The 55,798-nt window shown below is 57.7% G+C and carries 57 protein-coding genes, 1 other RNA gene and 1 pseudogene (1 of these 59 cut by a window edge); 41 read left to right on the forward strand and 18 right to left on the reverse strand.

From position 1 onward, the window contains the following. From AC2FNB_RS00540 to AC2FNB_RS00590, 11 genes are all read left to right on the forward strand, one after another. On the forward strand, positions 1-1,493 hold a 1,493-nt coding region (locus tag AC2FNB_RS00540), incomplete at its 5' end, for a DUF6537 domain-containing protein (protein WP_496743799.1). Between the two features lie 78 nt (positions 1,494-1,571). Then, positions 1,572-2,450 (forward strand): lysophospholipid acyltransferase family protein, encoded by an 879-nt coding sequence (locus AC2FNB_RS00545; protein ID WP_496743801.1) that lies wholly within the window; start codon positions 1,572-1,574, stop codon positions 2,448-2,450. A gap of 7 nt (positions 2,451-2,457) precedes the next feature. Continuing rightward, a complete protein-coding gene (locus AC2FNB_RS00550; protein ID WP_496743803.1) occupies positions 2,458-3,267 on the forward strand; it encodes a glutamate racemase in 810 nt (269 codons plus the stop codon). Positions 3,268-3,360: 93 nt separating this feature from the next. Next, positions 3,361-4,389 (forward strand): N-acetyl-gamma-glutamyl-phosphate reductase, encoded by a 1,029-nt coding sequence (gene argC, locus AC2FNB_RS00555; RefSeq protein ID WP_496743805.1) that lies wholly within the window; start codon positions 3,361-3,363, stop codon positions 4,387-4,389. A 7-nt stretch (positions 4,390-4,396) separates the two neighbouring features. Then, entirely contained in the window at positions 4,397-4,843 is a 447-nt protein-coding gene (gene ccmE / locus AC2FNB_RS00560) for a cytochrome c maturation protein CcmE (RefSeq protein WP_480748381.1), read from the forward strand. 120 nt (positions 4,844-4,963) lie between these two features. Then, positions 4,964-5,575, forward strand: coding sequence for a holin-associated N-acetylmuramidase (locus AC2FNB_RS00565; protein WP_496743807.1), 612 nt, complete (start codon positions 4,964-4,966; stop codon positions 5,573-5,575). Then, a complete protein-coding gene (locus AC2FNB_RS00570; protein ID WP_496743809.1) occupies positions 5,566-6,144 on the forward strand; it encodes a holin family protein in 579 nt (192 codons plus the stop codon). Before AC2FNB_RS00565 ends, AC2FNB_RS00570 begins: the two co-directional genes overlap by 10 nt. Positions 6,145-6,219: 75 nt before the next feature. Then, positions 6,220-8,184, forward strand: coding sequence for a heme lyase CcmF/NrfE family subunit (locus tag AC2FNB_RS00575; RefSeq protein WP_480748384.1), 1,965 nt, complete (start codon positions 6,220-6,222; stop codon positions 8,182-8,184). Next, on the forward strand, positions 8,181-8,636 hold the full coding sequence (locus AC2FNB_RS00580; protein WP_496743810.1) for a cytochrome c-type biogenesis protein: 456 nt from the start codon (positions 8,181-8,183) through the stop codon (positions 8,634-8,636). The genes AC2FNB_RS00575 and AC2FNB_RS00580 overlap by 4 nt, the downstream gene beginning before the upstream one ends. Positions 8,637-8,711: 75 nt before the next feature. After that, entirely contained in the window at positions 8,712-9,488 is a 777-nt protein-coding gene (locus tag AC2FNB_RS00585) for an enoyl-CoA hydratase-related protein (RefSeq protein ID WP_496743811.1), read from the forward strand. A 41-nt stretch (positions 9,489-9,529) separates the two neighbouring features. Further along, on the forward strand, positions 9,530-11,089 hold the full coding sequence (locus AC2FNB_RS00590) for a trypsin-like peptidase domain-containing protein (protein WP_496743813.1): 1,560 nt from the start codon (positions 9,530-9,532) through the stop codon (positions 11,087-11,089). Here AC2FNB_RS00590 and bmt read toward each other — a convergent pair whose 3' ends face one another. Continuing rightward, positions 11,090-12,106, reverse strand: coding sequence for a betaine--homocysteine S-methyltransferase (gene bmt, locus AC2FNB_RS00595; protein ID WP_496743815.1), 1,017 nt, complete (start codon positions 12,104-12,106; stop codon positions 11,090-11,092). Positions 12,107-12,249: 143 nt separating this feature from the next. After that, positions 12,250-12,570, reverse strand: coding sequence for a DUF1476 domain-containing protein (locus AC2FNB_RS00600; protein ID WP_480748389.1), 321 nt, complete (start codon positions 12,568-12,570; stop codon positions 12,250-12,252). Between the two features lie 161 nt (positions 12,571-12,731). Between AC2FNB_RS00600 and purC the strand changes: the two genes are divergently transcribed. The 6 genes from purC to AC2FNB_RS00630 all read left to right on the forward strand — a co-directional run bounded on the left by purC (position 12,732) and on the right by AC2FNB_RS00630 (position 18,696). After that, a complete protein-coding gene (purC, locus tag AC2FNB_RS00605; protein WP_480748390.1) occupies positions 12,732-13,487 on the forward strand; it encodes a phosphoribosylaminoimidazolesuccinocarboxamide synthase in 756 nt (251 codons plus the stop codon). Positions 13,488-13,576: 89 nt separating this feature from the next. Then, positions 13,577-13,807, forward strand: coding sequence for a phosphoribosylformylglycinamidine synthase subunit PurS (gene purS / locus AC2FNB_RS00610; RefSeq protein ID WP_480748391.1), 231 nt, complete (start codon positions 13,577-13,579; stop codon positions 13,805-13,807). A gap of 3 nt (positions 13,808-13,810) precedes the next feature. Further along, a complete protein-coding gene (locus tag AC2FNB_RS00615; RefSeq protein WP_496743817.1) occupies positions 13,811-14,854 on the forward strand; it encodes a zinc-dependent alcohol dehydrogenase family protein in 1,044 nt (347 codons plus the stop codon). 11 nt (positions 14,855-14,865) lie between these two features. Continuing rightward, on the forward strand, positions 14,866-15,534 hold the full coding sequence (purQ, locus tag AC2FNB_RS00620) for a phosphoribosylformylglycinamidine synthase subunit PurQ (RefSeq protein WP_496743818.1): 669 nt from the start codon (positions 14,866-14,868) through the stop codon (positions 15,532-15,534). A 36-nt stretch (positions 15,535-15,570) separates the two neighbouring features. Continuing rightward, a complete protein-coding gene (locus tag AC2FNB_RS00625; protein WP_496743820.1) occupies positions 15,571-17,349 on the forward strand; it encodes a sensor histidine kinase in 1,779 nt (592 codons plus the stop codon). Positions 17,350-17,361: 12 nt separating this feature from the next. Further along, positions 17,362-18,696, forward strand: coding sequence for a sigma-54-dependent transcriptional regulator (locus AC2FNB_RS00630; protein WP_480748395.1), 1,335 nt, complete (start codon positions 17,362-17,364; stop codon positions 18,694-18,696). Positions 18,697-18,703: 7 nt separating this feature from the next. On the opposite strand, the gene AC2FNB_RS00635 is transcribed toward AC2FNB_RS00630, so the two are convergent. Beyond that, the gene (locus AC2FNB_RS00635) at positions 18,704-19,441 is read right to left on the reverse strand and encodes an alpha/beta hydrolase (RefSeq protein ID WP_496743822.1); all 738 of its coding nucleotides are present in this window, start codon (positions 19,439-19,441) and stop codon (positions 18,704-18,706) included. Between the two features lie 465 nt (positions 19,442-19,906). On the opposite strand from AC2FNB_RS00635, the gene AC2FNB_RS00640 reads away from it, so the two are divergent. After that, entirely contained in the window at positions 19,907-22,660 is a 2,754-nt protein-coding gene (locus AC2FNB_RS00640; RefSeq protein ID WP_496743823.1) for an Rne/Rng family ribonuclease, read from the forward strand. A 38-nt stretch (positions 22,661-22,698) separates the two neighbouring features. Here AC2FNB_RS00640 and AC2FNB_RS00645 read toward each other — a convergent pair whose 3' ends face one another. After that, positions 22,699-22,932: a sulfurtransferase TusA family protein gene (locus AC2FNB_RS00645; RefSeq protein ID WP_480748398.1), complete on the reverse strand. Its 234-nt coding sequence runs from the start codon at positions 22,930-22,932 to the stop codon at positions 22,699-22,701. 106 nt (positions 22,933-23,038) lie between these two features. Here AC2FNB_RS00645 and AC2FNB_RS00650 point away from each other — a divergent pair, with 106 nt between their 5' ends. The 4 genes from AC2FNB_RS00650 (at position 23,039) to AC2FNB_RS00665 (ending at position 27,391) form a co-directional block, all read left to right on the forward strand. Next, positions 23,039-23,791, forward strand: coding sequence for a cytochrome c biogenesis CcdA family protein (locus tag AC2FNB_RS00650; protein ID WP_480748399.1), 753 nt, complete (start codon positions 23,039-23,041; stop codon positions 23,789-23,791). Between the two features lie 86 nt (positions 23,792-23,877). Next, positions 23,878-25,092, forward strand: coding sequence for a hypothetical protein (locus AC2FNB_RS00655; RefSeq protein ID WP_496743826.1), 1,215 nt, complete (start codon positions 23,878-23,880; stop codon positions 25,090-25,092). After that, positions 25,089-26,438: a cytochrome P450 gene (locus tag AC2FNB_RS00660; RefSeq protein ID WP_496743828.1), complete on the forward strand. Its 1,350-nt coding sequence runs from the start codon at positions 25,089-25,091 to the stop codon at positions 26,436-26,438. Before AC2FNB_RS00655 ends, AC2FNB_RS00660 begins: the two co-directional genes overlap by 4 nt. A gap of 71 nt (positions 26,439-26,509) precedes the next feature. Then, complete coding sequence (locus AC2FNB_RS00665; protein ID WP_496743830.1) at positions 26,510-27,391, forward strand: fructose bisphosphate aldolase; 882 nt, start codon at positions 26,510-26,512, stop codon at positions 27,389-27,391. Between the two features lie 27 nt (positions 27,392-27,418). On the opposite strand, the gene AC2FNB_RS00670 is transcribed toward AC2FNB_RS00665, so the two are convergent. Genes AC2FNB_RS00670 through fumC form a run of 4 tightly spaced genes read right to left on the reverse strand, consistent with a single transcriptional unit; the run spans position 27,419 to position 29,869 of the window. After that, on the reverse strand, positions 27,419-28,021 hold the full coding sequence (locus AC2FNB_RS00670) for a DNA-3-methyladenine glycosylase I (protein ID WP_496743832.1): 603 nt from the start codon (positions 28,019-28,021) through the stop codon (positions 27,419-27,421). A 59-nt stretch (positions 28,022-28,080) separates the two neighbouring features. Further along, positions 28,081-28,302: a ribbon-helix-helix domain-containing protein gene (locus tag AC2FNB_RS00675; RefSeq protein ID WP_496743833.1), complete on the reverse strand. Its 222-nt coding sequence runs from the start codon at positions 28,300-28,302 to the stop codon at positions 28,081-28,083. Then, positions 28,299-28,475: a DUF4169 family protein gene (locus AC2FNB_RS00680; RefSeq protein WP_496743835.1), complete on the reverse strand. Its 177-nt coding sequence runs from the start codon at positions 28,473-28,475 to the stop codon at positions 28,299-28,301. Before AC2FNB_RS00680 ends, AC2FNB_RS00675 begins: the two co-directional genes overlap by 4 nt. Next, positions 28,475-29,869 carry a class II fumarate hydratase gene (gene fumC / locus AC2FNB_RS00685; RefSeq protein WP_496743837.1) on the reverse strand — a complete coding sequence of 465 codons (1,395 nt, stop codon included), beginning with the start codon at positions 29,867-29,869 and terminating at the stop codon, positions 28,475-28,477. The genes AC2FNB_RS00680 and fumC overlap by 1 nt, the downstream gene beginning before the upstream one ends. A gap of 208 nt (positions 29,870-30,077) precedes the next feature. Between fumC and AC2FNB_RS00690 the strand changes: the two genes are divergently transcribed. Next, a complete protein-coding gene (locus AC2FNB_RS00690; RefSeq protein WP_496743839.1) occupies positions 30,078-30,641 on the forward strand; it encodes a hypothetical protein in 564 nt (187 codons plus the stop codon). Between the two features lie 45 nt (positions 30,642-30,686). Here AC2FNB_RS00690 and AC2FNB_RS00695 read toward each other — a convergent pair whose 3' ends face one another. The 8 genes from AC2FNB_RS00695 to AC2FNB_RS00730 all read right to left on the reverse strand — a co-directional run bounded on the left by AC2FNB_RS00695 (position 30,687) and on the right by AC2FNB_RS00730 (position 37,283). After that, a complete protein-coding gene (locus tag AC2FNB_RS00695; RefSeq protein ID WP_496743840.1) occupies positions 30,687-31,151 on the reverse strand; it encodes an SspB family protein in 465 nt (154 codons plus the stop codon). 76 nt (positions 31,152-31,227) lie between these two features. Further along, positions 31,228-32,478, reverse strand: a complete 1,251-nt coding sequence (chrA, locus tag AC2FNB_RS00700) for a chromate efflux transporter (protein ID WP_496743842.1) — start codon at positions 32,476-32,478, stop codon at positions 31,228-31,230. Further along, a complete protein-coding gene (locus tag AC2FNB_RS00705; RefSeq protein WP_496743844.1) occupies positions 32,475-33,290 on the reverse strand; it encodes a chromate resistance protein ChrB domain-containing protein in 816 nt (271 codons plus the stop codon). Before AC2FNB_RS00705 ends, chrA begins: the two co-directional genes overlap by 4 nt. 128 nt (positions 33,291-33,418) lie before the next feature. Next, positions 33,419-33,850 carry an ester cyclase gene (locus AC2FNB_RS00710; RefSeq protein ID WP_480748410.1) on the reverse strand — a complete coding sequence of 144 codons (432 nt, stop codon included), beginning with the start codon at positions 33,848-33,850 and terminating at the stop codon, positions 33,419-33,421. 99 nt (positions 33,851-33,949) lie between these two features. Further along, positions 33,950-34,298, reverse strand: a transfer-messenger RNA (tmRNA) gene (ssrA, locus tag AC2FNB_RS00715). A 54-nt stretch (positions 34,299-34,352) separates the two neighbouring features. Next, the gene (locus tag AC2FNB_RS00720) at positions 34,353-35,003 is read right to left on the reverse strand and encodes a hypothetical protein (protein WP_480748411.1); all 651 of its coding nucleotides are present in this window, start codon (positions 35,001-35,003) and stop codon (positions 34,353-34,355) included. 13 nt (positions 35,004-35,016) lie between these two features. Continuing rightward, the gene (locus AC2FNB_RS00725; RefSeq protein WP_496743846.1) at positions 35,017-36,417 is read right to left on the reverse strand and encodes a selenium-binding protein SBP56-related protein; all 1,401 of its coding nucleotides are present in this window, start codon (positions 36,415-36,417) and stop codon (positions 35,017-35,019) included. A 131-nt stretch (positions 36,418-36,548) separates the two neighbouring features. Continuing rightward, positions 36,549-37,283 carry a FadR/GntR family transcriptional regulator gene (locus tag AC2FNB_RS00730; RefSeq protein ID WP_480748413.1) on the reverse strand — a complete coding sequence of 245 codons (735 nt, stop codon included), beginning with the start codon at positions 37,281-37,283 and terminating at the stop codon, positions 36,549-36,551. Positions 37,284-37,393: 110 nt separating this feature from the next. Between AC2FNB_RS00730 and AC2FNB_RS00735 the strand changes: the two genes are divergently transcribed. The 16 genes from AC2FNB_RS00735 to lpxB all read left to right on the forward strand — a co-directional run bounded on the left by AC2FNB_RS00735 (position 37,394) and on the right by lpxB (position 52,887). Then, a complete protein-coding gene (locus AC2FNB_RS00735) occupies positions 37,394-38,131 on the forward strand; it encodes a DUF2182 domain-containing protein (RefSeq protein ID WP_496743920.1) in 738 nt (245 codons plus the stop codon). Between the two features lie 12 nt (positions 38,132-38,143). Then, positions 38,144-38,830 (forward strand): DUF1326 domain-containing protein, encoded by a 687-nt coding sequence (locus AC2FNB_RS00740; RefSeq protein WP_496743848.1) that lies wholly within the window; start codon positions 38,144-38,146, stop codon positions 38,828-38,830. Beyond that, entirely contained in the window at positions 38,830-39,336 is a 507-nt protein-coding gene (locus AC2FNB_RS00745; protein WP_496743850.1) for a DinB family protein, read from the forward strand. The genes AC2FNB_RS00740 and AC2FNB_RS00745 overlap by 1 nt, the downstream gene beginning before the upstream one ends. Before the next feature lies 1 nt (position 39,337). Next, the gene (locus AC2FNB_RS00750; RefSeq protein WP_496743852.1) at positions 39,338-40,432 is read left to right on the forward strand and encodes a dimethylsulfoniopropionate demethylase; all 1,095 of its coding nucleotides are present in this window, start codon (positions 39,338-39,340) and stop codon (positions 40,430-40,432) included. Between the two features lie 72 nt (positions 40,433-40,504). Then, a complete protein-coding gene (acuI, locus tag AC2FNB_RS00755; RefSeq protein ID WP_496743854.1) occupies positions 40,505-41,500 on the forward strand; it encodes an acryloyl-CoA reductase in 996 nt (331 codons plus the stop codon). Between the two features lie 181 nt (positions 41,501-41,681). Then, on the forward strand, positions 41,682-42,248 hold the full coding sequence (gene frr / locus AC2FNB_RS00760; protein ID WP_480748418.1) for a ribosome recycling factor: 567 nt from the start codon (positions 41,682-41,684) through the stop codon (positions 42,246-42,248). A gap of 8 nt (positions 42,249-42,256) precedes the next feature. Beyond that, positions 42,257-42,988, forward strand: a complete 732-nt coding sequence (gene uppS / locus AC2FNB_RS00765; RefSeq protein WP_480748419.1) for an undecaprenyl pyrophosphate synthase — start codon at positions 42,257-42,259, stop codon at positions 42,986-42,988. Continuing rightward, positions 42,985-43,767: a phosphatidate cytidylyltransferase gene (locus AC2FNB_RS00770; protein ID WP_480748420.1), complete on the forward strand. Its 783-nt coding sequence runs from the start codon at positions 42,985-42,987 to the stop codon at positions 43,765-43,767. Before uppS ends, AC2FNB_RS00770 begins: the two co-directional genes overlap by 4 nt. After that, complete coding sequence (gene dxr / locus AC2FNB_RS00775) at positions 43,767-44,939, forward strand: 1-deoxy-D-xylulose-5-phosphate reductoisomerase (RefSeq protein ID WP_496743856.1); 1,173 nt, start codon at positions 43,767-43,769, stop codon at positions 44,937-44,939. Before AC2FNB_RS00770 ends, dxr begins: the two co-directional genes overlap by 1 nt. Positions 44,940-44,943: 4 nt before the next feature. Continuing rightward, the gene (rseP, locus tag AC2FNB_RS00780; RefSeq protein ID WP_496743858.1) at positions 44,944-46,296 is read left to right on the forward strand and encodes an RIP metalloprotease RseP; all 1,353 of its coding nucleotides are present in this window, start codon (positions 44,944-44,946) and stop codon (positions 46,294-46,296) included. Between the two features lie 354 nt (positions 46,297-46,650). Next, positions 46,651-49,011, forward strand: coding sequence for an outer membrane protein assembly factor BamA (bamA, locus tag AC2FNB_RS00785; protein WP_480748423.1), 2,361 nt, complete (start codon positions 46,651-46,653; stop codon positions 49,009-49,011). A 6-nt stretch (positions 49,012-49,017) separates the two neighbouring features. Continuing rightward, on the forward strand, positions 49,018-49,605 hold the full coding sequence (locus AC2FNB_RS00790) for an OmpH/Skp family outer membrane protein (RefSeq protein ID WP_480748424.1): 588 nt from the start codon (positions 49,018-49,020) through the stop codon (positions 49,603-49,605). A gap of 70 nt (positions 49,606-49,675) precedes the next feature. Further along, positions 49,676-50,149: a 3-hydroxyacyl-ACP dehydratase FabZ gene (gene fabZ, locus AC2FNB_RS00795; protein WP_480748425.1), complete on the forward strand. Its 474-nt coding sequence runs from the start codon at positions 49,676-49,678 to the stop codon at positions 50,147-50,149. Then, positions 50,146-50,931: an acyl-ACP--UDP-N-acetylglucosamine O-acyltransferase gene (gene lpxA, locus AC2FNB_RS00800; RefSeq protein WP_496743861.1), complete on the forward strand. Its 786-nt coding sequence runs from the start codon at positions 50,146-50,148 to the stop codon at positions 50,929-50,931. The genes fabZ and lpxA overlap by 4 nt, the downstream gene beginning before the upstream one ends. A 4-nt stretch (positions 50,932-50,935) precedes the next feature. Beyond that, entirely contained in the window at positions 50,936-51,730 is a 795-nt protein-coding gene (locus AC2FNB_RS00805; protein ID WP_480748427.1) for an LpxI family protein, read from the forward strand. Further along, entirely contained in the window at positions 51,730-52,887 is a 1,158-nt protein-coding gene (gene lpxB / locus AC2FNB_RS00810; RefSeq protein WP_496743862.1) for a lipid-A-disaccharide synthase, read from the forward strand. Before AC2FNB_RS00805 ends, lpxB begins: the two co-directional genes overlap by 1 nt. 128 nt (positions 52,888-53,015) lie before the next feature. Here the strand turns inward: lpxB and AC2FNB_RS00815 are convergent. After that, positions 53,016-53,700 (reverse strand): annotated as a pseudogene (locus tag AC2FNB_RS00815) (IS6 family transposase). A 144-nt stretch (positions 53,701-53,844) separates the two neighbouring features. Beyond that, a complete protein-coding gene (gene mnmA, locus AC2FNB_RS00820; RefSeq protein WP_496743864.1) occupies positions 53,845-54,990 on the reverse strand; it encodes a tRNA 2-thiouridine(34) synthase MnmA in 1,146 nt (381 codons plus the stop codon). Positions 54,991-55,123: 133 nt separating this feature from the next. Here mnmA and sciP point away from each other — a divergent pair, with 133 nt between their 5' ends. Further along, the gene (gene sciP, locus AC2FNB_RS00825; protein WP_480750998.1) at positions 55,124-55,414 is read left to right on the forward strand and encodes a CtrA inhibitor SciP; all 291 of its coding nucleotides are present in this window, start codon (positions 55,124-55,126) and stop codon (positions 55,412-55,414) included. An 86-nt stretch (positions 55,415-55,500) separates the two neighbouring features. Next, positions 55,501-55,798 carry the 5' end (the start) of a response regulator transcription factor CtrA gene (ctrA, locus tag AC2FNB_RS00830; protein ID WP_496743866.1) on the forward strand. 419 nt of this gene lie beyond the right edge of the window, so the window shows 298 of its 717 coding nt (coding positions 1-298); it begins with the start codon at positions 55,501-55,503; its stop codon lies beyond the right edge, outside the window.

Here is a 55,798-nt window from a genome sequence, read left to right on the forward strand (position 1 = left end):
TGCAATCGAACTGCGTCTCGATCGTGCCCAAGGAAACCGAACTGGGCCGAAAGCGGGCCATCGATCAGTCAAGCTGCAACAAGGATTTCTCCTGCCTCAACGGCTTCTGCCCGTCCTTCGTGACCGTGGAAGGGGCCAGGATCCGCAAAGAGGCAACGACCGAAATCGACATTCCGCACCTGCCGATGCCGACGCTGCCGGAAATTGACGGCACCCATAACGTCGTGATCACCGGTGTCGGTGGCACCGGCGTCGTGACCATCGGCGCGGTACTGGCGCAAGCCGCGCAGATCGACGGCAAGGGCGCTGGAATGATGGAGATGGCCGGCCTCGCCCAAAAAGGTGGTGCGGTTCAGATCAACTGCCGGCTGGCGAACAAGCCCGAAGATATCAGCGCGATCCGTGTCGCCACGGGCGAGGCACACACTCTGATCGGTGGCGATCTGGTGGTATCTGCCGGGGCCAAGACGCTTGGCCTGACGCAGACCGGAAAAACCGGCGCCGTGGTCAACAGCCACGAGATCATCACCGGTGATTTCACCCGCAATACCGAATTCCAGATTCCGGCGGATCGCCTGACGCTGGCATTGCAGGCGCGGCTGAAGGACAAGCTCGACTTGTTCGACGCTTCGGAACTGGCACGCGCCGTTATGGGGGATTCGATCTATTCCAACATGATGATCTTTGGCGCTGCCTGGCAGCGGGGCCTGTTGCCGATCAGCCATGATGCGATCCTGGAAGCGATCGACCTGAACGGTGCTGCCGTGGAACGCAACAAGCGAGCGTTCGAAATCGGGCGCTGGGCGGTTCTGCATCCCGATGAAGTGGCGAACATAGTTCAACCCAACGTTGTCGATCTGCCAAAGACACTTGATGAAAAGATCGACTACCGCGCCGATCTTCTGGTCGACTATCAGGGCAAACGGTTGGCCAAGCGCTATCGCAAGATGCTGGATGGTATTGACGACACCGGTCTCAAAGAAGCGCTGGCCGAAGGGTACCACAAGCTTTTGGCCTACAAGGACGAATACGAAGTTGCCCGGATGTTGCTGAGCAGTCGCGAAAAAGCGGCGGAAGAGTTCGACGGCGACCTGAAGATGACGCTCCACCTTGCTCCGCCGATCTTTGGCGGAATGGGGCCGGACGGACGCCCGAAAAAACGCGAATATGGCGAATGGATGCTGGGGCCGCTCAAGCTCCTGTCGCGGATGAAGGCGCTGCGTGGGACGCCGCTTGACCCCTTCGGCTTCAGTGCCGAACGAAGGATGGAGCGCGCGCTGATCCGGCAATACGAAAAGGACATGAAAGAGGTCCTGCCCAAGCTGACGCCGCAATCCCGCGAAGCGATCATTGCGCTGGCGCGTCTGCCTTTGGATATCCGGGGTTTCGGGCCAGTGAAAGTGGCATACGAAGCCAAGGCCGCAAAACGGCGCGAAGAGCTGCTGGCAGTGATCCGTCAAGGCGGGCCAGAGGTCAGGAACGCCGCCGAATAAACCGTCACACTCCGGTTACAGAGGCTATGCAAAAACGGTGTCCGCCCTTATCTAGCGGGCATCGAATCGGAGTGTGCCATGCCTTCGCACCGTCATATCGCACGCGACATCACCTACGCGCATTCCGCCGCCACGCGGGGCGGGCGAGCGGTGATCCGGCTGATGGAAAACACAACCGGGCGGCTGCGCCTGATCAAGCGGGCGAACGGGTACGAAAACGAGGTCGCCGCCGGGCGCGATTTCTGGGCTGTCATGGTCGAGCGTTACGGGCTGACGCTGGATGTCGTGGGCGGTTCGCTGTCGAATATTCCCAATCAAGGCCCGCTGATTCTGATTGCGAACCATCCCTACGGAATTCTCGACGGTCTGATGATGGGGCACATCCTGTCGCAGACTCGGGGCGATTTCCGGATCTTGGCCAATCGGGTATTCCGCAAGGCAGAGGATCTGGATCGGGTTGTTCTGCCCGTGTCATTCGATGACACCAAGGAGGCGGTCAAGACGAACCTTGATACCCGGCGCGTGTCGCTTGATTACCTCAGCGAGGGTGGGGCGATTGGCATCTTTCCCGGCGGCACCGTCAGCACCTCTGCCCGGCTGTTCTCGCACCCCATGGACCCGGGTTGGCGCGGGTTCACCGCGCGTATGATCGGAAAATCCAACGCGGTCGTTGTGCCCCTGTTCTTCGACGGCCATACCTCGCGCCTGTTCCAGATCGCCAGCCACCTGCACAGCACTTTGCGCATGGGGCTGCTGATCAAGGAGTTCAGGAAACGGGTCGATACACCCGTGCGTGTGGCGGTCGGTAACCCCATCGGACGCGACATTCTGGACCCGTTGTCGCGCGACACGCGCAAGATGATGGATTTTCTTCGCAAAGCCACGTATGAGCTGTCTCCGGAGCCGTTGAAATCGTATGACTACGGCTATGAATTCGAGGAACGGCATCGCGCCTGAAGGTCAAATGGCAGTAGGTATCTTTGATTCCGGATTGGGCGGTCTGACCGTTCTAAACGCCGCGCAGAAACGTCTGCCGGACGTCGATTTCCTGTACTATGCCGACAGCGCCCATGCGCCCTATGGCGTTCGGGACGCCGAGGATATCTATCAACTGACCCGCAGCGCGGTGCATGACCTCTGGGGTCGGGGCTGCAACCTTGTGATTCTGGCCTGCAACACCGCCAGCGCCGCCGCTCTGCGGCGGATGCAGGAGGCGGGGGTGCCCAAAGGCAAGCGTGTGCTGGGCGTCTTCGTTCCCTTGATCGAGGCCCTGACCGAGCGGCAATGGGGCGACAACTCACCGCCGCGCGAGGTGGAAACCAAGCATGTCGCACTGTTCGCAACCCCTGCGACTGTGGCCAGCCGCGCCTTCCAGCGTGAACTTGCTTTCCGCGCCATCGGCGTGGATGTCGAGGCGCAAAGCTGTGGCGGAGTCGTCGACGCCATAGAAGAGGGCGACCTGATCCTGGCCGAAGCGCTCGTGCGCAGCCACGTTGATGCGCTCAGACGCAAGATGCCGCATCCGCAGGCCGCCATTCTGGGTTGTACGCACTATCCGTTGATGGAATCCACGTTCCAGGAAGCGCTGGGGCTGGACGTCAAGGTGTTCAGTCAGGGCGCGCTGGTGGCCGACAGTCTGGCCGATTACCTTGAACGGCACCCCAACATGCTTGGCGAGGGGGCGGGCGGGTATCTGACCACCGGCAAACCGGGTTTTGTCAGCGACCGGGCGACGCAGTTCCTCCGACGACGGATCACCTTCGAGGCCGCCTGACTTCGGTCAAGGACGGTATTGATCCAATTTCCTATTTCCGTGACCGTCACATCGGCGGTCAACACATGTGACACCCAAGAGAAGAGGTCTGACATGACCCACAAGATCGCAATTCTGGGCGCATCCGGTTACACCGGCGCCGAACTGGTGCGGCTGATCGCCGAGCACCCGAACATGGACATCGTGGCACTCGCCGCCGAGCGCAAGGCAGGCCAGAGCATGGCCGAAGTCTTTCCGCATCTGCGGCATCTCGACCTGCCGGTGTTGTGCAGGATCGACGAGATCGATTTCGACCAGATCGACCTGTGTTTCTGCGCGCTTCCCCACAAGACCAGCCAGGAGATCATTCGCGATCTGCCCAAGACGCTGAAAATCGTGGACCTTTCCGCCGATTTCAGGCTGCGCGACCCGGCCGAATACCAGAAGTGGTACGGCAATCCGCATGCCGCGTTGGAGTGCCAGGCCGAGGCCGTCTATGGCCTGACCGAGTTCTACCGCGACGAAATCAAAGACGCGCGGCTGGTGGCGGGCACCGGATGTAACGCCGCAACAGGTCAATATGTTTTGCGGCCCCTGATTTCAGCAGGGGTGATTGATCTGGATGACATCATTCTCGATCTGAAATGCGCGGTTTCCGGGGCAGGGCGGGCGTTGAAGGAAAACCTCCTGCACGCCGAGCTGAGCGAAGGCTACAACGCCTATGCCATCGGCGGCACCCACCGGCATTTAGGCGAATTCGATCAGGAATTCTCCAGGATCGCCGGTCGTACCGTGCATGTGCAGTTCACGCCGCATCTGATCCCGGCCAATCGGGGCATTCTGGCCACCACTTACGTGCATGGTGATCCCCACAGCGTCTATGAAACCCTGTGCGATGCCTATGAAAACGAACCCTTTATCCAGATGCTGCCTTTTGGCGAGGCACCTTCGACCCATCACGTAAGGGGTTCGAACTTCTGCCATATCGGGGTGACCGCCGACCGGATCGAACGGCGCGCCATCGTGATCGGTGCGCTGGATAACCTGACAAAAGGTAGCAGTGGCCAAGCCTTGCAGAACGCCAACCTGATGTTAGGTGAGCCTGAAACGACGGGCCTGATGATGGCCCCGCTATTCCCGTGAGGACGACATGAAATCGCTCAAGAAACGACGCCGCGTACAAGTTATTCTGCTGGCCGTGGTGGCCCTCGCGTTGGCGACCGGTTTGATTGGGTACGCGATGCGCGACGGCATCAACTTTTTCCGCGCGCCCAGCCAGATCATAGCCGAACCGCCGGAACCGACCGAAGTGTTCCGGATGGGCGGGCTGGTCGAAGAAGGCACATTGGTGCGTGGGCAGGGCGAGACGGTGCAGTTCTCGGTGACTGATGGCGGCGAAAGCGTGCCAGTGGTCTTTACCGGCGTTCTACCTGACTTGTTTGCCGAGAATCAGGGCATGATCGGCACGGGCCGTTACGTGAATGGTGTCTTTGAAGCAACTGAAATTCTTGCAAAACACGACGAAACCTACATGCCGAAAGAGGTGATGGACGCACTCAAGGATCAAGGCGTCTACAAGGAGCCCGGCGAAAGCTGATCTTGCCACCGCTTCATTCCGAACTGTCCCATCAGGGCGTTGCACATGCAACGCCCTGTTTGCTTGCGCAGGGTAAACCCTTTGTGGCGCAGCGTCTGGCCGGACTTGCGGAGGGTTGGCATGCAGACGGTAAGACAGATCGCCGAAGAAATCGTTGCGCGCGAGGGTGGTTTTGTAAACGACCCGGACGATCCGGGTGGGGCAACGAAATATGGGGTCACAATCCACACGATGCGCCGCTTGGGGCTGGATCTGGACAAGGACGGCGCAATCGGTGTTTCGGATGTCCGGCAACTGACGCGCGGACAGGCCGTCGAGGTCTTTCTTGTGCACTACTTCCGAAAACCCCGGATCGGCGAGATGCCGGAGTCATTGCAGGCGCCCTTGTTCGACATGTACGTCAATGCAGGATCACAGGCGGTGCGCATCTTGCAAACCTTGCTGCGCGACATGGGATTCGATCTGGCCGTGGATGGCCTGATCGGGCCACAATCCGTTCGCTCAGCATTCGAGGCTTCGCGCCCGAATGCCCTGATTTTGCGGGACGCCTACGGCATCGCGCGCCGCAACTACTACTTCCGCCTTGCCGATCAACGACCGGCGTCACGCAAATACGTGCGCACCAGAAGCGCAGGCAAGGGAGGTTGGATCAAACGGGCCGAGGCTTTCATCTCGCCCCGCTACCATCTGAATGAAAAGGATTTTCGGGAAAGGATCGCGTCATGGGGTTGATTTCGGGCATCCTGGGTTTCCTGTTCGGTAACGGCCGCAACCTGGTCGCCGAAACTGCCGAAGTGTTCCGCGAGAATGCCGAGGAAGGGGCCGGGCGTCAGCTGACCCTGCAAACCCAGGCCATGGGACAGTTCGGCGCCGAATTCTCGGTGCCGCGAAAAGGCGGGTTCGACCGGTTCGTGGATGGGCTGAACCGCTTGCCACGCCCCGCGCTGGCCTTCGGTACACTGGGCCTGTTTGTTGCCGCAATGGTTGATCCGCTGTGGTTCGCCGAACGGATGCAGGGCATTGCATTGGTGCCCGAACCCCTTTGGTGGTTGCTCGGGGTGATCGTGTCTTTCTATTTCGGCGCGCGGCATCAGGCCAAGTCACAGGATTTTCAGCGTGAAATCGCCGGGGTCGTCGAACGGGTCCCGCAGGTCACCCGGAATATCGCCGCACTTCGCGAGATGCGGGCTGACAGCCCCGGCGCGGCTGATCCGGACGGCGACGCGGCGCTGACGGTTTCCACGGTGGAGGCACAGGAAAACCCCGCCCTTGAGGACTGGCGCAAGCAGCGCAGGGGCTGAGCCGCGACACTTTGTGCGGGTCCGCGGGGCGAAAGTGATTGGAACCTCCCCGGGCCTCGCAGTATATACCGGGCCATGATTACAGAGCTTGGCCATTTCGCCCTGATCCTCGCCTTTCTGGTTGCCATCGTGCAATCGGTTGTCCCGCTCGTCGGAGCACACAAACGCTGGTCCGGGTGGATGGCGATGGCCGAACCCGCCGCGATGGTGCAGTTTTTGCTGACCTCCTTTGCGTTTGGCGCACTGGTCTGGGCCTTCGTTACCTCGGACTTCTCGCTCAGGGTCGTCGTGCAGAACAGTCACTCGGCCAAGCCGATGATCTACAAGATCAGCGGCACCTGGGGGAACCACGAAGGCTCGATGCTGTTGTGGGTGCTGATCGTGACCCTGTTCGGGGCCATGGCGGCCTGGTTCGGCGGCGGCCTGCCGCCCACTCTGAAAGCGCGCGTGCTGGCGGTGCAATCGGCCATCGCGGTTGCATTCTTCGGCTTCATCCTGTTCACCTCGAACCCGTTCGAACGCCTGATCGTGGCGCCCTTTGACGGGCAGGACCTGAACCCTTTGCTGCAAGACCCGGGTTTGGCCTTCCACCCGCCGTTCCTCTACCTTGGATATGTTGGCCTCAGCATGGCCTTCAGCTTCGCCGTGGCCGCCCTGATCGAAGGCCGCGTGGACGCCGCGTGGGGCCGCTGGGTAAGGCCGTGGACGCTGGCTGCGTGGATTTTCCTGACCATCGGCATCGCGCTGGGGTCGTGGTGGGCTTATTACGAACTGGGCTGGGGCGGTTTCTGGTTCTGGGACCCGGTCGAAAACGCGTCTTTCATGCCGTGGCTTCTGGCGGCGGCGTTGCTGCACTCGGCCATCGTTGTCGAGAAACGCGAAGCGCTGAAAAGCTGGACGATCCTGCTGGCGATCATCGCCTTCGGGTTCTCGCTGATCGGCACGTTCATCGTGCGTTCGGGTCTGCTGACCTCGGTGCACGCCTTTGCCAATGACCCGGAACGTGGCGTGTTCATCCTGTTCATCATGGCATTCTTCATCGGCGGCGCGCTGACCTTGTTCGCGGCGCGCGCGCAGGCGATGGAGGCCAAGGGCGTGTTCGGCATGGTCAGCCGCGAAAGCGCACTGGTGCTGAACAACATCCTGCTTGCCGTTGCGTGTTTCGTGGTCTTCTTTGGCACTCTCTGGCCGATCGTGGCCGAGATGGCCTTTGACCGCAAACTGTCGGTCGGCGCGCCTTTCTTCAACGCAGCCTTCACCCCGTTCATGGTCGCCCTGGGCATCATCCTGCCGCTTGGCTCCATGCTGCCCTGGAAACGCGGCAAGCTGGGCAAGGCGGCCTGGTCGCTGCGCTACGCGTTTGGCCTTGCCGTCGCGCTGGCGTTGCTGGTCTGGGTCATGCAGACGGGGCGCAGCGCCCTTGGGCCGGTCGGCCTGTTCCTGGGCGCCTGGATCACCTTTGGGGCCGCCGTCGATCTTTGGGGCCGGACCGGCCGCAAGGGCAGCTTAAGCCGCATGATGCGCCTGCCGCGCGCCGATTGGGGCAAGGCGGTCGCACATTCCGGGCTGGGCATCACCATGTTCGCCATCGCGGGACTCATGGCCTGGGAGGTCGAGGATATTCGCGTGGCGCAAATGGGAGAGCCTTTCGAGGTCGGCGGTTTCACCCTAACACTGCAGGACGTACGGCGCGTTGACGGGCCGAACTATGTCTCGACCATGGGCACAGTGAAGATCGAGAAAAACGGCCGCGTCATCACCATGCTCAACCCTGAGAAACGGGACTACCCTGTGTCCCGGATGCCGACGACCGAGGCCGCCATCGACTACCGCTTCCTGCGCGATCTCTATGTGGTCATCGGCGATCGTCAACTGGACGGCAGCTGGACCATGCGGACCTATATCAAACCATTTGCCAACTGGATCTGGGGCGGCTCGATCCTGATGGCGCTTGGCGGGTTGCTGTCCCTGACGGACCGGCGTTTCCGCGTCGCCGCCGGCGCGCGCAGATCCCCCCAGGCCGGAGTGCCCGCAGAATGAAACGGCTGATCCTGATCCTGATGCTGTTGGCCAGCCCCGTTCTGGCCGTGCAACCCGACGAAGTGCTGGATGACCCGGTGCTGGAAGGGCGCGCGCGCGAACTCAGCCAGGGCTTGCGCTGCCTCGTCTGCCGCAATGAAAGCATCGACGAAAGCAACGCGGAACTGGCCCGTGACCTGCGCATTCTGGTGCGCGAACGTCTGGTGGCGGGCGACACGGATGAAGAGGCGATCGACTTCATCGTCGACCGGTATGGCGAATACGTCCTGCTCAAACCAACGGCCAGTGGCGCGAACTGGCTTTTGTGGCTGGCCGGGCCAATCATGTTGCTGGTCGCGGCAATCATGGGCTGGAATTTCGTTCGCAACAGATCCAGCAGGAAAACGGTGCCGACCGAGGCCGCCCTCAGCGATCAGGAAAAGGAACGGCTGCGCCAAATTCTCGAAGAGTGACGCGCGGTTCCGCTTTCCCATAACGTCAGGTTGCGCCAGTTTGCGTTCAAACGGAACGCAGGCGAGGGGCATCCCATGCAGTATGACACCATCACGTTCGAGATTGCCGATAACCTGGCGGTCCTGACGCTGAACCGGCCCGAGAAGATGAACGCGCTGACAAGCCAGATGCGGGCCGAGATCACCTATGCAATGCACGAAGGCGCAAAGCACGCGCGTGCCATTGTCCTGACCGGGGCGGGCGGGGCGTTCTGCACCGGGCAGGACCTGGGCGATGCCTCCAGCACCGGCAAGATCGATCTGGAACGCGCCTTGCGCGACGAATACGAACCGATGCTGCAATCGGTCTATGACTGCCCGGTGCCCACCATTGCCGCCGTGAACGGCCCTGCCGCCGGGGCGGGCGCAAACCTGGCCTTGTGTGCGGACGTCGTCATCGCTGCCAAGAGCGCCTATTTTCTGCAGGCTTTTGCGCGGATCGGCCTGATGCCGGATGCGGGCGGCACATGGTTCATGCCGCGCCAGATGGGGTTCGCCAAGGCGATGGGTGCGGCCCTTTTCGCCGACAAGATCAGCGCGCGTCAGGCCGAAGACTGGGGACTGATCTGGGAAGCGGTCGCCGACGATGACTTCGAGGCGCATTGGCGCAAGCGCGCGGCCTATCTGGCCAGTGGTCCGACTGCGGGGTTCGCCGCGATCAAAAAGGCAATCCGTGGCAGCTATGACCGGACGTTGCCCGAACAGCTGGCGGTCGAGGCGCATCTGCAGGGCGAATGCGGCCGCACCCGCGATTTCGCCGAAGGCGTCGTGGCGTTTCTGGAAAAGCGTCCGCCAAGGTTCGAGGGCCGCTAAGCCATTGACAGACAGGGGCGGCAGGGCGTCATGATCGGTATATGACTGCACCGACCCCCAGCCCCTGCGCGGCGGTCCTTGAACATCTGACCGGCAAGAACCGCGGCCATTACTCCTGGATCACCGCCGATGCGATGGACATCTGGCTGGATCAGTCCGGCGGTCTTCGTGTTTTGCCGCCCGGCGCGCAGCTGCCTGATGGGACGTTCGCCGCCCGCGTCCTGAGGGATTGCGAAACCTTTTCGGTCGAGGCATCGGGTGGTGTCGACATCTGGGTCAACCGGCGTGCGGTGCAAAAGGCCGAGTTGAAACAGGGCGACATGATCGAGTTTGGGGAAACCGGCCCCTTGTCCCGGCTCCGGATATACGACGACCTGACCCGCCCCAAGCCGACATTCGCCGAAATCCTGGACGACGCGATGTGCTATCTGCGCAGCAGCCGCAAACCGTTCTTCCGACGCTTGAGCCGCGCGGTTCTTGGAACGCTCCGAAGAACCGCCACCGACACCAGCTTGCTGTTTCGCGCCGGCGTCCTGCTTGCCTTGGCCGTGCTGACGCTCGCCGTGGTGCTGCAATATCGCGAAGACCGGACCCTTAGGGCACAAATGGAAAGCGGCCAGTTTCAGGTCGATTCCCTCGCCGCAGCCTTGTCCGAGGCACAGCGCGATGCGCTGCACCCCGGTGATCTCGCGGCGCTCGAGGAAGATTTCCGCAACCGGCTATCCGTGAATACCGAACGCCTTCAGTCGCTCGAGGCACAGTCCCAGGCCGCGATGCGCGTTGTCGGACAGGCGGCGGCATCGGTGGCGTTCCTTCAGGGCGGCTATGGGCTGCGGCACCGGGAAAGCGGGCAAATGCTGCGGCAGGTCGTGGATGCAGGCGGCGTACCGATCCGCTTGCCCAACGGGCAGCCGATGCTGTCGCTCGACGGCAATGGTCCGGTGGCCGAGGTTCAGTTCAACGGAACCGGTTTCGTTCTGTCGGATCGCCCGGTGATCGTGACCAACCGGCATGTGGCCGTACCCTGGGATGACGAACCCGGTGTCCGCTTGGGCGGCGAAGTGATGGAACCGGTGATGACACGCTTTGTGGGGTACTTCCCGGGTGGGATCGGGCCGATTGATCTGGCACCGGGCACCGTCAGCGAAACGGCGGACCTGGCGTTGCTTGCGCCAGTATCGCAAACCGATCTGCCGCCGGGCATTCCGCTGGCCGATGCCGCGCCGGTTCCAGGGCAAGAGGTGCTGGTCATGGGTTATCCGACCGGCTTGATGTCGCTGCTGACGCAATCGGGCGAAGAATTCGTGCAGGCGCTGCGGGAACGTGGCGAAACCGGGTTCTGGGACGTCGCCGCGCGGCTGTCCGAAGCAGGCCTGATGTCACCGCTATCCAGCCGCGGCATCGTGGGGCAGGCAACGACCGCTGCAATCGTCTATGACGCGGAAACCACGCATGGCGGCAGTGGCGGGCCGGTCCTGAACCTGCACGGCGAAGTGGTGGCGGTCAACGCCGCCATCATCCCCGAGTTCGGTGGATCGAATTTCGGTGTCCCGGCCGCTCAGGTCCGGGCGCTGCTGCAGGCGCCCGGTGCAAGCCAGTGATCAGGCGCGGCGACGGCGGCGCGCCCGGCGCTCCGGACCTGCGGCGTCATCGCCGGTGCCGTCCGAGGCCGAGGTGAACGACCCAAGGGCCGTAGTTATCTGATCCAGCGTCGGACGCTCACCGCGGGGACGCGTATCCAGTGCCTCGCGCATCTTGCGCAGGTGTTCGGGCATGGTGCCGCAGCAGCCACCGATGATCTTCGCCCCGGCATCCCGCGCCATCGCCGCATAGTCACCCATCAAATCGGGCGTTCCGTCATAGTGAATGTGACCATCCACGTATTTGGGAATTCCGGCATTGCCCTTCGAGATCAGCGGGCGCTCGGTGCCTTGTGCGGCGAACCCCAGAACCGTGCGCAGGATATCCGACGCGCCGGTGCCGCAGTTTGCGCCGAAGGCCAGCGGCGGATTGGGCAGGGTTTCCACCAGCTGCGCCAGATCCGACGATGTCACGCCCATCATGGTGCGCCCGGCAGTGTCGAAACTCATGGTGCCGCACCAGGGCATATCGGCCAGGGCAAAGGCCTCGGCCGCGGCGCGAAACTCCTCGGGCGCGCTGATGGTTTCCAGCCACAGCACGTCAACGCCGCCTTCCTTCAAGCCCTCGGCCTGTTCGTGAAACATCTCGACCGCTGCGGCATGCGACAGGCTGCCCACCGGCTCCATGATCTCGCCCGTCGGGCCAACCGATCCCGCCACGATCACCGTGCGACCGGCCTTGTCGGCCACCTCGCGGCCCAGTTCGGCCCCGATCCGGTTCAACTCGCGCACCCGGTCCTGCGCATCGTGCAGCTTCAGCCGGGCAGCGGTGCCGCCGAATGTGTTTGTCAGAAACAGATCGCTCCCGGCCTCGACCGACCCCCGATAAAGCGCCCGGATCTTGTCGGGCGCCTCGACATTCCACAACTCCGGCGCATCGCCCGATTGCAGGCCCATATTGAACAGGTTGGTGCCGGTGGCCCCATCCGCAAGGAGGGCATCCGAACTTGCTAGAAGGTCAGCAAATGCGTTGGTCATGGTCGCGATCCATATGTGGTATTTTGCAGTCACCAAAATGTGAGACGCCCCGTGTCTCATGAACGGGGCGTCAAATCAAACTCATAAATCTCATGAAGATCATGAGGCGTGTACCAGATATCCGGAACTATCGACCGGAAAGGTCAGATTTCCGATTCCGTGAGAACCTGTTCCTTGGCTTCGACCAGCAGTTCGGACATTTTCAGGCGCACGGTCTGCTCGTCCGTCAGATCGCCGAGATAGCTCAGAACCGCGTTGACCACATCGTCCTCGCTGACGTGCTGAATGTCGGTGTGAACCAGTTCTTGACCGTATTGCTTGGCATGTTCAACGGTTTCGCCCTTCAGGGCCGATGCCCACACGGCCATGAACCGGTTGCGGCGCATCCGGGCCAGAAACTGCATCTGCTCGTCATGGGCGAATTTGGCTTCAAACGCGGCTTCGCGTTCGTCGAATGTGGTCATGGGATGCGTCCCCTTGAATATTTCTTCCTCAAATTACGTATGACGCCGCTATGCCGCATCCGCAAGAGGGTGCGGCCAGCTTGCGACACAAGAGCGCTTGGCTTAAGAGGGCGCAAACGCAGAGGGACTCACGTCCTCGCCCCAATCCGGAAGGGTCGCACATGGCGCGTCGCAAGAAGATTTACGAAGGCAAGGCCAAGATCCTGTATGAAGGCCCCGAACCGGGAACCATCGTGCAGTATTTCAAGGATGACGCGACCGCGTTCAATGCCGAAAAGAAGGACGTCATCGAAGGCAAGGGCGTGTTGAACAACCGCCTGAGCGAGTTCTTCATGACCGGATTGAACCAGATCGGCGTGCCGACGCATTTCATCCGCCGCCTGAACATGCGCGAACAGCTGGTACGCTCGTGCGAGATCATCCCGCTCGAAGTGATCGTGCGCAACTATGCCGCCGGTTCCATGAGCAAACGCCTGGGCATCGCCGAAGGCACGCAGCTGCCGCGCCCGATCGTCGAATACTGCTACAAGGACGACGCCCTGGGCGATCCGATGGTGACCGAAGAGCATATCGCCGCCTTCGGCTGGGCCAGCCAGCAGGACATGGACGATATCCTCAGCCTGGCGTTGCGGGTCAACGATTTCATGAGCGGCCTGATGCTGGCCGTCGGTATCCGCCTGATCGATTTCAAGATCGAAATCGGCCGTGTCTATGATGGCGATTTCCAGCGGCTTGTCGTGGCCGACGAAATCAGCCCCGACAGCTGCCGCCTGTGGGATATCGAGACCGGCCAGAAACTGGACAAGGACGTGTTCCGGCGCGATCTGGGCAGCCTGACCGATGCCTATTCCGAAGTGGCGCGCCGTCTGGGCGTTCTGCCGAAAAGCCAGGTGGCCAAGCCAACCCTGATCAACTGACCGCACCGCCCGTGATGGGCGGCGCATTCGAGTATTTGTGGAAAGATGAAGCCTCAGGGGTTTCTCAAGCAAGCCGAGGGACGGACAAGATGAAGGCACGGGTGCATGTGATGCTTAAGAACGGGGTTCTGGACCCGCAGGGCGAAGCGGTGCGTCATGCATTGGGCGCGATGGGCTTCGACAAGGTCGAGGGCGTGCGCCAGGGTAAGGTGATCGACCTGGAACTGGCCGAAGGCGCCACCGAGGCCGATGTCGCCGAGATGTGCGAAAAGCTTCTCGCCAACACCGTGATCGAACGTTACGAGATCGAACTGGCCTGACGCATGCGGGCCGCGCGTCTGACTGCCTACCGACAGCCGCTGGAGCTGACGACCGTGCCGGATCCGACCCCGGATGCCGATGGCGTGGTCGTGCGCGTTCTGGCCTGCGGCGTCTGCCGGTCGGACTGGCACGCCTGGTCCGGTTCTGACCCGGATGTGGTGTTGCCGATGACGCCCGGCCACGAATTCTGCGGCGAGGTTGTCGCTGTCGGCGCAGACGTGACACGGTTGCGCGTCGGCGACCGTGTGATTGCCCCGTTCATTCTGGCCTGCGGAAAATGCGGCGATTGCTCGGCCGGAAACCAGACCATCTGCGCCGATCAGGTGGTGCCGGGCTTTACCTGCGACGGCGCCTTTGCCGAATATGTCGCCGTGGCCCATGCAGACGCAAACCTGACGGCGCTGCCAGACACTCTTGCGCCCGAGATTGCTGCGGCCCTTGGATGCCGCGTGACGACCGCCTGGCAGGCGCTGGTGGGTCGCGCCGCGATTCAGCCCGGCGAATGGCTGGCCGTTTTTGGTGGCGGTGGGGTCGGCATCTCGGCCCTCCTGCTGGGCCGTGCGCTGGGGGCCCGTGTCGCTGTCGTCGATATCAGCGACGACAAGCTTGATTATGCCCGCAAGCTGGGCGCGGACGCCGTCGTGAACGCCGCGACCTGTGATGCACCCCAGATGGTGCGCGAACTGACCGGCGGCGGCGCCCATGTCGGGGTCGAGGCGCTCGGCATCGAGGCGACGACCGTGGCCACCATGCGGTCGCTGCGAAAATTGGGCCGGATGGTCCAGATCGGCATGCCCGCAGGCGCACATACGCAGATGTCGCTGCCGATGGATGTGCTCTATTCCGGGCAGCTTGCCGTCTATGGCACGCGTGGCATGCCCAGCTGGCGCTATCCGTCCCTGTTGAACCTGATCGCAGGCGGACAGGTCGACCTTGCTCCGCTTGTGACCCGAACCATCGCCCTGAGCCAGGCAAGCGACGAGCTTGCCGCGTTCGACCGGCCTGCGCCCCCCGGTGTGGCCGTCATCACCGAATTTGTGACCTAGGAGGACCTGCCATGCGCGCAGCCGTAGTCGTATTCCCCGGATCGAACTGTGACCGTGATCTCGCCGTGGCCTTCGAGCAGGCGGGCTTTCAGGTCGACATGGTCTGGCACAAGGATGCAACCCTGCCGTCTGGCGTCGATATCGTTGGCGTTCCCGGCGGGTTTTCCTATGGCGACTATCTGCGCTGCGGCGCCATTGCCGCGCAGTCGCCGATCTGCAAGGCAGTGGTCGAGCATACCAATCGCGGCGGCTATGCCCTGGGCGTCTGCAATGGCTTTCAGATCCTGACCGAAACCGGCGTCCTGCCGGGTGCGCTGCTGCGCAATGCCGGCCTGAAATACATCTGCCGCACCGTCGGTCTCAAGGTCCAGACCAGCGCCAGCGCCTTCACGCAAGGCTACAACGCCGGTGACGTGATCGGCATTCCGATCGCCCACCACGACGGCAATTATTTTGCCGATGACGAAACCCTTGCCGCACTGCGCGATCAGGACCGGGTCGCATTCACCTATACCGAGAATCCGAACGGCTCGCGCGATGACATTGCCGGAATTCTTTCGGAAAACCGGAGAGTTCTGGGAATGATGCCGCATCCCGAACGCGCGGTTGATCAGGGCCACGGCGGCACCGACGGAACGGCGCTCTTTCGCGCATTGGCCGGGGTCCTGACGCCAGCTTGACTTGTGATGGCGCGCGAGGCGGCGTAGCCTTGGGGAATGAGTTCCGACGCTAAGATTTCCGACAAGGACCGCACTTCGTGGGTCCAGACCAGTTCGCTGGGCTGGCGTTTGCGCACGGTCGTTCTGTCCTTGCTGTTTCTCGCGGTCATCACCGTCTGGGTCACCAATACGCTTCTGACGCAACGATTCACGGAAAGCACGCGCAACCGGGCCGAACTGCGGCTGGCGCTGTATTCGGGCAACCTGCTCAGCGAATTGCGCCGGAACGCCATCGTTCCGCAGCTTCTGGCCCGAGACCCGACCTTGATTGCGGCGTTGCAGTCGAACGATTTTTCGTTGTCCACGCAGCGCCTGATCTCGTTCGTGGAAGAGATCGGCGCCGCCTCCCTGATGTTGCTGGACCGGGATGGCCGGTCGGTTGCCGCCACGGATCGGAACCGTCTGGGGGAAACTCATCGGGGCATGACCTATTTCGTGGATGCCCTGCGCTCCAATGCAACGATATTTTCGGTCATCCAGACGGAAGCGGGCGGCTACAGGTTCTTCTATTCCCGGCGTATCGAAAGCGGCTCCGAGGTTCTTGGCGTTATCGCTGTCGAGGTCGACTTGCAGAAGTTCGAACGCGCGTGGGCGGGAATTTCCGACGCGGTCATGGTTACCGACAGCACCGGAACAATCATCCTGTCCACCGAACCCCGCTGGCGCGGGCTGAACGAAAACGAAGCGTTGCAACGCCAGACGCCGCAAACCGCCATTCAGCGCGCGATACGGGCAACGACGGATTGGAGCGGCCTGCCCGCGGATGCCTATCTGCAGGGTGAGGCGGTGATGCGGATGGAATCCCGCATCCCGTTCCGGGGCTGGCAGATGACGTCCTTTACCACTTACGCTTCGATCCGCGAGCGGGTGAACAGCGTTTTGGCGCTGGAAATCATGGGCTTCGCGATTCTGTTGGCGCTGGCCTTCTATGCCCTCAGCCGGCGAACCGCGTTGCGCATGGCGCTGTTCCAGCGCGAGTCGGCGGAGCTTCGCGCACTGAACGCCAGGCTGCAGCGGGAAATTGCTGAACGTGAACGGGTTGAAAAGACGCTGGAAGTGGCTGAACAGACCCTTGCGCAAAGCTCGAAACTCGCCGCCCTGGGCGAGATGTCGGCCGCGGTCAGTCACGAGTTGAATCAACCGCTGGCAGCCATGAAGACCTATCTTGCCGGTGCGCGCCTTTTGCTGCGCCGCAACCGCCCCGAAGAGGCGCTGGCCAGCTTTGGCCGGATCGACGGCCTGATCGAACGTATGGGCGCGATCACGCGCCAGCTCAAATCCTATGCGCGCAAGGGCGCGGATGCGTTTTCCCCCGTAAATCTTGGCGATGCGCTGGCCTCGTCCCTCTCGATGATGGAACCGCAGCTCAGGCAGCGGCACGTCAAGATCACCCAGATCCTGCCGGAAGACCCGGTTCTTGTGATGGGGGATCGGATGCGGATCGAACAGGTCATGGTGAACCTCTTGCGAAACGCGTTGGACGCCACCAAATCCGTATCCGAGCCGGATGTCGAAATCATCCTGGCCGCAGGTGACATGGCCGTCCTGACGGTGCGCGACAACGGGCATGGAATCGAGAATATCGAAAACCTGTTCGAGCCGTTCTATACGACCAAGCAACCGGGGGATGGTGTCGGTCTGGGGCTTGCCATCTCCTCCGGGATCGTGAACGACCATGGCGGAAGGCTTACGGCGCGAAATGCGCAGAATGGCGGCGCGGTGTTCGAGATGCAGTTGCCAATTTTGGACAAGGACGGCCTGGAGGCCGCTGAATAACGAGGAATGACTATGGCACAGGCCATGAAAATCGCCATCGTGGACGACGAACAGGATATGCGCCAATCGATCAGCCAGTGGCTGGCGTTGTCCGGGTACGACACGGAAACATTCGCAAGTGCCGAAGAGGCGCTCAAGGTGCTGGGGCCGGATTATCCGGGGATCGTGATTTCCGATATCAAGATGCCGGGGATGGACGGCATTCAGTTTCTCAAGAAACTGATGGGATCGGACAGCACCCTGCCGGTCATCATGATCACCGGTCATGGCGACGTGCCGATGGCGGTCGAAGCCATGCGTGTCGGCGCCTTCGATTTTCTGGAAAAGCCGTTCAACCCCGACCGCATGTCGGAACTGGCCAAACGTGCCAGCAATGCCCGCCGCCTGACACTCGACAACCGGGCACTGCGCCGCGAATTGTCGGGGGGCACCCAGATCATGAAAAAGCTGATCGGCGCCAGCCCGGTCATGGAACGCCTGCGCGAGGATATACTGGATCTGGGGCAGGCCGATGGTCATGTGCTGATCGACGGTGAAACCGGAACCGGCAAGACGCTCTGCGCTCATGCGCTGCACGCCGTTGGCAGCCGCGCGGGCAAGAAGTTCGTGCTGGTATCCTGCGCCGCCTTGGGAGAGGAGGCCTTGTCCAAACGCCTCTTCGGCCCGATGCAGCCCGAAGACAGCCAGTTGCCCGCCATCGAAGAAGCGCGCGGTGGTACGCTGGTGCTGGAAGGTATCGAGGCCCTGAGCGACACGTTGCAAGCCCGACTTCTGAGCGTAGTGAACGAACAGGGGACACCTGCGGAAACCCGCATCGTGGCCATCTCGAACCTGCAGGAGGCCGGTAAGACAAGCGAGGACGTGCTGCGCCCCGACCTGTTCTATCGTCTCGCAGCCCTGCGGATCACGATGCCGCCGCTGCGCCAGCGCGGCGAAGACATCCTGACGCTGTTCACCCGTCTGAGCGAACAGTTCGCCGAAGAATACGGGTGCGACGCACCACAAGTGAGCGCGCAGGAAGCCGCGCAACTGCTGCAGGCGCCGTGGCCCGGAAACGTGCGACAGCTGATCAACATCGCCGAACGTGCCGTTCTGCAATCGCGTCGCGGCTCGGGTACTATTGCCTCGCTTCTGATGTCCGATCACGAAGAGATGCAGCCGGTGATGACGACCGAGGGCAAGCCGCTCAAGGAATATGTCGAAGCGTTCGAAAGGATGCTGATCGACAACACCATGCGCCGCCACAAGGGCTCGATCGCCTCGGTGATGGATGAACTGTGCCTGCCGCGCCGGACTTTGAACGAGAAGATGGCCAAGTATGGCCTGCAGCGTTCGGATTACCTCTGACGCAACCTCACTTCGGCAGTGACGCCGCAATATCCAGAAGCGCCGTGGCAATCGCTGCGGCGTTTTGCGTTATGTCGTGAGTTCCGGACAGTTCGACGTGCTGCCAGCCGCTTGCCGTTCGGGCGTCACGGGCCAGAGAGCGCAATGGGATGTCGGTCATGGTGATTGCCACACGGGGAATATCCCTTGGCAGCGGCCCATGGATCAGCTCGACCGCTCCGGTCAGCGACGCGAGGCTGACAGGGCGGGTCTGATCGCCATATCTTTCGAGCAACACCGGTGGCGGGGGCCACATTCCCAGATCGACGATATCCGGTGCGTTGATGACCAGCCATTGCAGGGTGCGGGTGTCGGCGGGGATGACTTCGGGTTCTGAATGTGTCGGCAGCGCGCCTTCGAAGAACACCACGGCTGCAATTTTGTCTCGACTGATATCCCAGGCAACGGTGGCCGGTCGCGTTCCGGCACTGTGCGCCACAAGGATCACGGGGCCGGACAAGGCATCGATAACTTCAGAAGTGTATGTGCCCTGATCGCCGACAGTGGTGGTGGCGCCGGTCATCGGAAGGTTCACTGCGGTCACATCCGCGCCGCCATCCTTCAGTACATCTGCGATGGGCTTCCAGTACATTTCGCTCACCCACGCCCCGTGGACCAGTACAAAATGAACACTTTCCCGGGCAACGGCCAAGGATGCGATGCCAAGGTGCAGCGTGAAGAACCCGAGGAAAAACCAGCTTTTCATCGTTTGATGGTTGGTCGAAGCCACAGAACCGTCAAGCCATTCCGGTCAGACGCATTCACTTTGCCCATTGTGTTTTCCGCAGGACTGCTTTTATTGTGACGGGACGGGCAGGGTGCATTCAGCGTCTATAAGCCCCGAATCATTGAGTTTCGCTGCTTTGCCGCAACTTTCGGACCACTTCCGGATGGCAACGCAGGCCGATTGTGCCTCTGATCAGAGGCAATGGAGTGCCTTCGCCCGGGACAATCGGGTGAAAGGAATAATGGGCAGGCGCAGGCTGGACCGCGTCTGTCGGAGAAGAACCGCGATGACGCGCGCGCGACCATTGAGTGAACGGGCAGGGGGCGATAGCGCCGGACCCTGCCTTGCGCCGTCTCACATCGCCCAGACAAGACACCACCCCAAAAGCGCCCATCCGCCCGGACAGGGTAGGACAACGCATTTGGCGCGGTGCACCAAGGAAACATGGCTAAGAAAATGCTTATCGATGCCACCCACGCGGAGGAAACCCGCGTCGTGGTGGTGGACGGCAACAAGGTCGAGGAGTTCGACTTTGAATCCGAAAACAAACGCCAGCTAGCTGGCAACATCTATCTTGCAAAAGTAACGCGAGTGGAGCCGTCGCTTCAGGCGGCCTTTGTCGATTACGGCGGGAACCGTCATGGTTTTCTGGCGTTTTCCGAGATCCATCCCGACTACTACCAGATCCCCGTCGCCGACCGCGAGGCGCTGATGGAGGAAGAGCGCGCCTATGCCGAAGCGATGAAGGATCGCGACGAAACTGACGAGGGAAAACCGAAAAAACGCCGCTCACGCTCGCGCGCCAAAGCCGAAGACTTCAAGTCGAACGACCCGGTAGAGACCAAGGATGTGGCCTCGGAACCCACGGGCATGGAAACGATCGACTTGGATGACGATGACGAACCCGGTGATTCAGAGGTGCCCGAAGGGACCTCGCCGATGGAGCGTGTGGCGGAAACCCCGGTGGAGGAACCTTCGGACGGGGAAGATGCTGACGACTCTGATACCGGTTCTGATGGCGCATCCGAAGAAACGCCTCGGGACACAGCTGTTGAAGAGGCGGAAAAACAAGCCGATGACGATGGCGACAATGGCGATGATGACGAAATCGGCGGTGTGGACGCAAGCGACAAGGATGACAGCATCGAATCCGTGGCCGAAGAGGATGACAGCGAGGATATTCGCCCACATCGCAAGCCGCGCCCACGCCGATACAAGATTCAGGAAGTCATAAAGGTTCGCCAGGTTCTGCTGGTTCAAGTCGTCAAAGAAGAACGCGGCAACAAAGGTGCTGCGCTGACCACCTATCTGTCTCTGGCCGGTCGTTATTGCGTATTGATGCCGAATACCGCCCGTGGCGGCGGCATCAGCCGCAAGATCACCAATGCGGCCGACCGCAAAAAGCTGAAAGAAATCGCGTCGGAAATCGATGTCCCGACCGGTGCGGGCCTGATCATCCGGACTGCCGGCGCCAGGCGCACCAAATCTGAGATAAAACGCGACTATGAATACCTGCAGCGCCTTTGGGAACAGATCCGCGAACTGACCCTGAAATCGATTGCGCCGGCGAAGATTTATGAAGAAGGTGACCTGATCAAGCGGTCGATCCGCGATCTGTACAACCGCGATATCGACGAGGTGTTGGTCGAGGGCGAGGGCGGATATCGCATCGCCAAGGACTTCATGAAAATGATAATGCCGTCTCACGCCAAGAACGTGAAACGGTACGAAGATACGCTGCCATTGTTCGCGCGCTATCAGGTGGAAAGCTACCTGAGCTCGATGTTCAACCCGGCGGTGCAGTTGAAGTCGGGTGGCTATATCGTGATCGGCGTGACAGAGGCGCTGGTTGCCATCGATGTCAATTCGGGCCGTGCGACCAAAGAAGGTTCGATCGAGGAAACCGCGCTCAAGACCAACCTGGAAGCGGCCGAGGAAGTGGCGCGGCAGCTGCGTTTGCGCGACCTGGCCGGGTTGATCGTTATCGATTTCATCGACATGGACGAGCGCAAGAACAATGCAGCCGTCGAAAAGCGCTTGAAAGACAAGCTTAAGACCGACCGCGCCCGCATTCAGGTTGGGCGTATTTCGGGGTTTGGTTTGCTGGAGATGAGCCGTCAGCGGCTGCGCCCCGGTATGCTTGAAGCAACAACGCAGCCTTGCCCGTCGTGCCATGGCACTGGTTTGATCCGGTCGGATGACAATATGGCTTTGTCGATTCTGCGTCAGATCGAAGAGGAGGGCACCCGCCGCCGCTCACGCGAGGTTCTGGTGCGCTGCCCGGTGGGGATCGCGAACTTCCTGATGAACCAGAAGCGCGAACATATCGCTCAGATCGAGGCACGATATGGATTGTCGGTCCGGATAGAAGGCGACGTTCATCTGGTCAGTCCGGATTTCTCGATGGAGAAGTTCAAGACCGCAAGCCGCATTGTGCCTGAACCTTTGGCCCCTGTTGTCTCGGTAAACGCATCCCTGATGGATCAGGTAGATGCGGATGAAAGCGACGACGAAGAAGAAGAAGATACTGTTCAGGTCGAGGAAGAGCAAAAACCCAAGCGTAAGCGCCGCCGCCGCCGCCGCAAAAAGAGCGGTGGAAATGGTGATGCTGCCGATTCTGGTGAAACTCAGCCATCAGAGTTTACCCCGGAAGAGGGAAGCGTCGAGGCAAAAGAAAATCCAAGTCAACCTTCGTCTGATGAAGCGACGGAAGAGGCCCAGCAGGACGACGCACCCAAGCCGAAGAAACGCCGCGCACCTCGTCGGAAGAAAAAGGAAGAGGCTACCGTAGTTGAAGAAGCTGCTCCGAACTCGGAAGCCGTGAACGAACCAGTAGCTTTGGAAAATGACGCAGGCGACGCCTCCGAAACCAACGAGACAGAGAACTCTTCGGCGGACCAGCCGACGGAGCCTGGCGTAGAGGAAAGTCAGCTCGAAGTGGTGGAAAGCGCTGCGTCGGAGCCGGAAGCAGAGGCACAAGTGGAATCTGAGGCCGTTCTGGAGACTACGTCGGTCGCAGAAGAGAGCGCTTCAGCTGTCGAGGAAACTCAACAGTCTGATGCTGAACCTGAGAATCCCGACGAGTCGGACGAACAAACCGACACAGAGCCAACGTTGGAAACCGTGTCGGAAGAGCCACCACAGCCAGCTGAGCCCCCCAAGCCAAAGCGGCGTGGATGGTGGTCTGCGGGAAATTGATGTTTCAAAAAGGCGGGTCCGATTGACCCGCCTTTTTTCTATCCGCCCTTTCGGATCAGATAGAACTGGTGATCACCGTCTTCGCCAGTTGAAAGCAACGCATGTCCTGATTCTGCGCAGAAGTGAGGAACGTCGACTATAGCTGCAGGATCATCTGCCAGAATGCGCAGAGTTGCACCGTCTGGCATGGACTTCAGCCGTTTCCTGGCCTTTAGGACGGGCAGGGGGCACAGCAAGCCCAAAGCGTCCAGAGTTTCGGTTATCTCGGTCATATATGCCAGATATTGCCCAACGCCGATCCTGTCCAGCGGTCAGACCACGGGGATGTGACCGCATGGCCTCGTGACGTCCGCGCATTCATGACATATGTGCAGTTACATGTTCGGAATCGATATCATCGACGCGGGCCTGCTGCCTGCCATGTTCATCGCCATGCTTGGCGGCGTCATCAGCTTTCTGTCGCCTTGTGTCCTGCCCATCGTGCCGCCGTACCTGGCGTATATGAGCGGCGTGACAATCAACGAAATGCAGGATCAGGCGCGGGCACGGCGAAAGGCAACTCTGGCGGCGCTGTTTTTCGTTTTGGGCCTGTCCACGGTCTTTCTGTTGCTTGGGTTCACTGCTTCGGCTTTCGGAGCCTTTGTTCTGTCGAACCAGGAGCTTTTTGCCAAGCTCTCCGGGGCTGTCGTCATTGTTTTCGGGCTTCATTTTTTGAACGTGTTTCGTATTCCACTACTTGACCGCGAAGCACGTATGGAAACTGGTGACTCCGGAGGATCGGTATTCGGTGCCTATATCCTCGGTCTGGCGTTCGCTTTTGGCTGGACGCCCTGCATCGGTCCGCAACTCGGTGCAATTCTCTCGCTGGCGGCGTCCGAGGCTTCGGTGGCGCGAGGAACGTTGTTGCTGGGGGTCTATGCGGCGGGTTTAGGTATACCATTCTTGCTGGCGGCGATGTTCCTGAACCGGTCCATGTCGGTAATGAACCGGATCAAGCCCTATATGGGAACGATCGAGAAGGTTATGGGCGGACTGCTGTTGTTCGTGGGTATCATGCTGGTCACCGGGCTTTTTACGGCTTTCAGTTGGTGGTTGCTGGAAACATTTCCGGGGCTCGCGACGCTGGGTTGACGTGTTAAAACTTGCCTGAAATCGAAGGTGGCGGGTCTTACGCTTGCCGAAATTCCGCTATAGGTTTCGGCCATGAGGTCGAGATCGTGAGCAGTCAATCGTTGCACAGACAGGTGCGCAAGCGCCGGGTGTTTTACCTGCCCGGCTACGATCCCGTGCACGCACGCAGATACAGAGAGTTGTATCGCAAGGAGGGGGCGGAACAGGCGCGGATTTCAGGGTACGACATCGCACTTCGTCCGAAAACCGGCGTCGAACGCTATGGCTGGCATGTGACATCCCTGCAGGATGGAAGGCAAGTAGAGGCCGAGTTTGATGTTTTGGTCTGGTCTGATCTTGTGCGGGACAGCATGGCTGGCTCGATCGCCAAAACCTATATGCAAACGGTTCGTATGGCCTGGATCTATGTCGCGACCGGCACCCTGCGCCGCGTGATGAGGTTGCGCAAAGGGCCGGTGATCGCCGCACTCTACCCGGTCGGCATGCTGGCCTTGCAGTTGATACTTGCAGCGTTTCTGGGCGTGGCGGTCACTCAGGTATCAAAACCGCTTCTGGGTTTGTTAGGTTATGCTTTGGCGATTGCCACCAGCGCCGGTGCTTTGCAGTGGTTTCGAAAACTGGATAACAAGCTCCTCGTTTACTACCTGCTGCACAACTACATCTATTCCTCCAGATCTCACGGCAGAACACCTCAGGAATTGGAAGTGCGGCTAGCCGAATTCACGGCGCTGATCAGCGACGCAATGCGTGGCGATGTCGATGAAGTTCTGCTCGTGGGTCATAGTTCCGGCGCCCACTTGGGGGTTTCGGTTCTGGCAGACCTGATCCGGTCCGGTGGTGTCCGTGATGACGGTCCAGCTTTGGGGTTTCTGACATTGGGTCAGGTGACGCCGATGGTTTCGTTCCTGCCCGAAGCTCACAGATTGCGTGCCGATCTGCGTTTTCTTGGAACAAGCGACAGGATCACCTGGATTGACGTGTCGGCCCCCGGCGACGGTTGCGCCTTTGCCCTATGCGATGCGGTTGCTGTAAGTGGGGTTGCGACTGAGAACAAGCGTTGGCCGCTTGTCGTTTCTGCGGCCTTTACGCAAACCCTTTCTCCGGCACGATGGAAGGCGCTGCGCTGGCGTTTCTTTCGATTGCATTTTCAGTATCTTTGCGCATTTGACCGACCGCGCGACTACGATTACTTTCGCATCACTGCTGGGCCACTGACCTTGGCTGAACGTTTCAGTGGGCGAAAGTCTTCGAAATCCAGGATCGATAAGTCGGTGTCGAAATACACGTCGGTGGCCGCATGATCCCCCCCAAACCCGCGTCGCGGACAGACAAAGTTTCGCTTTGGCATTATGTCAAAATGTTCCGTCAGGACCTGCTTTCGGCCCAGCCGCACCGTTTGTATCGTGCGTGGATGGCAGAATTTCGCACGCCTTTTTTTCGATCCTTTCTGGTCAATCAGCCGGACCTGGTTGACGTTGTCTTGAAACGGCGCCCGGATGATTTTCCGAAATCTGACCGAATACGCGAGGGTCTCAAGCCGCTTTTGGGGAACTCGGTGTTTCTGACCAATGGTGAGACCTGGAAACGGCAGCGGCGGATTATTGATCCGGCATTTGAAGGGGGCAGGCTGCGCGACACGTTTCCGGCCATGCTTTCAGCATCTCAAGCGAGTGTTGACCGCTTGAGATCGCATGTGGGGCAAAATGTCGAGTTTGAGGAGATTACCAGCCATGCGGCGGCAGACGTGATTTTTCGAACACTTTTTTCAATTCCCATAGATCACGACATAGCTTCGCAAGTATTTGAAAGGTTTCGCGCCTACCAGCGGGCGCAGCCCTTGTTGAACCTGGCGGCTTTCCTGCCGATGCCACGGTGGATTCCGCGGTTTCATTCGCGTCAGACACGGGAGAACGCGGCAGCAGTGCGTCGGTTGATCAAAGAACTGACGGTTCAGCGAATGGCCGAGATTGAGGCGGGCACCGCGCCCGACGATCTGGCAACCAAGATCATGACAACCGTCGACCCGGTAACAGGTGAGCGGTTCAGTACCGAAGAGATGGTGGATCAGGTGGCCATCTTTTTTCTTGCCGGACACGAGACCAGTGCATCCGCCCTGGCTTGGACGCTATATCTGATGGCGCTGTTTCCGGACTGGCAGGAAAAGGTTGCTGCCGAGGCTGCGGCTTTGGAGGATCACAGCTTTGCGGTCATGTCCCGTCTCAAGTTAAGTCGTGATGTGTTTCGCGAGGCGTTGCGCTTGTACCCTCCGGTGCCGATGATGGTGCGGGAAACTATCTGTCCAAACCGGTTTCGGAACAGGCCAGTTCCGAAAGGCGCGCAGATAGTTCTGAGCCCCTGGCACCTGCACCGGCATGAACGCTTGTGGCACAGGCCGGATGAATTCGATCCGGCGCGATGGGGGACTGAGAATGGTCGACAATGCCAGCGCGAGGCATATATGCCATTTTCGGCTGGTCCGCGCGTGTGTACGGGCGCAGGATTTGCCATGGTCGAAGGTCCGCTGATCCTGTCCCTGTTTCTGCGCCATTTCCGATTCGAACGGGTTGAGGGGCGCGATCCGGTTCCAGTCGCTCATCTGACGGTCAGGGCAAAGGACGGCATTTGGCTGCGCGTCCTTGAGCGCTAACAAACTACCATCCGTCAAAACCTTGCTGTATGCGGAAGGCAAAGTGGAATCAGATTGAACGGGAAAGTGTTATGTCCAAGGCAGATCAGCGCGAACAAATGACCAACGGGGCGGGGTTTATCGCAGCTCTGGATCAAAGTGGCGGCTCTACCCCCAAGGCGCTGGCGCTTTATGGCGTGGATGCCTCGCAGTACGGCTCGGAAGAAGAGATGTTCGACGAGATCCAGAAGATGCGGGCGCGGATCATCCTTGCGGATGGCTTTACCAGCGACAAGGTGATCGGTGCGATCTTGTTTGAACGTACCCTGGGCGAGGAAATCGACGGCAAGCCTGTTGCCGACTACCTCTGGCAAAAAAAGGGCATCGTACCGTTCCTCAAGATCGATAAAGGCCTGGCTGAGCAGGAAAACGGCGTTCAGATGATGAAGCCGATTCCGGGCCTTGCCGAATCTCTGGCCAAGTATCCCAATGTTTTTGGGACCAAGGAACGTTCGGTAATCCACGAGGCCAATGCCCAAGGCATTGCGGCGGTCGTTACCCAGCAATTCGACGTTGCTCGTGACGTGATCGCTGCAGGAATGGTCCCGATCGTGGAGCCAGAGGTGAACATCCATTCCGAAACCAAGGCCGAGGCCGAGGATATTCTGAAAGCAGAAATCCTCAAAAACCTGGACAAGCTGAGCGATGGGCAGGAAGTGATGCTCAAACTCACCATTCCGAGCAAGGCCAACCTTTACGACGCGTTAGCGGATCATCCGCGTGTCCTGCGTGTTGTTGCGTTGTCGGGTGGATACTCTACCGAAGAGGCGTGCGACCTGTTGGCCAGGAACGGCAAGATGATCGCTTCATTCTCGCGTGCTTTGACCGAAGGCCTGTCCAAGCAGCAGTCGGATGAAGAGTTCAATGCTGCAGTTGGTAGCAATATCGACAAGATATATCGCGCGTCGGTGTGATGCCTAAAGCGCCCTTCGGGGCGCTTTTTAGTTGGGCTTGTCGAATTCTTTTCTGAGCTGTGCAGCCTTATCGCGCATCACGCAGCCCTCGGCATGGTCATTGACCAGCCCCATGGCCTGCATGAACGCAAACACTGTCGTGGGGCCAACAAACTTCCAGCCCCGTTTCTTGAGGTCCTTCGACATTGCCACCGACTCGGGCGATGTGGATGCTGATTGCGGGGGCGGCGGGGTTTCCGCCTCATACCGCCAGACATAAGCCGCCAGCGATCCTTCCGACGCCACCAGTTCCTGCGCGCGGCGGGCGTTGTTGATCACCGCCTCGATCTTGCCCCGGTGGCGAATGATCCCATCATTTTGCAGCAGACGTTCAACATCAACTTCAGAGAAACCGGCCATCTTGTGGAAATCAAATCCAAAAAACGCGTTTCGAAAGTTCTCACGCTTGTTCAGGATCGTGCGCCAGCTAAGACCCGACTGAAAGCTTTCCAGGCACAGTTTCTCGAACAATCGCTGATCATCCGCGACTGGAAAGCCCCATTCGGTGTCATGATAGTCAAAGAATTCCGGCGCGGCCTGGCACCAGTAACACCGAGGTTGGCCGTCAGGTCCAGATATTGTGTTACCCATGAATGTACACCTTTTGTTCCTTTAGGACGTTACACCCAACGACCAAGATCTGACAAGCGTTAAACCTTGTCTCGGTACCAGTTCAGAATAAACACACGAATAGCCGAGGCCAATCCGGTTTCCGGGTCGCGGTCAACATCAATTTGCGCGGCCAGTGCATTGATTGGCTGGTCTTTTTCTTTCGCAATGTTGCGAAATGCCCGCCAAAACTCATCTTCAAGCGAGACAGATGTCCGGTGTCCCTTGAGGGTCAATGAACGTTTTACCGGGCGGCCGCTCATTCATCCAGCTCGTGATTGTCAAGGTCACGCTTCTGCTTGTCCTGCTGAAGCCTGACGATTGCTTTTTCGGACTTGGTGCGCCCAAAGGCGACGGCATTCTGATCTGCGCGGGCCTTCTTTTCGGCCCGCGCCTTTTCTTTTCGATACCGGTTCAGGTTGACCGGCTTGCCCATCAGTCTTTCGGGCCGATCATCTGTTCGGGGCGCACAACGGCATCAAAAGTTGCCTCGTCCACAAACCCCAGCGCAATGGCTTCTTCCTTGAGGGTTGTGCCGTTCTTATGCGCGGTCTTGGCGACCGTGGTGGCGTTGTCATAGCCGATGGTCGGGGCCAGCGCCGTCACCAGCATCAGCGATTCCTTCATCAGCTTGTCGATGCGCGGCTCATTGGCCTTGATGCCCAGCAACATCCTCTCGGTAAAGCTGTCGGCCGCGTCGCCCAGCAGCTGGATCGATTGCAACAGGTTGTAGGACATCATCGGGTTATAAACGTTCAGCTCGAAATGGCCCTGACTGCCGGCAAAATTCATCGCGGCGTTGTTGCCCATTACATGCGCAGCAACCTGTGTCAGCGCCTCGGCCTGGGTCGGGTTCACCTTGCCGGGCATGATGGAGGAACCGGGCTCGTTCTCGGGCAGGATCAGTTCGCCAAGCCCCGAACGCGGGCCAGAGCCCAGGAAACGGATGTCGTTGGCAATCTTGTAACAGCTGCCCGCGATGGTCGCCAAAGCCCCGGACATAAAGACCATGGCGTCATGGGCAGCCAGCGCTTCGAACTTGTTCGGCGCGGTCACGAAGGGCAGGCCGGTGATCTGCGCCATATGGCTCGCAACCGCTTCGCCCCAACCGTTTTGGGTGTTCAGGCCTGTGCCAACGGCGGTGCCGCCCTGCGCCAGTTCGTAGATGCCGGGCAGCGCCGCGTGAACGCGTGCAATCCCCTGACGGATCTGGTGGGCATAACCGCTGAATTCCTGCCCCAGGGTCAGAGGTGTCGCATCCTGCGTATGGGTCCGGCCGATTTTGATGATGTCCTTGAACTCATCAGCCTTCTGCTCAAGACCAGAGGCCAGCTTTTCAAGCCCCGGCAGAAGGACGTCACGAACACTCATCGCCGTGGCGATGTGCATCGCGGTGGGAAAGGTATCATTCGACGACTGACCCATGTTGCAATGATCGTTTGGATGCACGGGGTCTTTTGAACCAATGATACCGCCCAGAATTTCGATGGCTCGGTTCGCGATGACCTCGTTCGAATTCATGTTCGACTGGGTGCCAGAACCCGTCTGCCAGACGACCAGCGGAAAGTTGTCGTCAAACTTGCCTTCGATCACCTCAGCCGCGGCCTGAATGATGGCATCGGCAATCCTGGCATCCAGTTTGCCAGTCGCTTTGTTTTCCATCGCGCAGGCTTGCTTGATCACGCCCAGCGCACGCACAATGGCGATGGGTTGTTTTTCCCAACCGATCGGGAAGTTCATGATCGAACGCTGCGTTTGCGCGCCCCAATACTTGTCGGCAGGAACCTCGAGCGGGCCAAAGCTGTCGGATTCGGTGCGGGTCTGAGACATCTGTCACTCCGTCTGGTATGCTGTTGTATGCCGTTTAGCCGCAGCCAAGCCGTGACGCAATCGGCCAGTTGGGCGCACCTTATGCGCAAGGCTTTTGCAGGTACAGACTTTCTGGCGCGTCAATTTTTCGTGCCCGTGCGGAACTGTATCGTTGTTTGCCTTGGGCTCGGCTGTAAGATGGTTTTCATTACCAGAGTGGAGAATCCGGATGCTTGAACTGTTCCGAGAGCGTTTGTTCCGTGTGATGCGGTATGGGTTAACGGGTTTTTTGATCTTCTTGTCGGTATCCGGTTCCGGTTACGCGGCGGAAGTCTCGTCATACGTGGGAGTCTATCACGGCTCGGCCAACTTGGTGGATACAGAAGGAACAGAAACACCTCGGGATATGAGCGTCGCAATCGCCGAAACCAAGGACGGGTTTAACGTGAGTTGGAGCACGACGACTTATAGACAAGACGGGCGTGTGAAGGAACAGGAATACTCGGTCGATTTCTTGCCGACAGACAGGCCGGATGTCTATTCAGCTGCCATGCGCCGGAACGTATTCGGACACGAGGTTCAGTTGGACCCAATGAAGGGTGAACCATTTGTTTGGGGTCGAATTACCGGCGATACGATGACGATCTATTCCCTGTTCATTGACGATGCCGGAGGGTACGAATTGCAGCAATTCGACAGGACACTGGCCAAAGGTGGTCTTCATCTATCGTTCACACGGTTTCGAAACGGAACGAAATCCAGATCCGTTGAAACATTTCTGACCAAGGAATAAGGCCCGCGAATTGCGGGTCCGGGCGGCTTTTTGATTTCGAATGGATTATTTGCGGAAGCTATCCAGTGACACCACATCGGCATCGTGCCGTGGCTGTTCGGGTGCGTCTTCGAAGACCTCTGGCGTAGCATCCAGGGGCTCTTCTTCGTCTTCTCCATCGGCAGTTTCGAACCGAAGGCCGAATTCAACCGAAGGATCAACGAAAGTCTTTATGGCTGAGTACGGGATATAAAGCGGTTCCGGCGAGTCGCCGAAATTCAATGTAATCGAAAAACCATCATTGGTTACAATGAGGTTTTCGAACCAATGCTGCATGACAATGGTCATTTCTTCGGGGTACCGGTCACGCAACCAATCGGCGAGTTCGACCCCGGCATGGCGGGTGTCGAAAGTGATGAAAAAGTGGTGCGCCCCCGGAAGACCGCTCGCGGCGACGTCTGCCAGAACTGTCCTGATCAGCCCCCGCATCGCAGAGTGCATGAGGTTTCCGTAGTCAATGTCGCGCGACATGGTATTTCCTCGATAAATATTGGTTTCAGCATACGGGATTCGCTTGGAAACAAAAGTGCTTCTATCGGATTCTTGGTCAGATGAAATGCCCGATTGTTCCAGTGACCGCCAAAATCACCAAGGTCGTCTCAATGCGAAATTTGACCCCGAACACCAGGACCCCTGCAAATGTGGTCAACAATAGGGCTTCGACATTCAGTTGACTGGGATCTGGCAAAGAAAAAGACATTGGTCCAAATGATACCGACGATAGTGCTCCAAACAGCACGTTGAGCGCAAACCAGACCGATAGATTCAGGATAACACCGACCACTGCCGCAGAAATCGCAGCCAGTGCAGCAGCCAGTCGGGGGCGCGTAGAGATCTGCTCCAAATACGGTGCGGCAAGAAATATCCATAAAAAGCAAGGAACGAATGTAGCCCACAAAGCGACGAGGCCGGCGGCGATAGAGAAGGCGAAACCGCCCTGGATATGACCGCTGAGCATCGCCACGAACTGGGTGACGAGTATCAGCGGGCCAGGCGTCGTTTCTGCAAGGCCCAGGGCGTCAATCATCTGGTCTGTCGAAATCCAGTGATATTGGTCCACCACAGTCTGTGTCATGTAGGCGAGAACCGCATATGCACCGCCAAATGTCACAACCGCCATTCGGGCGAAAAACCAGCCCAGATCGCTAAGTAACTGGTGACCTGAGGCGGTCACAACGAAGAGGGGAAGCAGCCAAAGCGTCATCCATATCGCAGCCGTTTTGACTGGATTATCACTAGGCCGTTTGATGGACGAAGGGACAGTCGTGGGCGTAGATGAGGTCATCAGCCCCCAGGTGGCAGCGAGTGCAATAATGAGTGGAAAAGGTAAGTTGAATACGAAGATGGCTATGAATGCCAGAACCGAGATTGACCTTGCCACGCCCGATACAAGCGCCCTGCGCGATAAACTCAGAAGCGCTTGGAGAACAATGATGATTACTGCCGCCTTGATGCCCAAAAAAGCGGATTGCACCAAGGGCAGCGCGCCGTATGCGGCATAGAGTGTAGTCAGGACGGCGATAACAATTGCGCCCGGGATAACGAACAACCCGCCCGCCAGCAATCCGCCAGAAACGCCCTTGAGCCGCCAGCCGGAATAGGTTGCCAACTGCATCGCCTCAGGGCCGGGCAAAAGCATGCATAGGGACAAGGCGCGCAGAAACGTCTGATCGTCGAGCCAGGGTCTTTTTTCAACAAGCTCCTGATGCATCAACGAGATTTGCGCCGCCGGACCTCCAAACGACATGACTCCGATCCGTCCAAAAACGCGCGCCAGATCGCCAAGTGTCGGGGTCATTTCTTGCGATCCGCCGGCCAGTCGTGTCCTTCTTCATACCCGTCACGCGCCCAACGGTATAACGCGTCATACAATTGAACCCCGGCCGTAAGCTGCTCGTGATCGTCCCGGTATTGGCGTGACAGACCGACGGAAATAGCAAGCAGGCCTGCCGCCTCAGGCGCCAGATCGTGCCGGTTGGTATCCGCCCCTCTTACAACTTTCGAAAGGTGGTCAAGAGCAGTGGATCTAAGCTGGAATTCGTCAAGCATTGTGTCAAAGGTGCATTTTTCGCCCCGGTGACTCCAGAACGTGTCTTCGACATCAAATGGGGTTGCTGCATATCGTTCGGCGACCCCCGATACTTCTGCCGGTGCAACGAAGAGAAATCGTGCTTTGGGATCGACAAATCGCCGGATGAGCCAGGGACAGGCGATCCGGTCTATTTTGGGGCGATGACGCGTGACCCAAAGTGTACTACCGCCGACCGCCGCAGGAATATTGGCAGATGGAATCCGCATGGCTTCGGGATGCTCTCGCCAAGCGTACATTCCACCTTCCAGGAACTCGGCGCGAAAGCCATCATTTTGCAGCCAGGCCACCAAGCCCTGACTGAGCTTTTGGCCTTTTTGGCAGGCGATGACACAGGGCCTGTCACCAATTCGCTGGCAAAGCCCTTCGACGTCGGTGTGGGGGTGCCGGAACGACCCCGGAATCATAAAAGGATCGACCTGAAAATCTTCGTCAGTTGATACGTCGACGATGGTGGGGCTTGACGGAGTGCCGATCAGACGGATGAGTTGAGGGACTGTTATTGCGTTCGGAGCTACCATGGCATGTGTCCTTTTCCATTGGAAACATGCGAACCTTGGGCTGGCGCCTCACGGGGCGTTCGCAATCCAGCCCCATGCAACATTGCTAGCGCTTGATCGCGGTTGCCGTCAATACTCGGGATTGAACACTAGGCGAAATCCAAGCGCTGACCGGTCATGCAGACCGGCAGTGTATCTTGTGGAAACTGACCAAGTTGTTCAAAAAACGAGATGAAATCGAACTGATTGTAAGTTTCCACCATGACGCCATCGCGAAACCGCGCCATGACCTGACCGGAAACTTCGATGGGTGCGCCATTGTCCGCGCGTGAGGTGCGGACATGCAATATGGCCGACAGCCAATCATCGTCCTCGATAATCTTTGGTATATCGACCCGGATTTCACCAAGAATGTGCCTAAAAGCTGTTACCAGATCTCGAAAATCGTCCGGGCCGACCTGCATTTCCGGAATCAAGCCGTCGGCCAATGTATCCGGAGCAAAGAAGCGGGGAATGGCATCAACATTGCCTTGCTCCCAGACTTCCTTGTACCAAGCTTTCAAGGCGTCGGATTTCGTCATCTCGCATCTCCGTCGTTGTCTGGTCACGATGGGAGAAAAAGGTGTACAATACCTGAATCCGACCCAGCAATTTCGATAAAGTCTGATCTTTTTCAGGAAAATGCAGGTTTCTGTTGCCAGGTACCTGCGGACCCCGCCTTACGCGGCTAGGCGCAAGGGCTTAAGTTTCGGTCTTGTTACTGCTTACGCAGCAACTGCAACCGGAGCACGATTGTCGTTTGCAATTGTACTGTTCGGACCGGTAACGGTGGTACCTCACCGAGACAAAGCCAACCCCTTTAGACGTCCGTCGATCCTATTTCGGCCCCATGATCCCCAAACGAAGGATTTTGGTGGAGCCGCCGGGTACCGCCCCCGGGTCCGATCCGCTTATTACGAGCGCGTTTATGTCCATAGTCCCCAAAGGGACACTACAGATATAAGTGGGAAGTTGACCGATGCAAAGAGGCGAAACGCGATCCAGTATGCATTTAACAAAAAAGAATATCCGAGGAAGCGCCCCTCAAATCGCCGCCCAGAGACTGAGGCCACCGACAGCAACAAGACTCATTGCCCACACCAATTCCAGATCGAACCAGCTGCGTGACAGGAACCGAAGGCCTAGCCATCGATAGACCGCGACCGAAAGAACCGCGCCGACCGCAATCATCGCAACCGTGTGAAGTGTTGCTACCAGCAAAGTCAATCCTACATTCGCACCCATCAATTCACCGGCCGCCTGATGGCCGGTGCTTTCTTCATCCAGCTTACAAAGCCCCAAATAGATTGGAACGAGCATCAATGCTGCTCCATGCGCCAGAGCGACAAGGAATGACCAAAGCACAAGGCGGGCAGGCGGAACGCGGGACAAGAAGCGTGGATGCCTTCGGGTTGCCAGAAGATAGAGACCCATTGCTGTCACCAGAACCGATGCACCAATACGAATCTCGAGCTGCCACTCCACGAGCGTGGTCAGCATCGCGAAAGGCAGCAGGATGGCGAGCATGGCCAGAAAATGCCCCGCCGCCAATGCGCCCAGCGCGCGCAACAGAGCAGAATGTTTCTGCTCCATAAGCGCTGCGGAAACAGCCAGAGGCCACCCCATTCCCGGGTTAATCCCGTGATAAAGGCCGCTCAGAAAAACGGCCAGCCAAAGGCCGGCCGTTGTTGTCATCAGAGTGTCCAAGTCAGACCGAAGGATAGCAGAAACTGTCGGTTGAGCAGTCTCCGCCCTCAAGACGTATCTGGTGTGTGCGGTATCCGTCAGGGAATTCGACCCAGAACTCAGGATCCAAGGTTAACCCACCATTCTCGCCTACATCCGCTTTCACCATGGCCGCGCCCCGATCACCTGGGTAAAACTGGTCATCCCAGGTAGAATACAGCGAATTGGTCCAATAGACACGTTTGCCGTCGCGGCTGATCTCGACCATCTGCGGGCCATAGCCGAATTCCTTGCCATTGGGATGCTTGGTTTTCTTGACGATCCCGCCGATGTCGACCTTTCCGGCCAGAACGGGGTTCATCGGGTCGGATACGTCGTATTGATGCATCTCTCCAATACCCCAGCACGAGACATAGAGGTATTTGTCATCAAGACTGAGATCAATGTCGGTGACGAGCGGTGGTACGGCGGCAAAGCCTTTTAGAAGCTCTGGCAGGTCGTCGGGGTCCGCTGGTTGTGGGTCTATCGTGATGGTTTTTTTGGCCTCAAATGTGCCATCTGGCTTACGCCACCAAGTAAAGATACAGCCTTGCAGATTGGTTGTATCCACCACCACACCGCAGAATCCATGCTGTTTGACCGGATCATGCGCCGGGCGGATTTCCAAGGCCATCTGATGGTTCTCGCCCAGATCGATGGTTTGAACGTTTGTGCGGCTTCTCAAATTCCAAAAGTGAATCCGGTGCCCGTATTTGTTGGACAGCAAATCTTCGGGAACAAGGCCATTTTCGAACTGAGGCGGCAGGCCCCATTCCGAACTGACCATATAGTCGCGAGGCAGGTTCCACCAGAAATCATACTGCTTGTCCTGCACTCCGCGTTCGATTTCGTATCGGCCGATGATGTCGAATGTCTGACAGTCAAGAATGAAGATACCCGGAGGCCCATCAGTGCCGTCGGGCCCACCGCCGCCCAGCGTGCTGACATAGATGCCTTCGGGTCCGCAGTGGATCGTATGCGGGCGTGAATAGCCAGTCTTTGCAAAGACCTCCTCGGGTTCGATGATCTTGTGGATCTTGGCAGCCAAGGGATCTTTGACATCGATGACATAAATCCTGCTGGACCGAATACCCGGAATGATGAGGTAGCGCCGTTCAAGAAAGGCATGGCCCGTGAGTGGTGAAAGTGAAGAGGAGCAGGCATTCCATCCAAAGTGATGAAACTCATCGCCTTTTTCCGGCATGATCACAGAATGAACGATCTTGCCATAATCCTTCGACTTCGGATCGACATTGACCACTGCCAAACCGTCGGGTTGAGAGAAATCCGGGCTTAGCATAAGGGTAAAGGCCAAGGTTTCAGCCGGTGCTTCCATCGCTATCTTGGGGGATGGATAAAAGGTTGGGTCCGGTCTAAGATTCATAACTTCCTCCCGTAAATCGTTGATATATATTATTTATAGGGAAAACCGGTCTTGATGCCGGGCGCCACGCTGCCTGCCCGAGTGTCATGTTGCGACACACCGCGCGTCAAGCCCAGAGTTAAGGAATTGGATTATTCCGGCCGTTTCCGGCGTCGTTCGACGACGTCTTGCGCCAATTGCCGTGTGTAGGATTCCAGTTCTGCCAACGCCTTATCCGCGGCCGGAGCGTCGCATGCATCAAGTGCATCCGCGATACGGGTGTGCAGAGCAATGATTGCTTCGCGCGATCGGGCCGTGAAGGTGATCATGTTCATCAGAGGCTGCATCGCCTCGACGGCTCCGGCGAGCTGATAGGACAGAACCGGATTTCCGGCGCCATCAACCAGCGCCCGATGAAACGCCACGTCCGAGGCGCAAAACGCCTCGTCGGTCAAACCGGGCTGTGATTGGCGAAAAATCTCGGCCCGCATTGTCGCCAGTTGGTCAGCCGTCCGACGCGTCGCCGACAACGGCGCACAAGCACGCTCCAGCGCATAACGGGCTTCGCAGGCAGTATCGAAGCTGACGGCGTTCATCGACAGCAACAGCGTAGAAGTGGTAATCTGTTGGGAATAGGCGTCTTCAAAACTCAGACGGTTTACGAAAGCCCCCCCGGTTGCCCCACGTTGAGTTCGGATCAGGGATTGTGCCGCGAGCCGTTTTAGTGCCTCTCGTACGGTCGGTCGCGACACCTGAAATTGATCCGCCAGTTCCGCTTCGGACGGCAACCGCGCGTCGACAATCAATGCACCGGAGACGATGGCGTCTTTGATGGCCTGGGCGATCTGGGCTGACAGATCGGCGGGGTTTTGCGGATCAATTTTCATGTGCACGTCATTTTTTATTTGTCTGACATTTAAAAGTCTGACATTTGAATTGCAAGAACTGAGTCGGGAGTGAGGAGGGGATAGCCGTGCTGTCGAGTCGCATTCGCGCCATGTCCGCGCCTCACTGGTTGGGGTTGTTTGCGGTGATCGTAACCGCCTGGACGTTGCTGTATCTTATGGCCGTTCCGTCCGAAATACGCCAGTTTGCATCTGTCTATGGCGGCGAATTCTGGGCCAGCTTGTGCATCGTAACACCGGATACAGCCGGATTTGCGCGTTTGATCGCCATGTGGGTCTTGATGTCTGCGGCGATGATGGCACCTACCGTTTTGCCCGCCTTGGCAACTTACGAAGAACTCGGTCAGACCGGTGCTCCGGTGCGGATGCCGCGGTTGCTGGGCGGATATCTGTCGGTCTGGATTGGGTTCTCCGTTGCTGCTGCGTTGCTGCAGTTTGGTCTCTATCAAGTCGGATTGCTTGATCCGTTGGGACAAAGCGGCAGTGTCTGGTTGTCCGCCAGTCTGCTGGCCATCGCGGGCCTTTATCAGTTTTCTCCGATCAAGGATGCCTGCCTGGAAAAATGTCGCTCGCCCATGATGTTCTTTTTGGCGCATTGGGATGAAGGGCCGTGGCGCAACGGGATCAGGTTGGGGTTGGTCTGTCTGGGTTGCTGCTGGGCGCTCATGCTGTTGGCGTTTGTCGGAGGTGTCATGAACCTGGCGTTCATGGGGTTGGCGACCGCGATAATGATTATCGAGAAAATGCCCGATCTCGGGCGCTGGATTACCCGACCGTTGGGCGCGCTGCTTCTTGCGACCGCCGCGGCGATCGGTTTCGGATTGATCTAAGGAGGAATACTCATGGCAAACGACCGTTTGGAAGTGGTTGAAAAAATCGACAGCCGTCATCCTGCCGCGGAACGCAAGGATCCCGGCCTGACGCCTTGGACGATCAAGGGTGAACTGGTGTTGAACTGCAATTGCACGGTGTTTTGCCCCTGCGTGGTATCGTTGGGCAAGCATCCACCGACCGAAGGACATTGCCAGACCTGGGGCGGTGTTCGGATCGACAGCGGTCACTATGGGGACGAGGATTTGTCCGGTCTAAACATCGGGTTGCTCATCGAAATACCGGGCATGATGTCGCGCGGCAACTGGAAGGCCGCCGTGTTCATCGATGATCGCGCAAGCCACGCTGCGTTCGAGGGTCTGGTCAAAATCTTTTCTGGGCAGGCGAAGGGAACGACCGGCCTGTTCTCGGTTTTGGTGGGTGAGTTTCTTGGGGCCGAACGGCAGCCGGTTACGTATGTCAACGAAGGCAAGAACCGCCACATCACGGTGGGCCGAAAAATCCAGGGCACTGTCTTCCCGGTCCAGGGCAAGGACAAGGATACGGATATCGTGATCTCGAACACGGAATACTGGATGGGGCCGGACATCACAGTCGCCACGGCCTCGAAGGGCAAGGTGCGGGCCTTTGGCCGGGTCTGGGATTTTGACGGGCGTTCCGCTGAAATCTGCCAGATCGACTGGCACGGACCAAAGTGATGATCTCGGCAGCGTATGCGCGCGAATTGGCCCGCTATAATTGCTGGCAAAACAGCCAGTTGGTGAGCTTTTTTGATGCGTTGAGCGCCGATGAACTGACCCGAGATCGGGGAGCGTTCTTCAGCTCGATCCTTGGAACGGCGAACCACCTGCTCTGGGGGGATACAATTTGGATGTCGCGCTTTGATGGCGGTCCGGGACCCGAAGGTGGTATTCCTCACAGTGCTGCGCTGCATAGCGAATTGGCCACATGGTTGCCCGCGCGGCGTGAGATGGATGATCGGATCGTCAAATGGGCGGACAGATTGAACGATCAAGCTCTGGCAGGGAAAATCACGTGGTACTCGGGAGTCGCGAAGCGCGAGATCAGCAAGCCCGTGGCGATGGTGATCATCCATTTTTTCAACCATCAGACCCATCATAGGGGGCAAATTCACAAAATGCTGACAGAGACCGGTTCCAAGGCACCGGTCAGCGATCTGATCTTCATGCCGACGGAGTTCTGATATGGCCGTTATTTTTCCTAACCGTCGTGTCCGAAAGACGCCGTTCACACCTGGGGTCGAAGCCCAAGGTGTCGGCGGCTACACGGTCTACAACCACATGTTGCTGCCGACTTTCTTTGAAAGCGTCGAGGCGGACTGCGCACATCTCAAGCAACATGTACAGGTTTGGGATGTCGCCTGTGAGAGGCAGGTCGAGATAAAGGGGCCGGATGCTCTGCGGCTGATGAAGATGCTCAGCCCGCGCGACATGGGCAGTATGGCGGCGGATCAATGCTATTACGTTCCGACGGTTGATCACAACGGTGGCATGTTGAACGATCCTGTGGCCGTGAAACTGGCAGAAGATCACTATTGGCTGTCGGTCGCTGACGGTGATCTGTGGCAATTTGCTTTGGGCATCGCCGTTGCACTGGGTTTGGACGTGGAGGTTGACGAACCGGATGTGTCTCCTCTGGCGGTTCAAGGCCCCAAGGCCGATGAGTTGATGGCGCGTGTCTTTGGCGACGCCGTGCGGGATATCCGTTTCTTCCGCTACAAAAAGCTCCGGTTCGAGGATCGTGAGTTCGTGGTCGCACGGTCAGGTTGGTCCAAACAAGGCGGATTCGAGGTTTATGTCGAAGGCGAAGAATACGGCATGCCGTTGTGGAACGCCCTGTTTGCGGCCGGACGTGACTTGCAGGTGCGTGCCGGATGTCCCAACGGAATAGAAAGGGTCGAAAGCGGGCTATTGAGCTTTGGCTCGGACATGCGGCGCGAGAATACCCCGTATGAATGTGGGTTGGGACGATTCTGCAACTCTCCCGAGGACTACATCGGCAAGGCCGCTTTGGCCGAGCAGGCGCGTAACGGACCGCCGCGACAGATCCGGCCCCTGGTGATCGAGGGCGAGATTGGACCCTGCACAGGGTCCTGGCCGTTGGTGGCCAACGGTGGCAGTGTGGGACAGGTCGCGTCGGCTGTGTTCTCGCCTGAATTTCAGGTGAATGTGGCAATAGGCATGGTTGATCGCGCCTGTTGGGAACCGGGAACTCGTATCGAGGTTTTAACGGAACACGGTATGCGATGGGCTGTCGTGCAGGACCGGTTTTGGCGTTAAAATAGGGTACGTCAATTTCTTGGAGAGAAAGAAGAGCGGACTGTAACCCGGAAATGAAAAGGGAAGATTGAGATGTTCAATGCGTTGGTTGTGGAAAAAGACGAGCAAAGCGGAAAGACCAGTGCGTCCGTAAAGCAGATCGCTGTGGATGATCTGCCGAATGGCGAGGTTCTGGTAGCTGTCGATTTCTCTACTGTGAACTACAAGGACGGGTTGTGCATCGGACCGGGCGGGGGGCTTGTTCGCAAGTACCCGCATGTTCCGGGAATCGATTTTGCGGGGACGGTCGAGCAAAGTTCCGATGATCGTTACAAACCCGGTGACAAAGTGGTTCTGACCGGTTGGCGCGTGGGTGAGGCGCATTGGGGCGGGTACGGGCAAAAAGCTCGGGTGTTGGCTGATTGGTTGGTTCCATTGCCTGCGGGGTTGGATACGCGCCAGGCGATGGCGGTCGGAACCGCAGGACTTACGTCGATGCTTGCTGTCATGGCGTTGGAGGATCACGGTCTGCAAAAGGATCACGGGCCGGTTCTGGTTACCGGGGCGGCAGGAGGCGTCGGCAGTGTGGCAACCGCCATTCTGGCCAATCTCGGCTATGAAGTCGCGGCTGTGACTGGTCGTCCGGAGCAAGAAGCGTATCTCAGGGGGTTGGGTGCGACCCAGGTTGTCGGACGGGATGAATTCAGTGAAACCACGCGCAAGCCATTGGAAAGCGAAACCTGGGCCGGCTGCGTCGATGCCGTTGCCGGTGTGATGCTGGGGCGGGTCTTAAAGCAGATGAAATATGGCGCATCCGTTGCCGCCATTGGTCTGGCTGGAGGAGCGGTAATCGAGGGCGCGTTAATCACGCCATTCATACTGCGCGGCGTGAACCTGCTCGGTATCGACAGTGTGATGCAACCTTATGCCAACCGCGTACGAGCATGGAATCGCATCGCCTCTGACCTGCCCTTGGATAAGCTTGAGGAAATGATCCAGCCTGCGACACTCGGAGATCTGCCAAAACTGGGCGGAGATATCCTGAAAGGTCAGGTCAAAGGTCGCGTCGTAGTGGATGTGAACGCTTAGGTTCGTCCTAATTTGGTGACCCGTCGACCAAAAAGGGTCGGGCGGGTCACGTCCCTTGTTATTGTGAAATTCGGCGAGTCCTCTCGCAATTGCGAGAATTCCCGGCCATGATTGCTATACATCCCATTTGTGATGGCTTATCACCCATCCCAACAGCACCTGAATTCGGGGAGTGAGCAGCATGTCTGATGATTTTGAACTGGATACCAAAGATCTGCAGCGCCGCATGGACGGCGCGATGGCCAACCTGCGTACAGAATTCGCCTCGCTGCGAACGGGGCGTGCGTCCGCCTCGATGTTGGAGCCGATCATGGTCGATGCCTATGGCGCGTTGACCCCGATCAACCAGGTTGGCACCGTGAATGTCCCTGAGCCGCGAATGGTTACCGTAAATGTCTGGGACAAATCGTTGGTTGGAAAAGTGGAAAAAGCCATTCGTGAAAGTGGATTGGGAATCAATCCGCAACTCAATGGCACCATCATAATGTTGCCGATCCCCGAGCTGAACGAAGAGCGTCGTCGTGAGTTGGGCAAGGTTGCGGGGCAATATGCGGAACATGCCCGCGTTGCCATTCGAAACGTGCGCCGAGACGGGATGGACCAGATCAAGAAAGCTAAGAACGACAATGCGGTCTCGGAAGATGACCAGAAGTTCTGGGAAGCCGAAGTGCAGGAACTGACCGACAAGATGATCAAGACCGTGGACGACGCGTTGGAGCATAAACAAGCGGAAATCATGCAGGTCTGAGCGGCACCATGCCAAAAGATCCCATAAGCGAACCGGCCGTGGGGCCACGTCATGTCGCCATCATAATGGATGGCAATGGGCGTTGGGCGCAGGCCAGGGGGCGACCAAGGCTGTTTGGTCACCATGCGGGTGCAAAACGTGTCCGTGAAGTGGTTGAGGCGTGCCCTGATCTTGGCATCAAGTATTTGACGATTTTTGCTTTCTCAACCGAAAACTGGAAGCGTACGCAGGCGGAAGTCGCCGGGTTGATGAGTCTTTTCCGTCGTTATATTGCCAAGGAAACAATGGCGCTGGATGCGAAAGGCGTTCGGGTTCGTTTTATTGGCGATCGGGTTCGATTGGATGAAAAGCTGATTTTGCTAATGGACACGCTGGAGGAAAGAACCAGGGAAAACAAAGGCGTGAACCTTACAATTGCGCTCAACTATGGTGGCCGGGATGAGGTGTCGCGGGCTACGAAGCGTCTGGCACAAGACGTCGCCGATGGTCGGTTGAAACCCGATGACGTCGACGAAGAGACGCTGCCCAAATACCTGGATACACATGTTTTACCGGACCCGGATCTGGTGATCCGAACCAGCGGCGAGGCGCGAATCTCCAACTTCCTTCTCTGGCAGTCCGCCTATGCCGAGTATGAGTTTATCGATACATTGTGGCCGGATTTTACGGCCAGCGAACTTGAGCGCCTGTGCCGGAGTTATGGTGCACGCGACCGCCGTTTTGGGGCCGTTAAGGTATGAATGATGGGCGTTGGTCGGATCTGACGGCTCGCGTTATTTCGGCCATGGTTCTGGTTACTGTCGGGGCGGTCGAAGTGTGGCTTGGTGGGCTATGGTTCGAGTCCTTTATCGCGGCGGCGTCGGCACTTATGATTTGGGAGCTTGCTCGGATGATCTCTCCCGATCATCGTGGGGTTGCGCTTCAACTCGCGCTTGTGACTGGCTTAGCGGTTTTCATAAGCTACCACCTTCCGCCCGTTTTCCGCCTGCCGGTTCTGTTGGCCCCTGCTCTGGTCGGAGCAGGACAGGTCGGTCGAGAGAAGGGCATTTATTTAGTATTCGCGTTCTGGATCGCCGCGTCGGGATTGGGCTTCATCCTCATCCGCGAAGGCTTGGGGTTCGGCTGGATTCTTTGGTTGATCGCCGTTGTAGTGGCTACCGATGTGGCCGGGTATTTTGCTGGGAAGGCTATTGGAGGCCCCAAGTTCTGGCCTCGTGTCAGTCCCAAAAAAACCTGGTCCGGAACCGCCGGCGGATGGATCGCAGCTGGGCTTGTTGGCGCAGTATTCTCTGTTTATGCGGGGATTGGTCCTGGTTTGATTGTCATGTCTGTCATGACGTCCATGGCCAGCCAGTTCGGGGATATTGCCGAAAGCGCTTTGAAGCGCAGGCTGGGTGTCAAGGACAGCTCCAATCTAATTCCGGGGCATGGCGGTTTTCTGGATCGCTTTGATGGTATGATGGGTGCGGCCGTATTTGTCTTGTTGGCAGGGCTCATTTATGAGCCCGGGGTGATGTAATGCGAAAGGTCACGATTTTCGGCGCCACCGGGTCGATTGGTCAAAGCACCATCGATTTGATTGATCGTGATGTGGACGCTTATGACATCGTCGCTCTGACCGGCGGTGCGAATGTTAAGCGTTTGGCTGAAGACGCCCAGCGTTTGCGCGCGGACGTCGCGATTACTGCCTACGAAGAATGCCTGCCGGAACTGCGCCACGCTTTGGCCGGCACCGGTGTCGAAGCGGCGGCGGGGCAGGCAGCGTTGGACGAGGCCGCGTCCAGGCCGGCTGACTGGGTCATGTCAGCGATCGTCGGTGCCGCGGGGCTGGCACCGGGGCTCGAGGCGCTGAAACAAGGTGCTACGCTGGCACTCGCCAACAAGGAAACGCTGGTTTGTGCCGGTAAATTGGTGTTGGAAACTGCCAAAGCTCACAATGCAAGTCTGCTGCCGGTCGACAGCGAACACTCGGCGGTGTTTCAGGCGTTGGTTGGCGAGGATATTGAAGCGGTCGAACGAGTCATTATTACGGCAAGTGGTGGAGCGTTTCGAGACTGGTCGATGGAAGACCTGAAGCAGGCGACAGTGGAACAGGCTTCACGGCATCCGAACTGGAATATGGGTCAGCGGATTACCATTGATAGCGCCTCCATGTTCAACAAGGCGCTTGAACTTATCGAAACAAGAGAGTTTTTCGGTGTTGACCCATCGCAGATCGAAGTCGTCGTCCATCCAGAATCCATGGTGCACGCTTTGGTTGGGTTTCGTGACGGCGCATTGATGGCGCACTTGGGAGCGCCTGACATGCGCCACGCCATCGGTTATGCATTGCATTGGCCGGAACGACGCGAATTGCCAGTTGATCGTCTGGATCTGACAAAACTTGAGCGGTTGCATTTTCGTCAACCGGACGAAACGCGGTATCCCGCACTTCGACTGGCGCGCGAAGTGATGGAACGAGGGGGCTTGGCAGGCGCTGTTTTCAATGCGGCTAAAGAGCGAGCCTTGGATCTCTTCATAGCGCGCAAAGTCGGGTTTCTGGAGATGGCTGCCATCGTTGAAAGCGTTCTTGACAGATTTGAGGGCGCTTCAGGTCTTATTGACGCCCCAATGACCCTTGATAACGTTAAGCAAACAGACCATCTGGCACGTAGGTGGACAGATGACGCGATGCTGAAACGAGCAGGATAAAAACTTGGATATCATCACTCTGATCCCGCAATTTGGCGGATTTATGTATACGATTCTGGCCTTTGTCGTGGCGCTGTCTGTTATTGTGGCCGTGCACGAATATGGCCACTATATCGTTGGCCGTTGGACCGGCATACACGCCGAAGTGTTTTCCCTGGGTTTCGGACCGGTCTTGTGGAGTCGGATGGACAAGCATGGCACGCGTTGGCAGATCGCGGCCCTGCCATTTGGTGGCTACGTCAAATTCCTGGGGGATGCCAACGCGGCATCGGGCAAGGATGGCGAGTCAATGGCCGAGATCTATCGCAACAATCCGGATGATATCCGCCACACCATGCACGGCGCACCGCTTTGGGCGCGTACAGCAACTGTTGCCGCTGGGCCGGTCTTCAATTTTATTATGTCGATAATCGTATTCGGTTTGATATTCATGTTTCAGGGGCAGGCCAAAAGCCCCCTGACTGTGGGAGAATTGTTCCCGTTGCCGAACACGGTTCAAGAGTTGCGGATCGGCGACGAAATCAGAGCAATCAATGGAGTAGATACACCGGATTTCGACCAAAGCGCCCAATGGTCCGGATTTGTCGACAGCCTGCCTGAGTCCGCGTCTTTGGACTACACGGTTCTACGGGATGGACAAGAACTGGTTGTCAAAGGTCCTTGGCTGTTTCCACCTTTGATTCAACAAGTTGCCCCGCGCAGCGCGGCGATGGACATTGAGTTGGAACCGGGGGACGTTATTCTGTCCGTTGATGGCGATCCGATCTTTGCCTTTTCTCAATTGAAAGAGCGCGTCGAAACGTCCGATGGACGCGTATTGCTGTTGGATGTCTGGCGGGACGGGCAAACGCACGAGTTCGCGTTGGCACCCAGGCGTACGGATGAGCCGCAACCCGAAGGCGGGTTTGTCACGCACTGGCGGATTGGGATTGTTGGCGGGATGATGCTGGAGCCTGCCACCGAACCAACCGGTTTTCTGACAGCACTCGGCAACGGCGCTGCACAGACGATGAGAATTGTCGAAGGGTCATTGTCTGGCATATGGCACATGATCACTGGTGCGATCAGCACCTGCAATATTTCCGGACCGATCGGTATTGCGGAAACATCCGGCGCCATGGCCAGCCAGGGGGCGCAAAGTTTCATTTGGTTCATCGCTGTTTTGTCGACCGCAGTTGGAATGCTGAATCTGTTCCCGATCCCGGCGTTGGATGGGGGGCATCTGGTGTTTTATGCCTACGAAGCCATTGCCGGACGTCCACCCAGTGATGCGGCGTTGAAGGTGTTGATGGGGGTCGGGATCACGTTGATCCTGTCATTGATGGTGTTTTCCCTTAGCAATGACTTGTTCTGCTGAGTAAATGGAACAGTGGCGATACGCCTCAATTCCGCCTCAGTAATGCCTCATTCCAAAGCTAGGCTGGCTCAACTGAACCACATCATTCTGTCGATCAAACCATGATTCATTCTCTGCAAACTTCGTATCGCGGCATCAGCCTCATCATGTCTTTGAACTGGGATAGGTTTCTCAGTTTTGGAGCGATTGCGCTGGCACTAGCGGCAGGAGCGTATGTGCTGAGCCTCTGATTCTTTGTTATGAGCAATCCCGAACCGCGCGACCTTTTGGTCGCGCTTTGCTTTTGTGGTTTTGACAACATGCAGATATCCCGGTAGTGACCATTCTAGGGCCACAAAAACTTGGATTGATAACATGAGTGACGGCAGAGGCGCGCGCACATCCTGCGATCGAAACACGGTGCATAGCTATATCTTGTTGCGCGCTGTACTTTCTATTTTTCTGGTCTTTGCTGCGGCCAGTTTCTCTACAACCGGGGCCGCACTGGCGCAAACATACACTTTCAACTCGATCCAGGTCGAAGGCAATCAGCGTATTGATGACACAACCGTTGTTTCGCGTGCCGGCATAGAACGGGGGCAGGAAGTGACCGCTGGACAGTTGAATGACGCCTTTCAGCGTCTGCTTGACAGTGGTGTTTTTGAGACAGTCGAACTCACGCCTCGTGGCAATACCTTGGTTATTTCGGTCAAAGAAAACCCGACGATCAACAAGATCAGTTTCGAAGGCAATCGACGCATCAACGACGACCGTTTGCAGGAAGTGATCCAGTCCGAGTCGCGCAGGGTGTTCACACCCGAACAGGCTGAAAAAGACGCAAATTTGATTGCCGAGATTTACTCGGCACAGGGGCGGGTCGCGGCAACTGTCGTTCCAAGGATCATCAGGCGCAGCGATAACCGCGTCGATCTGGTTTTCGAAATCGCCGAGGGCGATACGATCGAGATCGAAAGAGTTAGCTTTGTTGGCAACCGCGTTTATTCCGACCGCCGCTTGCGCAGGGTTCTGGAAACCAAGCAGGCCGGTCTTTTACGGGCCTTTTTCCGCTCGGATACCTTCATTGCGGATCGCATTGAGTTTGACAAACAAGTGCTTCGCGATTTCTACCTGTCGCGCGGATATGTTGATTTCCGCGTCAACAGCGCCAACGTGGAATTCACCCGTGAACGCGATGCGTTCTTTCTGGTCATGAACGTGACAGAGGGCCAGCAGTTCAAGTTCGGCAATGTTTCGGTGGTTAGCGAAATCCCTGGTGTTGATGCGGCACCATATCAGGCTGCGCTGAAGATCAAGCCGGGTGTGATTTATTCACCATCGCATGTTGAGAACTCGTTAGTTCGGTTGGAGAGGCTTGGTCTGAAGCAGGGAGTGGACTTTCTGCGTGTCGAGCCTCGCGTGAATCGGAACGATAGAAATTTGACGCTGGATGTCACCTTCGCACTGGTCAAAGGACCGCGCATCTTTGTCGAGCGGATCGACATTGAGGGGAATACCACAACACTTGATCGCGTGATCCGCCGGCAGTTCGACACCGTGGAAGGTGATCCATTCAACCCGCGTGAAATCCGTCAAAGCGCAGAACGAATTCGCGCTTTGGGTTTCTTTTCGACCGCTGACGTTGAGACCCGCGAAGGAACGTCACCAAGTCAGGTAATTGTTGACGTGGACGTTGAAGAACAGCCAACTGGTTCGCTCAACCTTGGTGGCAGCTACTCGATTTCGGATGGTTTTGGTGTTGCGGTCGGCCTTCAGGAAACCAACTTCCTTGGGCGCGGTCAAACACTTGGCCTGACCTTGTCGACCGCACAGGACTCTGAGCAATATGCAATCAATTTCTCGGAACCATATCTGTTGGGCCGTCGTTTGCGGTTCGACCTGGGTTTGGGTTTGGCCAGGCAAAACTCGAGCTTTGCGAACTATGACACCAAGCGTGTTTTCTTCAATCCGTCCCTGAGTTATGCGATCGGCGAGCTTTCTACGCTTACCCTGCGCTACAGTTGGGATGATAGCGAAATGATCTCGCGGGAAGATCAGGCTGTCGGTAGTGTTATTCAGTCGGAAATCAATCAGGGTGAATTGACTTCGAGCTCATTGGGCCTGTCATACACCTATGACAGCCGTATTGGCGGTTTGAACCCGAATGCCGGTGTGCTGTTCCAGGTTGGTGTAGATGCAGCCGGTTTGGGTGGTGACAATGAATACATCAAAACCACTGCCAGGGCTGTTGCTCAGCAAAGGGTTCTGAATGAAGAAGTGACGCTGCGCGCCGACTTGGAAGTAGGGGCTCTTTCCTGGAGTGGGGACAACTTTAGCCGTACTATCGACCGCTTCATCCTGGGGCCCAACACGTTCCGCGGTTTTGAACCAGCCGGGATCGGGCCGCGCGATCTGTCCAACGGCCAGGATGACGCCATTGGAGGCAACTATTACTGGGTCGCGCGTTTCGAGGCGGATTTCCCGTTGGGATTGCCGGAGGAGCTTGGGCTGCGTGGCGGTGTGTTTTATGATGTGGGGAACCTCTACAATCTGGACAACGTGAATACGGCTGGCGGCAATATCGTTGGGGCGGATGGCTCGGTTCGCCATGTGATCGGGTTGTCATTCCTTTGGACTACAGGTTTCGGGCCGCTACGCTTCAATTTCTCAAAGGCACTCAAAAAGGAAGACTTCGACAAGGAGCAGAGCTTTGACCTGACAATTCAGGCACGGTTCTGAGGCCGAATGAACACCTATGTTCGCCAGTTTCTGACACAAGGCCCGATTTGGGCCTTGTGTTTGTTTCTGGTTCACTACTCTCCCTTCCCAGTCAATGCGCAACAGCTCGGTTTGCCCGAGAAAGACATCCTTACGATATCCAGTGAAAAACTCTTTTCTGAATCGGCTTTCGGGCGGCGGGTTATCGAGGAGATTGAGGCAGAAGGAGCGATGCTCGCCGCCGAGAACGAACGGATCATCGCCGACCTGAGCCGCGAAGAAAAAGAACTGACCGAACTGCGTCGTGACATGGAACCCGATGCGTTTCGCGAACTGGCGGATGCATTTGACAATAAGGTCCAATCACACCGGGATGGGCAAAAGGCGAAACTGGATGCGCTTACAGCGAGAACGGATCGAGCGCGGGCCATGTTTCGAGAGTTGGTAAGACCTGTTCTTGCCCGCCTCATGCAGGATACCGGGGCAGGAGTGATCCTGGAACGCTCGAATGTGTTTTTAAGCTCGGACGCAACGGATATCACCGATTTGGCAATCGCCCGTATCAATGCCGCGATTGGTGACGGGCGAGAGTTGGAAAACCGCGATACGGAGTAGGTACGCTTGCCCTAACCGAACTGTATTGCTAACCACGCATGAAAGACATCCAGAACAGGAAAATCGCGCCATGACCACGGAAACCAAGAGTGCAGACATCCAGCTGATTCAGCGTATTCTGCCGCATCGCTATCCGTTTCTGCTGGTCGACAAGGTTGTCGATATCAAGGGCTACCACTCGGCAGTGGGCATCAAGAACGTCACAATGAACGAGCCGCATTTTCAGGGACATTTCCCCGGAACCCCGATTATGCCCGGCGTGACGATTGTCGAGGCGATGGCACAGACGGCAGGGGTAATGCTGGGGGTCGGCATGAACGTCATCGACAGCGAACTGCTGATTTATTTCATGAATATCGACAAGTGCAAATTCCGGCGCAAGGTTGTGCCAGGCGACGTATTGGAAATGCATGTCGAAACCGTGCGCGGCAAGGTTGGTGGCAAGATTTTCAAGTTCAGCGGACGCGCAACCGTGGATGGAGAAGTGGCTGCCGAAGCCGAGTTTTCGGCTTATGTCGATTGGGATATGGAAAAAACGACATGAGCCGTGTTCACCCCAGCGCTATTGTTGAAGACGGCGCAGCCATCGGTCGGGACTGTGTGATTGGTCCTTTTTGCTATGTTGGGCCGCAGGTCAACTTGGCTGATCGGGTAGAGTTAAAATCCCATGTCGTTGTCACCGGTGAAACCTCGATCGGAGAAGATACCGTCATCTTCAATTTCGCGGTGATTGGTGAAATCCCACAGGATTTGAAGTTCCAGGGCGAAAATACGCGGCTGGAAATCGGCAAACGAAACCGCATCCGCGAGCATGTCACTGTCAATTCCGGCACCGTGGGTGGCGGCGGTGTTACCAGGATCGGCGATGATTGTTTGTTGATGGCGGGTGTCCACGTGGCTCACGACGTGCAGATCGGCAACCGTGTCATCATGGTCAATCACGCAGGTGCGGCTGGTCACTGTATCATCGAAGATGACGTGATCGTGGGTGGTATCTCGGGATTGCATCAATGGGTGCGCGTCGGTCGGGGCGCGATTATCGGAGCGCTTACAATGGTTCCCAATGACGTGATCCCTTACGGATTGGTTCAGGGGCCACGTGGGGTACTTGATGGTCTCAATCTGGTTGGGCTCAAGCGACGTGGCGTTCCACGCGAGGATATTTCCGCGCTGCGTGCAGCGTTTCGTGAGCTTTCCGAGGGTGGGGGGACGTTCATGGAGCGCGCCAAACGCGTTGGAGAAACGAGTCACAGCGAATACGTGCAAAGGATCGTTGATTTCGTGACCGGCGATACCGACCGCTCCTTCCTGACGCCGGGAAAATGACCTCATGTTGGCACTGATCGCAGGAACTGGTGCCTTGCCGGACGAGTTGGTGGCCAGATTGCCCGAGCGCCCTCTGATATGCGCGTTGGAGGGGTTCGAACCTGACCAAATGCCGGTCGACAAGTTGTTCCCTCTAGAGCAGTTGGGAAGTTTTATTGCCGATCTCTTGGCCCAGGGCGTGACCGAGGTTTGTATGGCGGGTACAGTACGCCGACCGGTAATCGATCCCAAGCGGATCGATGCGCAAACTCTTCCGCTTGTGCCGGTTCTTCAGCGAGCGATCATGTCCGGCGATGACGGTGCATTGCGGGCAGTTATCGGTATCTTCGAGGATTCAGGGTTGCAGGTGCGGGCCGCGCACGAGCTTGCCCCGGATATTCTGCCGCCTTTGGGGTGTTTGACGGATGCGTTACCATCCGATGAAGATTTGGCGGATGCCGATCGGGGTGCGGGCATTCTGAGGGCAATGAGTGCAGCGGATATCGGCCAGGCCTGCGTCGTTCTGCATGGGCAAGCATTGGCAATAGAAGGCGTGTTTGGCACAAACTGGATGCTGGAGTCGTTGACGCAACGTCCTGATGCGGGTGGTGGTGTCCTGTTCAAGGCACCGAAACCGGATCAGGACCGGCGGGTCGATTTGCCTGTCATTGGCCCTGACACTGTAACCGCTGCTGTTGTGGCTGGACTGTCTGGTATCGTGATCGAAAAAGGCGGGGTTATGGTTCTGGATCGTAAAACCGTGGTCGAAGAATGCAACCGCCTTGGCCTGTTCCTGCTGGTGCGGGAGCGTGCGGTCTGATGCGGGTCTTCCTGCTGGCTGGTGAACCATCCGGTGACCGGTTGGGCGGGGCCCTGATGGAGGGCCTGAAAACTCTCGACCCTGGGATGGAGTTCGATGGGATTGGCGGCCCCCTGATGGAGGCGAATGGCCTGGTCAGTCGGTTTCCCATGGCGGAACTCAGTGTCATGGGCTTGGTAGAGGTTCTTCCGAAGTTCTTTCATCTCAAACGTCGTATCGCCGAGACTGCACAGGCGGTATTGGACACCAAGCCGGACGTCATGATCACCATCGACAGCCCGGATTTTTCGCTGCGTGTGGCAAAACGGGTCAAAGCAGAAAGCGACATTCGCACAGTTCACTATGTGGCCCCCAGCGTCTGGGCCTGGCGGCCTGGACGGGCAGGCAAGATGGCAAAGGTCATTGACCACGTTCTGGCTTTGTTACCGTTCGAGCCGCCCTTCATGGAGCGTGCAGGGATGGAGTGCGATTTCGTCGGGCATCCGGTCGTCAGCGAACCTGTCGCCACTGCTGAAGACGTTGCCGAATTTCGAGCCGCCTATGATCTGGGCGAAGCTCCGCTTCTGCTGGTGCTGCCTGGTTCACGTCGCGGCGAAATAGATAGGCTGGCTCCCATATTCGGCGAAGCGCAACGGTTGTTTCTGAAAGATAAGCCGGAAATGCGTGTAGTGGTCCCGGTGGTGGCCCACATGGCCGAGCACGTAGCCACCCAAATAACGGACTGGCCAGGAAAGCCGGTCATTTTGGATCCACGTAAAACCGACGCGGTTCAGGCCGGGGCCTATAAACGCGCGAGTTTTGCTGCCGCCGAACTGGCGCTGGCCGCATCTGGGACTGTTTCGTTAGAGTTGGCCGCTCAGGCCACACCGATGGTAATTGCATATAAACTCAGTTGGCTGACACAGAAATTGGCCGAAAGAATGGTCAATCTTGATACTGTTACGTTGGTCAATCTGGTGAGTGAAAGTCGCACGGTTCCGGAATGTCTGGGACCGGCCTGCCAGCCGTCGGAAATCGCCGACCAATTGCGACAGGTGCATTCCAATCCGCGATCTCAGGCCGACGCGATGAGAGTCACGATGGAACGTCTGGGACGAGGTGGCGAAGCGCCGGGTCTCCGGGCGGCACGGGCCGTTCTGGAGCGAATGAAGAGGTAAGGGTTCGGTTTGCCTTTTGAATCAGCCTCTGTAGTCTTCAACCAGATTCTAGCCACGTTGGAGGACTTCGCCACGGATCTGTCGCAAACTTTTCGGTGGTTCAAAGCCAACGCTCAGGTTGGGTGTATTCATCCTGTGAGTTCCGCAAATTGACGGAATCCGTTTGTCGAAGGTCCGAGTTGACCGTTTCGGATCATGTTGGCCACCTCGATGCCCGCGAGTGTTGCTGATGCTGAGATGAAGCTTTTGAACCCGAGCACAGGTCTCGTGAGCCGCTTTATGAAACGATGATCCCGCTCGACGATGGTGTTGAGGTACTTCGATCTGACGGTGTCGATCTTGACAGGTATCTGCAACCGCCTGAAAATCTTGTTCACTCCCTTGAACCCGGCGGCGTTACTACGACTTTCGTCAATTGTGGTCCGTTTTTTTGGGGCGCCATTATGAAACAGGGCGTTGGCGAAGAATTTCATTGCAGCTTTCGTGTCGCGCTTTTGTTGACAGCATTAAATCAAGGGTTTGACCGTCACCGTCGACGGCCCGGTATAAATAAACCCAGTCACCACGAGCTTTCACGTCGACCTCATCCATGCGCCACGTTTCCGCTGTCCTGATCTTCCTTTTCGGCGCTATCTGATCGACCTGAGGGGAGAGCTTCACGACCCAGCGGTTCAGCGTCGCATGATCAACCGACACGCCACGTTCCGCCAAAATCTCTTCCAAGTCACGGTGCAGGACGCCGCCCCGGACATGGAAATAGACCGCGAACAAGATGACCAATTGCGGATAGTGTGCACCTTTTACGTTGATCATTGGCATGCCTGAACAGTGCCGCAGTCAAATCAACTGTCGGATCAAACCGCGCGAAGGTGCAATACGCCGGCCAGAGTATGCGACAGATCCGGAAAAGCTGAAAAGGACCACACCGGGTCAGTCCTCAGCGGGAACTTACGCAATTCAATAACCGCGCCAGATCCAACCGCCGCCAAAGATGCGGCTGCCGCCCGTTTCATAAAATACACAGGCTTGTCCGGGTGAAATTCCTTCCTCGGGCGTCAATAGCTCGACTTCGGCGGTCGTGCCCGAAAGCGGGCGCAGGATGGCTTCTCGTGGTGGGCGGGTCGACCGGACCTTGACGGACATATGCCATTCAGAGCGCGAAGTGAAAGGGTCATCGCCAAGCCAGTTGATTTCCCGCACGGGTACAGTGCGGGTTGCAAGCAGGTCTTTCGGGCCAACCACCACGTGTTTTTTGTCCACGTCAAGTCGGACCACATAAAGTGGCTCTTCAAGTCCGCCAATTCCCAAGCCTCTGCGCTGGCCGATCGTATAGTGGATAACACCGTTGTGCTGGCCCAGCGCTCGCCCGTCGGCATGGACAATCTCGCCCGGTTCTGCTGCTCCGGGGCGGAGTTTCTCGATCACACTTGCATAATTTCCATTTGGAACGAAACAGATGTCCTGACTGTCCGGTTTATCCGCAACCGCCAGACCATATTGCGCCGCCATTTCCCGTGTCGCGTTCTTTGATGGCAGATGCCCCAGCGGAAATCGCAGAAAGTCCAACTGTTCCGGCGTGGTGGAAAAAAGGAAATAGGATTGGTCCCTGTTTGCGTCTTCGGCGCAATGAAGCTCTGCACCTCCAGGTCCCATCTTGCGTTGAATATAGTGGCCGGTTGCCATGCAATCGGCTTCAAGATCTTTTGCCGTCTCCAGCAAATCCTTGAACTTTACCCGTTCGTTGCAACGAATGCAGGGCACCGGCGTAGCCCCAGCCAGGTAACTGTCGGCGAATTCGTCGATGACGGCGTCTTTGAAAATGTTCTCATAGTCGAGAACATAGTGAGGAAATCCACGTTCCTCGGCCACACGGCGGGCGTCATGGATATCGATCCCGGCGCAGCACGCGCCCTTTTTGGCCAATGCTGCACCGTGGTCATATAGCTGGAGTGTCACGCCGACGACGTCATAGCCCTGATCTGCCAGATAGGCCGCAACTACGGAGCTGTCCACGCCGCCGGACATCGCGACCACAACACGAGTCTCCGAAGGCGGTTTGGCAAAGCCAAGAGAGTTGAGTGGGGTCTCGTGATCCAGAGCCATCAGAGCAATTCCAGTCCGGGTTTAGAAAGACCGGCAGAATATAGGAAAATCCTAGATACTCTCAAGAGGCGGTTTCACCTGAAGTTAAGTAGGCTGGGAAAAACTGGTGTATGACCAGATTGAGGAGCAGGCGATGTATTTGCATAAAGTCCAAGGTCCGCGTTCCGTTACCTTGCCGGATGGATCGATTCTGTCACGCGCTGACTTGCCGCCCGACGATACAACGCGCTGGGTCGCGTCCAGGAAAGCTATGGTCGTGCGTGCTGTCTTATATGGCCTCGTTACCATGTCCGAAGCGCAAAAGAAATACGGCCTGAGTGATGAGGAAATGAAAGGCTGGATTGCCGCAATTGCCGATCACGGAATCGACGCGTTGAAAGTGACAGCAATCAAAAAATATAGACAACCTAAAGGAGAAAGATAATATTTAAATCATCAGTAACGAGAGATTAACCATTCTTGATCAGGTTCGGTTTGAAGTTGGAGCAAGATTGAAGCGGAGAGATAGTAATGCGCATACTACTTGTTGAGGATGATCCTACGACCTCTAAAAGTATCGAGCTGATGCTGACGCATGCGAATCTGAATGTCTATGCCACCGATCTCGGGGAAGAGGGGATCGATCTGGCCAAGCTTTATGATTACGATCTTATTCTTTTGGATTTGAACTTGCCGGATATGACCGGGCACGAAGTTCTTCGTCAGTTGCGTATAGCTCGGGTGGAGACGCCAATTCTGATCTTGTCAGGAGCGGATGACACGGAAAGCAAAATCAAAGGCTTCGGGTTTGGCGCTGACGACTATCTGA

Source organism: Ruegeria sp. BHSB058, from assembly GCF_059613285.1.

What these genes read in the sequence shown, in the direction of transcription:
- AC2FNB_RS00545 (WP_496743801.1), top strand. Translation starts at nt 1,572, where the DNA reads ATGCCTTCGCACCGTCATATCGCACGCGACATCACCTACGCGCATTCC.
- AC2FNB_RS00550 (WP_496743803.1), top strand. Translation starts at nt 2,458, where the DNA reads ATGGCAGTAGGTATCTTTGATTCCGGATTGGGCGGTCTGACCGTTCTA.
- argC (WP_496743805.1), top strand. Translation starts at nt 3,361, where the DNA reads ATGACCCACAAGATCGCAATTCTGGGCGCATCCGGTTACACCGGCGCC.
- ccmE (WP_480748381.1), top strand. Translation starts at nt 4,397, where the DNA reads ATGAAATCGCTCAAGAAACGACGCCGCGTACAAGTTATTCTGCTGGCC.
- AC2FNB_RS00565 (WP_496743807.1), top strand. Translation starts at nt 4,964, where the DNA reads ATGCAGACGGTAAGACAGATCGCCGAAGAAATCGTTGCGCGCGAGGGT.
- AC2FNB_RS00570 (WP_496743809.1), top strand. Translation starts at nt 5,566, where the DNA reads ATGGGGTTGATTTCGGGCATCCTGGGTTTCCTGTTCGGTAACGGCCGC.
- AC2FNB_RS00575 (WP_480748384.1), top strand. Translation starts at nt 6,220, where the DNA reads ATGATTACAGAGCTTGGCCATTTCGCCCTGATCCTCGCCTTTCTGGTT.
- AC2FNB_RS00580 (WP_496743810.1), top strand. Translation starts at nt 8,181, where the DNA reads ATGAAACGGCTGATCCTGATCCTGATGCTGTTGGCCAGCCCCGTTCTG.
- AC2FNB_RS00585 (WP_496743811.1), top strand. Translation starts at nt 8,712, where the DNA reads ATGCAGTATGACACCATCACGTTCGAGATTGCCGATAACCTGGCGGTC.
- AC2FNB_RS00590 (WP_496743813.1), top strand. Translation starts at nt 9,530, where the DNA reads ATGACTGCACCGACCCCCAGCCCCTGCGCGGCGGTCCTTGAACATCTG.
- bmt (WP_496743815.1), bottom strand. Translation starts at nt 12,106, where the DNA reads ATGACCAACGCATTTGCTGACCTTCTAGCAAGTTCGGATGCCCTCCTT.
- AC2FNB_RS00600 (WP_480748389.1), bottom strand. Translation starts at nt 12,570, where the DNA reads ATGACCACATTCGACGAACGCGAAGCCGCGTTTGAAGCCAAATTCGCC.
- purC (WP_480748390.1), top strand. Translation starts at nt 12,732, where the DNA reads ATGGCGCGTCGCAAGAAGATTTACGAAGGCAAGGCCAAGATCCTGTAT.
- purS (WP_480748391.1), top strand. Translation starts at nt 13,577, where the DNA reads ATGAAGGCACGGGTGCATGTGATGCTTAAGAACGGGGTTCTGGACCCG.
- AC2FNB_RS00615 (WP_496743817.1), top strand. Translation starts at nt 13,811, where the DNA reads ATGCGGGCCGCGCGTCTGACTGCCTACCGACAGCCGCTGGAGCTGACG.
- purQ (WP_496743818.1), top strand. Translation starts at nt 14,866, where the DNA reads ATGCGCGCAGCCGTAGTCGTATTCCCCGGATCGAACTGTGACCGTGAT.
- AC2FNB_RS00625 (WP_496743820.1), top strand. Translation starts at nt 15,571, where the DNA reads ATGAGTTCCGACGCTAAGATTTCCGACAAGGACCGCACTTCGTGGGTC.
- AC2FNB_RS00630 (WP_480748395.1), top strand. Translation starts at nt 17,362, where the DNA reads ATGGCACAGGCCATGAAAATCGCCATCGTGGACGACGAACAGGATATG.
- AC2FNB_RS00635 (WP_496743822.1), bottom strand. Translation starts at nt 19,441, where the DNA reads ATGAAAAGCTGGTTTTTCCTCGGGTTCTTCACGCTGCACCTTGGCATC.
- AC2FNB_RS00640 (WP_496743823.1), top strand. Translation starts at nt 19,907, where the DNA reads ATGGCTAAGAAAATGCTTATCGATGCCACCCACGCGGAGGAAACCCGC.
- AC2FNB_RS00645 (WP_480748398.1), bottom strand. Translation starts at nt 22,932, where the DNA reads ATGACCGAGATAACCGAAACTCTGGACGCTTTGGGCTTGCTGTGCCCC.
- AC2FNB_RS00650 (WP_480748399.1), top strand. Translation starts at nt 23,039, where the DNA reads ATGTTCGGAATCGATATCATCGACGCGGGCCTGCTGCCTGCCATGTTC.
- AC2FNB_RS00660 (WP_496743828.1), top strand. Translation starts at nt 25,089, where the DNA reads ATGATCCCCCCCAAACCCGCGTCGCGGACAGACAAAGTTTCGCTTTGG.
- AC2FNB_RS00665 (WP_496743830.1), top strand. Translation starts at nt 26,510, where the DNA reads ATGTCCAAGGCAGATCAGCGCGAACAAATGACCAACGGGGCGGGGTTT.
- AC2FNB_RS00670 (WP_496743832.1), bottom strand. Translation starts at nt 28,021, where the DNA reads ATGGGTAACACAATATCTGGACCTGACGGCCAACCTCGGTGTTACTGG.
- AC2FNB_RS00675 (WP_496743833.1), bottom strand. Translation starts at nt 28,302, where the DNA reads ATGAGCGGCCGCCCGGTAAAACGTTCATTGACCCTCAAGGGACACCGG.
- AC2FNB_RS00680 (WP_496743835.1), bottom strand. Translation starts at nt 28,475, where the DNA reads ATGGGCAAGCCGGTCAACCTGAACCGGTATCGAAAAGAAAAGGCGCGG.
- fumC (WP_496743837.1), bottom strand. Translation starts at nt 29,869, where the DNA reads ATGTCTCAGACCCGCACCGAATCCGACAGCTTTGGCCCGCTCGAGGTT.
- AC2FNB_RS00690 (WP_496743839.1), top strand. Translation starts at nt 30,078, where the DNA reads ATGCTTGAACTGTTCCGAGAGCGTTTGTTCCGTGTGATGCGGTATGGG.
- AC2FNB_RS00695 (WP_496743840.1), bottom strand. Translation starts at nt 31,151, where the DNA reads ATGTCGCGCGACATTGACTACGGAAACCTCATGCACTCTGCGATGCGG.
- chrA (WP_496743842.1), bottom strand. Translation starts at nt 32,478, where the DNA reads ATGACCCCGACACTTGGCGATCTGGCGCGCGTTTTTGGACGGATCGGA.
- AC2FNB_RS00705 (WP_496743844.1), bottom strand. Translation starts at nt 33,290, where the DNA reads ATGGTAGCTCCGAACGCAATAACAGTCCCTCAACTCATCCGTCTGATC.
- AC2FNB_RS00710 (WP_480748410.1), bottom strand. Translation starts at nt 33,850, where the DNA reads ATGACGAAATCCGACGCCTTGAAAGCTTGGTACAAGGAAGTCTGGGAG.
- AC2FNB_RS00720 (WP_480748411.1), bottom strand. Translation starts at nt 35,003, where the DNA reads ATGACAACAACGGCCGGCCTTTGGCTGGCCGTTTTTCTGAGCGGCCTT.
- AC2FNB_RS00725 (WP_496743846.1), bottom strand. Translation starts at nt 36,417, where the DNA reads ATGAATCTTAGACCGGACCCAACCTTTTATCCATCCCCCAAGATAGCG.
- AC2FNB_RS00730 (WP_480748413.1), bottom strand. Translation starts at nt 37,283, where the DNA reads ATGAAAATTGATCCGCAAAACCCCGCCGATCTGTCAGCCCAGATCGCC.
- AC2FNB_RS00735 (WP_496743920.1), top strand. Translation starts at nt 37,394, where the DNA reads ATGTCCGCGCCTCACTGGTTGGGGTTGTTTGCGGTGATCGTAACCGCC.
- AC2FNB_RS00740 (WP_496743848.1), top strand. Translation starts at nt 38,144, where the DNA reads ATGGCAAACGACCGTTTGGAAGTGGTTGAAAAAATCGACAGCCGTCAT.
- AC2FNB_RS00745 (WP_496743850.1), top strand. Translation starts at nt 38,830, where the DNA reads ATGATCTCGGCAGCGTATGCGCGCGAATTGGCCCGCTATAATTGCTGG.
- AC2FNB_RS00750 (WP_496743852.1), top strand. Translation starts at nt 39,338, where the DNA reads ATGGCCGTTATTTTTCCTAACCGTCGTGTCCGAAAGACGCCGTTCACA.
- acuI (WP_496743854.1), top strand. Translation starts at nt 40,505, where the DNA reads ATGTTCAATGCGTTGGTTGTGGAAAAAGACGAGCAAAGCGGAAAGACC.
- frr (WP_480748418.1), top strand. Translation starts at nt 41,682, where the DNA reads ATGTCTGATGATTTTGAACTGGATACCAAAGATCTGCAGCGCCGCATG.
- uppS (WP_480748419.1), top strand. Translation starts at nt 42,257, where the DNA reads ATGCCAAAAGATCCCATAAGCGAACCGGCCGTGGGGCCACGTCATGTC.
- AC2FNB_RS00770 (WP_480748420.1), top strand. Translation starts at nt 42,985, where the DNA reads ATGAATGATGGGCGTTGGTCGGATCTGACGGCTCGCGTTATTTCGGCC.
- dxr (WP_496743856.1), top strand. Translation starts at nt 43,767, where the DNA reads ATGCGAAAGGTCACGATTTTCGGCGCCACCGGGTCGATTGGTCAAAGC.
- bamA (WP_480748423.1), top strand. Translation starts at nt 46,651, where the DNA reads ATGAGTGACGGCAGAGGCGCGCGCACATCCTGCGATCGAAACACGGTG.
- AC2FNB_RS00790 (WP_480748424.1), top strand. Translation starts at nt 49,018, where the DNA reads ATGAACACCTATGTTCGCCAGTTTCTGACACAAGGCCCGATTTGGGCC.
- fabZ (WP_480748425.1), top strand. Translation starts at nt 49,676, where the DNA reads ATGACCACGGAAACCAAGAGTGCAGACATCCAGCTGATTCAGCGTATT.
- lpxA (WP_496743861.1), top strand. Translation starts at nt 50,146, where the DNA reads ATGAGCCGTGTTCACCCCAGCGCTATTGTTGAAGACGGCGCAGCCATC.
- AC2FNB_RS00805 (WP_480748427.1), top strand. Translation starts at nt 50,936, where the DNA reads ATGTTGGCACTGATCGCAGGAACTGGTGCCTTGCCGGACGAGTTGGTG.
- lpxB (WP_496743862.1), top strand. Translation starts at nt 51,730, where the DNA reads ATGCGGGTCTTCCTGCTGGCTGGTGAACCATCCGGTGACCGGTTGGGC.
- mnmA (WP_496743864.1), bottom strand. Translation starts at nt 54,990, where the DNA reads ATGGCTCTGGATCACGAGACCCCACTCAACTCTCTTGGCTTTGCCAAA.
- sciP (WP_480750998.1), top strand. Translation starts at nt 55,124, where the DNA reads ATGTATTTGCATAAAGTCCAAGGTCCGCGTTCCGTTACCTTGCCGGAT.